The organism is Streptomyces sp. NPDC058000 (genome assembly GCF_042886435.1).
Classification (GTDB): Bacteria; Actinomycetota; Actinomycetes; order Streptomycetales; family Streptomycetaceae; genus Streptomyces.
In genome coordinates this window covers 1-57,671 of the sequence record NZ_JBHVQS010000037.1, presented here as the reverse complement: position 1 = coordinate 57,671, position 57,671 = coordinate 1, and the positions used below count along the sequence as shown (strand labels likewise).

Sequence of the window (57,671 nt, the reverse complement as noted above, 5' to 3'; positions counted from 1 at the left end):
CGACCGCCGCGCCGATGCCCGATCCGGCGCCCGTGATCATATGCGTACCCATGGGGGCGATCCTACGGCGTACCCCCGGGCGGAGGGTCAGCCCCGGGCGCGCACCTGCTCCTCCAGGTAGGCCAGCGCGGCCGCGCCGTCCTCGGCGAAGAACACCAGCTCGGACAGGGGAATCGGGAGGAAGCCCTCCGCCGCCATCCGCTCGAACTGGACCTTGAGCCCGTCGTAGAAACCGGCGGTGTTCAGCAGCACCACCGGTTTGCCGTGCATCCCGTGCTTGCGCAGTTCCAGGATCTCGGTCGCCTCGTCCAGCGTGCCGGTACCGCCCACCATCACGACGATGGCGTCTGCGCGGGCCAGCAGTTGCGCCTTGCGCTCGGCGAGGTCCTTGGTGACGACCATCTCGTCCGCGTTGGCGCGCGCCTTGTGCGCCAGGAACTCCACGGAGACCCCGAGGAGTTTGCCGCCGGCCTCCTGGACACCGTCGGCCATGACCTTCATCAGACCCGTGTCCGAACCGCCCCACACCAGGGCGTGTCCACTCTTGCCGATCGATTCCGCGAACTTCCGGGCGGGCTGGACATAGCGGTCATCGAGGTCGGCGGCGGAGCAGAAGACGCAGATATTCATGCCGTTCACCCTACGGGGCGGGCGGCGCACGCCGGGCCCGGCCGCGGGCGGTGCCGCGGCCGGGTCCGGCCTGGCGTCAGATCAGGCCCTGGTCCAGCATCGCGTCGGCGACCCGCTCGAAGCCGGCGATGTTGGCGCCCGCCACGTAGTCGCCGGGCAGCCCGAAGCGCTCGGCGGTCTGGAAGCAGGTGTCGTGGATCCCCCGCATGATGGCGGCGAGTTCACCCTCCGCGCGCTCGAACGACCACGCCTCGCGGGCGGAGTTCTGCCGCATCTCCAGCGCGCTGGTCGCCACCCCGCCGGCGTTGGCCGCCTTGCCCGGGCCGAAGGCCACGCCGGCCTCCTTCAGGAGCGCCACCGCCTCCGGGGTGGTGGGCATGTTGGCGCCCTCGGAGACCGCCTTGACGCCGTTGCGGACCAGGATCCGGGCGGCGTCCGCGTCGAGCTCGTTCTGGGTGGCCGACGGCAGCGCCACGTCGCACGCGACGTCCCACACGTTCCCGCCGGCGACGTACTTCGCCGAGCCGCCGCGCCGCTGCGCGTAGTCGCTGACCCGGCCGCGCTCGACCTCCTTGATCTGCTTGAGCAGCGCGAGGTCGATGCCCTTCTCGTCGACGACGTAGCCGCCGGAGTCCGAGACGGTCAGGACGTTGGCGCCGAGCGCCTGGGCCTTCTCGATGGTGTAGAGGGCGACGTTGCCGGAGCCGGAGACCGCGACCTGCTGGCCGTCCAGCTCCTCACCGCGCTGCTTGAGCATCTCCTCGGTGAAGAGCACGTTGCCGTAACCGGTGGCCTCGGTGCGGGCCTTGGAGCCGCCCCATTCGAGGCCCTTGCCGGTGAGGACGCCGGCCTCCCAGCGGTTGGTGATCCGCCGGTACTGGCCGAAGAGGTAGCCGATCTCCCGGCCGCCGACACCGATGTCACCGGCCGGTACGTCGGTGTGCTCGCCGAGGTGGCGGTGCAGCTCGGTCATGAAGGACTGGCAGAAGCGCATCACTTCGGCGTCCGACCTGCCGTGCGGGTCGAAGTTGCTGCCGCCCTTGCCGCCGCCGATGTTCAGCCCGGTCAGGGCGTTCTTGAAGATCTGCTCGAAGCCGAGGAACTTCACGATGCCGAGGTTGACGGACGAGTGGAACCGCAGGCCGCCCTTGTACGGGCCGAGCGCGCTGTTGAACTCCACCCGGAAGCCGCGGTTGACGCGGATCTCCCCGGAGTCGTCCTGCCAGGGCACGCGGAACATGATCTGGCGCTCCGGCTCGACGATCCGCTCCAGGATCCTGGCGTCCACGAACTCCGGCCGGGCGGTGAGCGCCGGGGCCAGCGTCTCCAGGACCTCCAGAGCCGCCTGGTGGAACTCCGCCTCACCGGGATTCCGACGGACCAGCTCGGCGTGCAGGGCAGCCAGCTCGGCGGTCAGACCACCGTGCTTGGCCTCAGATTGAACAGTCGACATGACTTCCGTTCCCTTCGTGGCCGACGAAAGCCGCGTGCCGTCCGGATCGCCGTTGAACCGTCGACGCGGGGCCTTGGATGTCCCGTCGCATCGCAGACCTTATGCGCCAACGCCCGGCCGATCGAGAGCGGGGGGCCCGGCGCGCCAATCCTGTACGCGATTTCCGCAACTCCCCCGCCCGACGGGTACGTCAGACCCCGGCCGCCGCGACCGGGGCCGGCTCCGCGCCCTTCGCCGCGCCGGCCTCGGCCTCGGTCGCCGCCCGGACCTCGGCCTTGATCATCTGCTCCATCGGCTCGGCGCTGGCGCCGCCGGCGGCCACCATGGCCACCAGGATCGCCACCACGGTCAGCACCGTGCCCAGCCAGACCATGGTGTGCACCGGCAGGAGGTAGGCGCCGGCGACCTTGAGCACGCACTCGGTCAGCAGCGCGCTCCCCCAGATCATCGAGAACCGCCGCTCCAGCTGCCCGAACCGCGCGCTGTCCGCCCGCAGCCGGTCCCATGCGGCGTTCGCCTCCGGGCCGCCCTTCGTCACCCAGGGCTTGAGCCCGGCGGTCATCAAGGGCCGTCCGGCGCCCACCGAGAGCAGTATCGCGATCCCGACGACGCTGCTGACGCCGCCGTCCTTGGCCATCATCAGCCGGGGGTCGCCGGTCAGCGTGCTCGTCGCCAGCCCCACCACGTTGACGACGAGGATCAGCAGGGCGAGGCCGTTGACGGTCCGCTCCCGGACCAGGCTCCAAACGGTGCGCAGCGCCGGGACAACGCTGCTCCAGGCCAGTGCCGCCACGTCGGACAGACCGAAGCCGCTGCTGAGGACGTAGTACATGGCCATCGGAATGCCGGCGTCGACGACCAGCGGGGCGAGGGCCCGCACGAGCTGACTACCGGCGGACTGCTGCTGACTCACTACGGACTCCCCCGAGTTGGGCGGTGTACGGCGACTGGTGCGCCGTAACGGACATCCCAAGTTTCGGGTACGCCGGTACCCGGCCGGCAGTCCCGCCTGTCCCGACTTGGCCGTGACATTTGTCATGAGTGGCGCCGGGGCCCGTGGTGCGGGCGGGTCAGGAGCTCGGCGGAGCGGCCCGTGGGGGCGGTGCGGTCAGCCGGCCCGCTGCGGCGCCGGCTCGTCGGCCGGGCGGCGCGTGGTGGTGGCGATCGTCGCCGAACCGACCACCCGGGTGCCGTCGTAGAGGACGATCGCCTGGCCGGGGGCGACGCCGCGGACCGGCTCGGTGAAGGCGACCCGCAGCTCCGTGTCGTCGACCAGGTCGGCGGTCACCTCGGTCTCACCGCCGTGGGCGCGGAGCTGGGCGGTGTAGGTGGCCGGGCCGGCCGCCGGCGGACGGCCGCACCAGCGGGGGCGGATCGCGGTGAGCGCCGTCACGTCGAGGGAGGCGACCGGGCCGACCGTGACGGTGTTGTTCACCGGGGAGATGTCGAGGACGTAGCGGGGCTTGCCGTCCGCGGCCGGGCGGCCCAGCCGCAGGCCCTTGCGCTGCCCGATGGTGAAGCCGTAGGCGCCGTCGTGGCTGCCCAGGACCTCCCCGGACTCGTCGACGATGGCGCCCTCGGCGGTGCCCAGCCGCTTGGCGAGGAAGCCCTGGGTGTCGCCGTCGGCGATGAAGCAGATGTCGTGGCTGTCGGGCTTCTTGGCGACGAACAGGCCGCGGTGGGCGGCCTCTTCACGGATCTCGGCCTTGGTGGTGCGGGTGTCGCCCAGGGGGAACAGCGCGTGTGCCAACTGGCGGTCGTCGAGGACGCCGAGGACGTAGGACTGGTCCTTGGCCATGTCGGAGGCGCGGTGCAGCTCGCGGCTGCCGTCCTCGCGGACCACGACCGTGGCGTAGTGGCCGGTGCACACCGCGTCGAAGCCCAGGGCGAGCGCCTTGTCCAGGAGGGCGGCGAACTTGATCTTCTCGTTGCAGCGGAGGCAGGGGTTCGGGGTGCGCCCGGCCTCGTACTCCGCGATGAAGTCCTCGACGACGTCCTCGCGGAAGCGCTCGGCGAGGTCCCAGACGTAGAACGGGATGCCGATCACGTCGGCGGCGCGGCGGGCGTCGTGGGAGTCCTCGATGGTGCAACAGCCGCGGGCGCCGGTGCGGAACGACTTGGGGTTCTCGGACAGCGCGAGGTGGACCCCGGTGACGTCGTGGCCGGCCTCGGCGGCGCGGGCCGCGGCGACGGCGGAGTCCACACCACCGGACATGGCGGCGAGGACGCGGAGGCGGGGGGCGGCGGCGGCATCAGTCATAGCCCCTCAAGAGTAGACGGAACCGGAACGCGCCCGGAAAGCGTTGTGGAAGGCATGGCGGCGACGGATGAGGCGCGGGACGAGGAACGACTCCCCTCAGTCGGGGGACGAGCCGAGGGGCGGGCCGAGGGGCGGGACGGGGAACGGCACCCGACGGACCCGCCGGCGCCCGGGCAGCGCACCGGGAAGCGGCTCACCCGGCGACGGGCGCTGCTGCTCGGCGGCGGGGCCGTGGTGGCCGCGGGGGCGACGGCGGTCGCGGCCCGCGAGGAGCTGGCGTACTGGTGGTGGCGGCTGCCGGGGAACAGCCGGCCGCGCAAGGAGGGCGAGGTCGACTTCGCCGGTGCGCAGTGGTCGGCCGCGTCCCCGGCGAACTACCGGCAGGCCGGCCGCCCCGACGACTACCCGGTCGACCGGGTGGTGATCCACGTCGTCCAGGGCAGCTTCGCCACCGCGCTGAAGGTCTTCCGGGACCCGTTCCACGAGGCGTCGGCGCACTACGTCGTCCGCGGTGACGGGCACATCGCACAGACCGTCCGCGAACTGGACGTGGCGTTCCACGCCGGGAACCGCGACTACAACGAGCGCAGCGTGGGCATCGAGCACGCGGGGTTCGTGGACCGGCCGGAGTCCTTCACCCCGGGCATGTACGCCGCATCGGCCCGGCTGACGGCCGGGATCTGTCGGCGGTACGACTTCCCGGCCGACCGGGACCACATCGTCGGCCACGTGGAGGTCCCGGGCACGGACCACACCGACCCCGGACCGCACTGGGACTGGGACCGCTACCTGACGCTGGTCCGGGCGGAGCTGCGCCGGCCGGCGGGCCGGGCGTGACCCTCGGCCGGCCCGGCCCCGCTAGCTGAGTCCGGCGCCCCGGGCCCGCTCCACCACCGGACCGATGACGTCCGCCAGCGCCGCCACGTCCTGGGCGGTGGAGGTGTGGCCCAGTGAGAAGCGCAGGGTGCCGCGGGCGAGGTCCTGGGACATCCCGGTGGCCAGCAGGACGTGGCTGGGCTGGGCGACGCCGGCGGTGCAGGCGGAGCCGGTGGAGCAGGCGATGCCCTGGGCGTCCAACAGGAGCAGCAGGGAGTCGCCCTCGCAGCCGGGGAAGGTGAAGTGGGCGTTGGCCGGGAGGCGGCCGGCCGGGTCCGGGTCGCCGCCCAGGAGGGCGTCGGGGGCGGCGGCCCGCACCGCCTTGATCAGGTCGTCGCGGAGCGCGCCGATCTCGCGGGCGAACTCCTCCCGGTGCGCGACGGCGTGCCGGCCGGCCGCGGCGAACGCGGCGATGGCGGGGGTGTCGAGGGTGCCGGAACGGACGTGGCGCTCCTGGCCGCCGCCGTGCAGCACGGGCACGGGGGCGTACTCGCGGCCCAGCAGCAGCGCGCCGATCCCGTACGGGCCGCCGATCTTGTGGCCGGAGACGGTCATCGCGGCCAGCCCGGAGGCGGCGAAGTCGACGTCCAGCTGGCCGACCGCCTGCACCGCGTCGGCGTGCAGCGGGACCTCGAACTCCCTTGCCACCTCGGCCAGTTCACGGACCGGCTGGATGGTGCCGATCTCGTTGTTGGCCCACATCACGGTGGCCAGCGCGACATCGGCGGGGTTGCGGACGAGGGCCTCGCGCAGCGCGTCGGCGTGCACCCGGCCGTAGTGGTCGACCGGCAGCCAGTCGACGGTGGCGCCCTCGTGCTCGGCGAGCCATTCGACGGCGTCCAGGACGGCGTGGTGCTCTACGGGGCTGGCCAGGATCCGGGTGCGCGCCGGATCGGCCGCCCGGCGGGACCAGTACAGGCCCTTCACCGCGAGGTTGTCGGCCTCGGTGCCGCCCGCCGTGAAGACGACTTCACTGGGGCGGGCACCCAAGGAGGCGGCGAGTGATTCCCGCGCCTCCTCGACGGTGCGCCGGGCCCGACGGCCGGCGGCGTGCAGGGAGGACGCGTTGCCGGTGACGGTCAGCTGGGCGGTCATCGCCTGCACCGCCTCCGGGAGCATCGGGGTGGTGGCGGCGTGGTCGAGGTAAACCATGGTGCGCTGATTCTACGAGCCACCCCGGGGCGCACGACCCGCGCGGGGGCGCATACCCCAAGGCGCACGCTGCACCCGCCCCTCGACAGTCCAGGTAAGGAGTCACTAGCCTGACACTCATGACAGAGTGGGTTCTGGATCGGACGTTCCGTAGCGCGTCGGGTGAGGTGCGGTGGGCCGTGCTCGGGGAGGACGGCGGGGCGGCGGCGCCGGTGGTGCTCCTGCACGGGACGCCGTTCTCGTCGTTCGTATGGCGCGGGGTCGCCCGGGCGCTGGCCGAGGGGCGGCAGGTGTACGTCTGGGACATGCCGGGGTACGGCGCCTCGGAGATGCGGGACGGGCAGGACGTGACGCTGGCGGCGCAGACCGCGGTGTTCATGGAGTTGCTGGCGCACTGGGGGCTGACCGGCCCGGACCGCCGGCCGGTGGTGGTGGCACACGACTTCGGAGGGTGTGTCGCGCTGCGGGCGCATCTGCTGCACGGCGCGCAGTACGCGCGGCTGGCGCTGGTCGACCCGGTGGCGCTGGCGCCCTGGGGGTCGCCGACGTACCGACTGCTGGGCGCGCACCCCGAGGTGTTCGGGCGGCTGCCGCGGGAACTGCACCGGGCGCTGGTGCGGGAGTACGTCTCCTCGTGCAGCCATCCGGGGTTGCGGCCCGACGTCCTGGACCGGCTGGTCGCGCCGTGGTGCACGGAGCGGGGGCAGTCGGCGTTCTACCGGCAGATCGAGCAGAACGACCAGCGGTTCACCGACGAGGTGGCCGGGCGGTACGGCGAGATCGCGGTGCCGGTGCTGATCTGCTGGGGCACCGAGGACACCTGGATCCCGGTCGCCAAGGGGCGCGAGTTGGCGTCCCGTATTCCCGGGGCCCGGCTGCGGCTGATCGAGGGCGCGGGCCATCTGGCACAGGAGGACGCACCGGGCGAACTGGCGGTGGCGTTGCGGGAGTTCGCCGGCTAGTCGGCCCCGACCGGGTCCCGGCCGGGGCAGGCGGCAGGCGGGGTCGGCTACTTCACCAGGATCGTGCGGGCCAGCTGGCGGGACTGGGCGACCAGCCGGTCCGCGGAGTCCCAGACCTCGGCGTCCTCCTCCAGGAAGCCGCCGGCCAGATTGCGGGTGGTGATGGACACCCGGAGCGGGCCGGGCGCCGGGCGGTGGCGGACGTGGCAGGTCAGTTCGACGGTGGGGACCCAGCCGCGCAGCCCCAGTTCGAAGGCGGTGGGCGGCAGCGCGTCGACGGTCAGGAGGAGGGAGAGCGGGTCGGGCTCGCGGCCGTCGGCCAGGCCGAACCAGCCGCGCATCTCGCCCTTGCCGGACGGGGCGCCGACCGCCCAGCCCACGGTCGCCGGGTCGAGCCGGATGTCCAGCCGCTCGGCGATGGCGGTGCTGCCGGGGATGGCCGGCCGGTCGCCGGGCGCACTGTCCGTGCCCAGGCAGTGCTCGTAGGGCGGGAGGGCCGGGGGCTTGGCGGTGGTGCGGACGTCGTCGGGGAGGGCGGCGAGGTCGCCGTAGGTGGCGAGCACCCGCATCCGCTCGACCTCGGTGCCGTCCTCGGTGAACTGGACGAGGGTGGCGGTGCCGGTGGACAGGGTGCGGCCGGTGCGGACCACGTCCGTGCGGACGACGGCGGGGCCGGGGACGGAGGCCGTGAGGTAATGCGCGGTGATGGTGAGCGGGTCCGGGTGCGGGAGCGCGTCGCCCAGGGCGCGGCCCATCAGGGCGAGGAGGTAGCCGCCGTTGACCGCGTTGATGATCGTCCAGCCCGCGGAGAGGTGGGTGTCGTAGACCCCCGGGGCGCGCCGGGTGACCGCGGTGTCGCGGTCGAACTCGCTGTTTCCTGCGGTCACCGATGCCATGGCGGCACGCTACACGGATTTATTACCGACCGGTAGTGACAGATTCAAGGAACGCGCGGGAGCCGGGCGGGGAACGCAGCCGGAGCGATCCACTCCGCTGCTGTCATCATGACCGCATGCTTCATGTGCTCTACCTGATCGGGGTCGCGGCCTTCGCCGCGAGCGGTGTGCTGGCGGCCTACCGCGCCAACATGGATCCGTTCGGCGGTCTGGTCCTCGCGTTCGCCGCCTCCATCTCCGGCGGCACGCTGCGCGATCTGATCCTGGACCGCCGGCCGCTGTACTGGACGCACGACTGGGTACTGCTGACGGTCATCATCTGCGTCGGCGTGGGCACCATGGTCTATCTGCGCTTCTGGTCGCTGCCGCGGAAGTCGCTGCTGGTGGTCGACGCGATCGGGCTCTCGGTGGTCACGGTGATCGGGGCCCGGGCGGCGATCTCGGCGGGTGCCACCCCACTCGCGGTGGTCATCCTGGCGGTGCTGACCGGCGTCGCCGGCGAGGTGATCCGCGACGTGCTGTGCGGGGAGTTCCCGCCGCTGCTGCTGCGGGAGGACGTCTACGCCATCGCGGCGCTCGCCGGCGCCTGCTGCTACCTGCTGATGGACCGCCTCGGGGCCGGGGCCAACCCCGCCGCGGTGGTCTCGGCGGGGTTGGTGTTCGCACTCCGGATGGGCGCGCTCTATCTGGGGCTGCACCTGCCCCGGCCGCAGCAGCTGCGCGACCGGGGCCGGAAGGCCGCCGCCGCCGCCGACGACGCCGAGTAGCCGGTCACTCCCCCGGCAGCGCCGGACGGCTCCGGGTGTCCAGCCAGGTGTGGAAGAGGTCCCCGAGCCGCTGCCCGGAGACCTTCTCGGCCAGCGCGATGAAGTCGGCGGTGTCCGCGTTGCCGTAGCGGTGCCGGGCGGTCCAGGCCGGCAGCAGCCGGAAGAACGCCCGGTCGCCGATGCGTTCGCGCAGCGCCTGGAGGGTCATCGCGCCGCGCTCGTAGACCGCGTCGGAGAACATGGTGTCCCGCTGCGGGTCGGAGACCTTGATCTTCCAGAAGGCGTCGTCGGCCGGGGCGGCCGCGTACGCCTTGCGGAACGCGTCGTGGGCGGCGCTCGTGCCGCGGTGCTCGGCCCACAGCCACTGGGCGTAGGTGGCGAAGCCCTCGTTGAGCCAGATGTCCTTCCACTGCCGGACCGAGACCGAGTCGCCGAACCACTGGTGGGCCAGCTCGTGGACGATGGTGCTCTCGCTGCGGACCGCCGAGTACGCCGGTTTGGACTGCACCTCCAAGGAGAAGCCGGCCTGCGGCATGTCGTCCACGATCGCGCCGGTCTCCTCGAAGGGGTACGGCCCGAAGACCTTCGACCAGTAGTCGGTGGCCTCCGCGGTGACGCCGTAGACGTCGACCTTGCCGGTCGGGAGGGTCGGGTCGGTGGCGACGTAGATGGGGGTGCCGCCCGGGGTGGTGCCGGTGCGGACGTCGAACTTCCCGATGGTGGCGGTGGCCAGGTACGGCGCCATCGGGCGGCTCTCGCGCCAGTGGAACCAGGCCCGGTCGCCGTGTTCGCCGGAGCCGACCAGCCGCCCGTTGGAGACCCCGGTCAGGCCCTTGGGGGCGTCTATTCGGATGTCGTAGGTGGCCTTCTCGGACGGATGGTCGCTGGAGGGGAACCACGTCGAGGCGGCGTTCGGCTCGCAGGCCACGAACACCCCGTCCTTCGTCTTCATCCAGCCGTACTGGGAGCCGAAGACGATCGGGCCGCTGAGCGGCTGGGGGACGCCGTGGTAGACGACGGTGACGGCGAAGCGCTCGCCGCGGGAGAGTGGGCGGCCGGGCCGGACGACGAGTTCGTCGCCGGTTCTGGAGAAGCGGGCGGGGCGGCCGTCGACCCGGACCTGGTCGACGGTCAGCTTCTGGAGATCCAGGTCGAACGAGGAGAGGTTCTGGGTGGCCCGGGCGGACACGGTGGCCCGGCCGTCGAGCCGGCCGGAGTCCGGGTGGTAGCTGACGCCCAGGTCGTAGTGGAGGGGCGTGTAGCCGCCGTTGCCCAGGTTGGGGAAGTAGGGGTCACCGATGCCGGGGGCGCCCGGCGAGGCTGCCGGGGCCGCGGCGATGGTGGCGGCCGAGGCCACCGCGGTGGCCAGGGCGAGCCAGCGGGAAGAGCGACGCGCAGAACGGGAGAGTGCCATGAGCCGTCCCTTCGGGAACGCGGATGCGAGAAGAACAACCGCGCCGACTCTGCACTCTCCCGCCCGGCTTCACCAGCGACTTTGCCAAGTCGTCAGGCGTTACTGCCCGGTTGATGCCTTACCGCCCGAACCTTCGGTCGCCGCATCGGGGTTGTCCGCCTCGTCCTCGGGGTGGTGGCAGGCCACCTGGTGCCCGGTCCGCAGCTGGACCAGCGGCGGCTCGGTGGTGGTGCACTCCTCCGTCGCCTTCCAGCAGCGGGTGCGGAACCGGCAGCCGGACGGCGGGTTGATCGGCGAGGGGACGTCGCCCTTGAGCAGGATCCGGTCGCGCTTGGTGCGCCGCTTGGGGTCCGGCACCGGCACGGCCGAGAGCAGCGCCTTGGTGTACGGATGCCTCGGCGATGCGTACAGCGCGTCGCGGTCGGCCAGTTCGACGATCTTGCCGAGGTACATCACCGCGATCCGGTCCGAGACGTGCCGGATGACCGAGAGGTCGTGGGCGATGATGACGTAGGTCAGGCCCAGCTCCTCCTGGAGGTCGTCCATGAGGTTGACGACCTGGGCCTGGATGGAGACGTCGAGGGCGGAGACCGGCTCGTCGGCGACCACCAGCTTGGGCTTGAGGGCCAGCGCCCGGGCGATCCCGATGCGCTGGCGCTGGCCGCCGGAGAACTCGTGCGGATAGCGGTTGTAGTGCTCCGGGCTCAGGCCCACCAGCTCCAGCAGCCGCTGCACCTCCTTCTTGACCCCGCCCTCGGGCTCGACGCCCTGGAGCCGGAAGGGGGTGGAGACGATCCCGCCGACGGTGTGCCGCGGGTTCAGCGAACCGTACGGGTCCTGGAAGATCATCTGGACGTCGCGGCGGATCGGGCGCAGCTTGCCCGGGGACAGGTGGGTGATGTCCTGGCCCTCGAACTCGACTGAGCCGCCGGTCGGTTCGTCGAGCCGGGTGATCAGCCGACCCATCGTCGACTTGCCGCAGCCGGACTCGCCGACGACGCCCAGGGTCTCCCCGGCGAAGACGTCGAAGTCGATCCCGTCGACCGCCTGGACGGCGCCGACCGTGCGCTTGAGCAGGCCCTTGGTGATCGGGAAGTGCCGGACCAGGCCGCGGACCTTGAGCAGCGGCCGGTCCTGCGTCGGGCTCCCGGCGGCCGGGGTGCTCTCGGTCCTCTCGGCCGCCTCAGTCGTCTCGGTCGTCTCGGACTTCCCGTTGACCTCGGTCGTCCCGGTCTTCCCGTCGGCCTCGGTCGTCTCGGCCGTTTTCGTCTCGTTGGTCTCGGTCACAGCTTCGGCGCAATCTCTTCGGTCCAGATACGCTGCCGCTCCTCCTGCGGCAGGTGGCAGGCCGAGAAGTGCCGGCCGTCGACCTGCTGCAGTTCGGGGCGCACCGTGCGGGTGACGTTGTCCTTGGGGACGTCCGCGTACGGGCAACGGGGGTTGAAGGCACAGCCGGACGGCACGTTGATCAGGCTGGGCGGCGAGCCCTTGACCGGGATCAGCCGTTCGGTCTGGTCGCGGTCGATCCGCGGCATGGAGCCGAGCAGGCCCCAGGTGTAGGGGTGCTGCGGGGTGCCGAACACCTCGTCCGAAGGGCCCCGTTCCACGCACCGGCCGCCGTACATCACCAGCAGGTCGTCGGCGATCTCGGCGACCACGCCCAGGTCGTGGGTGATGATGATGACCGCCGAGCCGAACTCCTTCTGCAGATCGCGGATCAGGTCCAGGATCTGCGCCTGGACGGTGACGTCCAGGGCGGTGGTGGGCTCGTCCGCGATCAGCAGCTCGGGGTTGTTGACCAGCGCCATCGCGATCATGGCGCGTTGGCGCATACCGCCGGAGAACTGGTGCGGATGGTCGTCCACCCGCTTGTCGGGCTGCGGGATGCCGACCCGGTCGAGCATCTCGACGGCCCGCTTGCGCGCGGTCTTCTTGTCGACGTCGTGGTGGACGCGGTACGCCTCCACGATCTGCTGGCCGACCGTGTAGAAGGGGTGCAGCGCGGACAGCGGATCCTGGAAGATCATCGCCATCTCGCGGCCGCGCAGCCGACGCACCTCGTCGGGGTCGGCGCCGACCAGCTCCTTGCCGTCCAGCCAGATCTCGCCGGACATCCGGACCTTGCTGCGCTGCTGGCGGGAGGCCCGGTGCAGGCCCATGATCGCCAGCGAGGTCACCGACTTGCCGGAGCCGGACTCGCCGACGATGCCGAGCGTCTTGCCCTTCTCCAGGCTGAAGGTCAGCCCGTCGACGGACTTCACCAGACCGTCGTCGGTGGGGAAGTGCACCTTCAGGTCCCGCACTTCGAGGAAGGCGGAGGGGGTCCCGGCCGCGACGGGCCCGGCCGCCTTGGCCCCGGCGGGCTCGGCCCCGGCGGACCCGACCCCGGTCACCTCGGCCTTCGCCGACTCCTCGGCCTTGGTCGGTTCTTCGGCCTTCGTCAGCTCCTCGGCCTTCGCCGGCTCCTCAGCCTTCGCCGGCTCCTCGGCCTTCGTCAGCTCCTCGGCCTTCGCCGGCTCCTCGGCCTTCGTCAGCTCCTCGGCCTTCGCCGGCTCCTCGGCGGCGGGCTTCTCCGCCGCCGTGGTCTTGTCCTCGGAAGAGTCGGTCACGAGAGCCTCACCCGCGGGTCGACGGCGGCGTACAGAAGGTCCACCACCAGGTTGCAAAGGACGACGAAGAACGCGGCGAGCAGCGTGACGCCGAGCACGTTCGGCAGGTCGTTGGCGTTGATGGAGTCCACCGCGAAGGCGCCGACTCCCTTGAGCGAGAAGACCTGTTCGGTGATGAGCGCACCACCGAGCAGCAGGCCCAGGTCCATGCCGAAGACGGTCATGATCGGGGTGAGCGCGGCCCGCAGACCGTGCCGCACCACCACCCGGCGCTCCCGCAGGCCCTTGGCGCGGGCGGTGCGGATGTAGTCCTCGCTGAGCGTCTCCAGCATGCCGGCCCGGGTGAGCCGGGCGTAGAGCGCCGAGTAGAGGAAGGCCAGGGTGATCCAGGGCAGGACCAGGGTCCGGGCCCAGCCCAACGGGTCGTCCAACAGCGGCACGTAGTCGCTGCGCTCGAAGAGCGGCCACTGGTAGGTGAACAGGGCCAGGGCCAGCGCGCCGGTGAAGAACATCGGGAGCGAGACGCCGGCCAACGCCACGCCCATCGCCAGCCGGTCGAAGATCGAACCGGGGCGGAGCGCGGAGAGCACACCGGTGGCTACACCGGAGATGACCCACAGCACCGCGGCGCCGGCGGCCAGCGACAGGGTCACCGGGAGCCGGGACTGGATCTCCGGCCAGACCTCGATATGGGTCTTGAAGGAGTAACCGAAGCACGGCACGTGACAGGTGGCCGCGTCCGGTCCGAACTTGTAGTCGACGCCGACGAAGATGCCCTTGATGAAGTCCCAGTACTGCTCGTACACGGGCTTGTCCAGGCCGAGGTTGTGCTTGACCGCGGCGATGTCCGCGGGCGTGGGGGCCTTTCCGATGTACTGCTGGGCAAGCTGGTCGGTGCTCTGCCCGGCCAGTTTCGGCAGCAGGAAGAAGATGCCGAAAGTGACCGCGCTGACGATCAGCAGCAAGATCACTGCGCTGATCAACCTGCGGATGATGTACGAGAACACGGGGATGCGGCGCCGGTGCCGCGGGCCGGGAGCGTCCGGCCCGCGAGCACCAATGCCTTCACCTGCCTTCCAGGGCTGCTACTTCTTGACGCCGATGTTGAGGTAGTCGTACTCACCGCTGAAGGCCGAGGTGGACACCATGTTGGTGGCCTTGGGCGAGCGGTACATCAGGACCTTGAAGTAGGTCAGCGGGACGATCGCCGCCTGCTCCATCGCCTTCCGGTCGATGTCCCCGTACGCCTTCTCGCGAGCGGCCTGGTCGGTGTTGGCGATGGCACTGTCGAGCAGCTTGTTGATGTCCGGGTCGTCCAGCTGGGACAGGTTGGAGTTGCCGGACTGGCTGATCGCCTTGCCGCTGAGGATCTGCTGGAGGTAGCCGTAGCCGGTCGGGAAGTCGGCACCCCACTGCATCATCATCAGACCGACGTTGTTGGACTTGTCGAACGCCGGCACACCGGCGTAGTCCGAGAAGTACTTGCTCGTCGGGTACGACTGGATCTTGGCGTTGACGCCGATCTTCTTCAGCGAGCCGATGACCGAGGTGGCCGCGTCGACCTCGTCCTGACGGTCGTTGCGCGCCAGGATCGTGGTGCTGACGTTGCCGGCACCGCACTTCTTCCAGTGCGCCTTGGCCTCGGTCAGGTCCAGGTTGTCGCCGCTGTACTTCTGCGGGTACAGGTCGAACTTCTGGTAGCCGGCGATGTCCGTCGGCAGGACCGTGGAGGCGATGTCACCGCGGATCGGACCACCGAGCGCGGTCTGCACGGCCTTCTTGTCGATGGCGTACTCGACGGCCTTGCGGCACTCGACGTTGTCGAACGGCGCGACCTTGGTGTTGATCGCCGTGTAGACCAGGCGCTGACCGAGCGCGTTGTCGGTGTGGCCCTTCTGCGCGGGGTCGGTCAGCAGCTGGGCCTGGGTCTGACCGTCGACGCCGCGACCGGCCATGTCGACCATGGTGTTGCCGGACTGGAGGTCCTTGTCGATGGTCGACTGCGCGACCTTCAGGTTCAGGACGATCTTGTCCGGCAGCTGCTTGCGCAGCGGGTCGGTCTTGGCTGACCACTGCGGGTTGCGGACCAGGGTGAGCTTCTTGCCCTCCTGGTAGCTCTCGAACTTGTACGAGCCCGTGGACGCCACGTGCTTGGTGTAGTCCGCGCCCTTGTCCTGGGCCTGCGGGACCGGGGCGGTCTGCGGGGCGCTGACCAGGTAGTCGAACTCCGCGAACGGCTTGTTCAGGTGGAAGACGACGGTCTGCGGGTCGGGCGTCTCTATGGACTTGAGCCCTTCCTTGCTCTTGTCCTTGTAGGGGCCCTTGTAGCCGCCGTCGTTGTCCTGGAGGAACTGCTGGAAGTAGTTCGGGCCCAGGGAGAGGGTGTCGCGGGCGAAGTTGCTGCGCTCCACCGCGTACTTGACGTCCTGGGACGTGACGGGGGTCCCGTCGTCGAACTTCACGCCCTGGCGCAACTTGTACGTCCAGGTCTTGCCGCCGTCGCTGGCCTTGCCCATCGACTCGGCGAGGTCCGGGACCAGTTGCTCGCCCTTGGTGCCGGGACCCGGCTTGAAGGTGGTGAGCGGGCGCGCGTACAGGCGGCTGAAGTTGTAGACGAAGGCGTAGTAGGTGTTGCCCGGGTCGAAGGACTCGGGGGCGTCGCTCATCGCGTAGGTGACGGTGCCCCCCTTCTCGTCCGAGGCGTTGACTACGCCCTTGGTAGCGGCGTTGGCCCCGGCCGAGCTGTCGGAGGACCCCTTTCCGCTGCAGCCGGCCAGCAAAAGGCCCGCACTGGTGATGGCCGCGACAGTCGCGACCGGAAGTGACCTTCGCATGATGCTCGGTGTCCCCTTCGTTCGTCGTGAAACGTCAATTCGAAACGGCAGTGACAAAGGTGCGCGCCCGGTCAGGGGCCCGGCAGCCGCTCACCGGCTACGCGGGTCCAACGCGTCCCTCAGACCGTCACCGAGCAGGTTGAACGCGAGCACGGTGACGAAGATCGCGAGGCCGGGGACGATCATGTATTGGGGATCGACCTCGTAGTACTTGACCGCCTGGGTGAGCGTGCCGCCCCAGGACGACTGAGGTGGCTGGATACCGACGCCCAGGAAGCTCAGCGCCGCCTCGAAGAGGATGTTGGAGGGGATGAGCAGCGTCGAGTAGACGATGATCGGTCCCACGAGGTTGGGCAGGAGTTCTCGGAAGAGGATGAACGGCCCGCGGGCGCCCAGTCCACGGGCGGCGGATACGAACTCCCGCTCCCGCAGCGACAGGGTCTGGGCCCGCACGATCCGGCCCATATAGGGCCAGTTGAAGAAGCCGATCACGAAGATCAGAACCGAGATGTGCAGCGGCAGGCCGTCCAGGCCGAACGCGCCGCCCTGGAGCGATGCGGAGATCGCGATGGCGAACAGCAGCAGCGGGAAGGCCAGGAAGACGTCCATCAGCCGGCTGATGAAGGCGTCCACCCGCCCGCGGTAGAAGCCCGCGATCACGCCGAGGACGGTGCCGATGGCCACCGACAGCAGCGTCGCGCCGAACGCCACCAGCAGCGACACCCAGGAGCCCTCCAGGATCCGGGCGAGCAGATCGCGGCCGAACTTGGGGTCCACGCCCAGGGGGTGGTCGGCGCTCATCCCGCCGAAGTCGCCCTTGGGAAGGGTGGTGTTGGGGTCGATCAGGTCTTGGTACGGCTGGTTCGGGTCCAGCCCGAACAGCGCCTGGAGCGGACGGGAGAACGCGGCGATCAGGATGAGCAGGATGACAACGATGGCACCCGCCATCGCGACCTTGTCGCGGCGGAAGCGCAGCCACGCGATCTGGCCGAGCGAACGCCCCTCGATCCGCTTGCTCTCCACGCCCTCCAGCACCGCTTCCGGCTGCGCCTCAGCAGCCGCCCCGGTGGTGTCAATCGGTGCGGTCACGGTGCTTCAGAACCCCTCCCGGCCGACGGGGTGGCCGGCCTGTGCCGCCGCGGTAGCGGCCTGGTCTCTGCGTCTCTGGTTTTCCCCTGCCGCCATCTCCTCCGGGTCTCGCGGGAGTTGGCACTGCGGACGTGTCTGAGGTGCGCATGACGCCGGTGGGGGATGACGCTCGTACAAAGGACCGAGGTCCTCGCTGCCCGGAGTCTTCATCCGACTCGCGATCACTCACCAGCCCTGAAGGTGAATGGATGCGCAACTGTGATGTGGTCCGCGGCTTTCCGTTATACGAACAGGGGTGCGGACTGAGCGGTGCGCCGGACGGCCGGAAGGGTCGTCAACCGCCGGGCGGATGGGGGGAATTCACCCCAAGATCGACAGCGGGGCGGGGCCACGCGGGCACCCGCCGGCGTCAGTACGGGCGGGGGTAGCCGTAACCGTGGGTGGGGCCGGGCGCGGGCGGCTGGGCGTAGCCGTCGCGGTCGAAGAACGGACGGGCGCAGGCCCGCATCCACATCCCGACCGGGTCGTACTCGTCGTTCATGGCGACCGTGGAGACCGGCAGTCCGTCCGGCACGGCGCCCATCGACTGCTGGATCATCATCCGCGCGGCGTCCACCGACGGCTGTCCGGTGTCGTACAGATCCAGCCCGATCGCCAGATACGGGGCGCCGAGGGCGGGTTGCACCCAGGCGCGGCGCAACGACCGTACCGGCGGCGTCCGGTGGGCGTTCTGTGCGAGCAGGGCGTAGAACTGCGGGATGTCGATGACCGGTTCGGAGATCCGCAGCGGCCCGGCGGGCAGTCGGTCGAGGCCGACGGCGATCCGGCGCAGGTCGAGCCAGGGGAGGCCGACCCCGCCGCCCGGAGCGTGCGGATTCAGCCACAGCCCCCAGCGGTCGGGGAAGAGGGAGGCGGCGATCTCGGGGCCGGTGACGAGTTCGTGGTCGCGGGTCCAGCCGGAGGCGGCGAGTTCGGCCGCGGAGGTCACGCAGGGGGCGTAGCCCATCCCGTCGACCTCCATGTTCCCGTACTGCGCATCGGGTTGTCCGGCCCGGCCGTGCCACAGGAGCATCCAGACCTGTCCGTGTGCGAGGGCCGCAAGCAGTGCCTCGTAGGCGTCATAGCGCCCGGGCGAGACCTGCCGCAGCATCTGCTCGACCTGGTCGGCCGCCGCCGCTCCCTGATGCGCACCCGCGCTCACGTGGTCCGTCCCTTCTGCCGGCAGGGCCTGCGCCCGCCCGTCGTTCCACCAGCTTACGAGTGGTCCCGGGTGTAGAAGGGCCGCACGCGCTCCAGCATCCAGTCGGCGACCGGGTCGCCCTGGGCGATGTCGAGCAGGACGAGCTGGACCGGCCAGGGCACCGGCACCTGGCCCAGCGCCCGGCCCAGCGCCGCGAGCACCTCGTCGCGGGCGCTGCCGTCGTGCAGCCGCTCGGGGGCGACCTCGATCTGCACCCCGACGAAGAGCGCCGGCGTGTCGCCCTCGACGCTGGCGAGCGCGCGCCGGGCGGTCAGCACGAACCCGGCGGCGGAGAACGCCAGGCCGGCGGCGGCCAGGAAGTCCACCGGCTCGTGCTGCCAGTCCGGTTCGAAGAGTCGCACCCGGGCGCCGCCGACCTGGCGACCGGCCGGATCCGTCCACCCGATCCGACACAATTCGGCCACCGCGGGCGGCGGCAGCGGGACGCCGACGGTGCCGCCCGGATTGACCGCGATGCCCAGTAGCGGGGGCAGCCCGCGGGCGAACTCCTGCGCGGGCGCGACGGTGTACGACAGATGCGCGCCGACGACCTTCAGGAACTCCTGCTCGGAGCTGAAGACCGGGACGTACGCGGCGCCGCCGATCTCGACGGTCGGCAGGTCCAGGCCGGCCGCGCCGAGGCCGCCGCGCTCCGGGCCGCCGCCCTCGGGCAGCGGCACCCACACCCGGCTGCGGCCCAGCACCTCGACGATCCGGCCGCCGGCCCCGGGGTGTCCGACCGACGCGGCCAGCACCTCCTCCAGCTCGTTGGCCGGCCAGGCCAGCTGCGGTATCCCCGTGCCCGAGAGGTCCCCCGACACCGGACCGCCGTGCTGCGGGTAATTGTCCGGATAGTTCATCTCACCCACCCATTACTGGCCGCGCTGCCCGGCCCCTGACCCTGGGGGCGGGCCCGCAGGCCCGCCCGGTGGGTCAGACCCTAACGGGCGGAGCGCCGGTCGCCGAAGCCGGCGGTGGCCGCGACGACGGCGACGGCGGGCGGGCGAGCGGGGCCGGGTGCGGGCGGCCCCGGCCCGGTCAGCCGAACGTGACGCGCTCCAGGGCCCCGGCGGCGGGCCGGTCCAGCAGTACCGCGGAGCCGAAGCCCGGCGGCAGCCGGGCCTCCTCGGCCCGGGCGACCAGCCGGCGGACCGCCCGGCGGTGCCGCGCGAAGGCGTACCGCGACACCCCCCGGCCGCGCGCCCGTTGGCCGGTCAGCGCCGCTTCGGGCGGTACGTCGAGCAGCACCAGGTGCAGCCCCCGGCCGTCGCGCCGGACCGCCCGGGAGAGCCAGCGGCGCACCCACGCCAGCGTCCCGCAGTCGTGGATCACCACACTCCCGCCGGAGCGCACCGCCCGGCGCAGCGCCAGATAGTGCGCCACCCGGACCAGCGGGCGGTAGAGCGCGTACGGGAGGCGGCGCAACCGGCCGCGCTCCCAGCGTTCCCGGGCGTCCTGGGAGTCGATGCGGCACACCGCGGCGCCGCGGCCGTCGCGGTGCGGCACCACCCGGCCCATCAGGGTGCTCTTGCCGCTGCCGGGCAGCCCAGAGACCACGATCAGGTCGCCGGGCGGGAAACGGAGCGCGGTGCGGGGGGTGCGGGCGCCGTCCCGCAGATCGATGATGCGGGGCCGGTCGGACCGGGCGGCGGGGCGGGGGCGACGGTCCGCCCGGAGTGCGGCCGGCGCCGGTTTCGGTGCGGGCTCCGGCGGTGCCACCCCTGCCGTCGTCGCGTATGCCGCTTCGCTGTGCACCGTGATCGCCCCTCCCCGTCGGCTCAGGTCGGGTTCGGGACCCGACCTTCCCGCAGAGTGTCAAGAAAAGGTAATGAGCAGCAAGGCGATAGCCCTCCGTACCAAGGGATCTGACGGGCCGACGGGGGCGCCGGGCGACGCGGCGGCGGGCCCGGCCGGCCGGACGCGGTACGGGTGACCGGGCACGGAGCGGCGGCCGGGGCTCCTGTATCCGGCGATCCCGTGTAATGATGTGGCCGCCACGGGCACACCACTGGTCACTCGTGCACAGCCAGCCAACTGCATACCGGCCGCTTGAATCCGCGCGGGAGAGTCCCCGGCCGCCACGGCGGGGCGCCGAAGGAGCAAGTCCTCCCTTGAATCTCTCAGGCCCCTATACCGCGCGGGCGAGGCAGATCTGAAAAGCGAGTCGCGGCCCGGCTGAAGGGGGCGGCTCCACCCAAGGTGCAAACCGGGTCCGTTCGCGGACTCCCGGTGAACCTCTCAGGTTCCGATGACAGATGGGGAGACCGTCTTGTCACCCATGCCTGGGAGCCCGAACGATGACTGATGCCCCTCGCCGTACCGCGCTGGATGCCACGCACCGCGCGCTCGGCGCGACCATGACCGACTTCGCCGGCTGGGACATGCCGCTGCGCTACAGCAGCGAACGCGAGGAGCATGTCGCGGTCCGCACCCGCGCCGGCCTGTTCGACCTCTCCCACATGGGCGAGATCACCGTCACCGGTCCGCAGGCCGGTGCGCTCCTCGACCACGCGCTGGTCGGCAACATCGGCGCCCTCAAGGTCGGCCGGGCCCGCTACACCATGATCTGCGGCCCCGACGGCGGCATCCTCGACGACCTGATCGTCTACCGGCTCGCCGAGCGCGAGTTCATGGTCGTCGCCAACGCCTCCAACGCCCAGGTGGTGCTGGACGCGCTGGCCGGCCGGCAGGCGGGCTTCGACGCCGCGCTCCGCGACGACCGGGACGCCTACGCGCTGATCGCGGTGCAGGGCCCGGAGTCCCCCGGCATCCTCAAGAAGCTCACCGATGCCGACCTGGACGGCCTGAAGTACTACGCGGGGCTGCCCGGCACGGTCGCCGGCGTCGAGGCGCTGATCGCCCGGACCGGCTACACCGGCGAGGACGGCTTCGAGCTGTTCGTCCGGCCGGCGGACGCGGTCGCCGTGTGGACGGCGCTGACCGAGGCGGGCCAGGACGTCGGCCTGGTCCCGTGCGGGCTGTCCTGCCGCGACACCCTGCGCCTGGAGGCGGGGATGCCGCTGTACGGGCACGAGCTGACGACCGCGCTCACCCCCTTCGACGCGGGCCTGGGCCGGGTCGTGAAGTTCGAGAAGGAGGGCGACTTCGTCGGCCGCGCCGCGCTTCGGGCGGCCGCCGAGCGCGCCGAGCAGGACCCGCCGCGCAAGCTGGTCGGCCTGGTCGCCGAGGGGCGCCGGGTGCCGCGCGCCGGCTACCCGGTCGTGGCGGCCGACGGAACGGTGATCGGCGAGGTCACCTCGGGAGCGCCGTCCCCGACCCTCGGCAAGCCGATCGCCATCGCCTATGTCGATGCCGGGTACGCCGCACCGGGCACGGCGGGCGTCCGGGTGGACATCCGCGGAACGCACGAGCCGTACGAGGTCGTCGCGCTGCCCTTCTACAAGCGGCAGAAGTAGCAGGCGGCGCCGGCGAGTCCGCGGTGCCCGCCGCGGACCTGCGCCGTTGCGTCCGGCATCACGTGTCTCATTGGGCAAGACCCTCTTCACGATCACACCCCCGCGTACAGGAGAATCAAGCCATGGACAACCCCCAGCAGCTGCGCTACAGCAAGGAGCACGAGTGGCTGTCGGACGCCGAGGGCGGCGTCTCGACGGTCGGCATCACCGAGCACGCGGCCAACGCCCTCGGCGATGTCGTCTTCGTGCAGCTCCCCGAGGTCGGGGCCACCGTCACCGCGGGCGAGTCCTGCGGTGAGCTGGAGTCGACCAAGTCCGTCAGCGACCTCTACTCGCCCGTGGACGGCGAGATCACCGAGGTCAACGAGGACGTTGTCGCCGATCCCTCGCTGGCGAACTCCGCCCCGTTCGAGGGCGGTTGGCTGTTCAAGGTGAAGATCACCGGTGAGCCGGAGGACCTGCTCACGGCCGACGAGTACACCGCCTTCACCGCCGGCTGACTCCCCCAGCTCACGCTGGGAGTGCCCTGGCCCCGACCCCGCCACCGCACGGGCGGGGCCGCGGCGCCCCGCCCGCTCCCCCTCTCTCCAGGAAGTCTCATGTCGCTTCTGAACAGCTCCCTCCATGAGCTCGACCCCGACGTCGCCGCCGCCGTCGACGCCGAGCTGCACCGTCAGCAGTCCACCCTCGAAATGATCGCGTCGGAGAACTTCGCCCCGGTCGCCGTCATGGAGGCCCAGGGCTCGGTCCTCACCAACAAGTACGCCGAGGGCTACCCGGGCCGCCGCTACTACGGCGGCTGCGAGCACGTCGACGTCGTCGAGCAGATCGCCATCGACCGGATCAAGGCGCTCTTCGGCGCCGAGGCCGCCAACGTCCAGCCGCACTCCGGCGCGCAGGCCAACGCCGCCGCGATGTTCGCGCTGATCAAGCCGGGCGACACCATCCTGGGTCTGAACCTCGCCCACGGCGGGCACCTCACCCACGGCATGAAGATCAACTTCTCCGGCAAGCTCTACAACGTGGTGCCCTACCACGTCGACGAGAAGACCAACCTGGTCGACATGGAGGAGGTCGAGCGCCTCGCCAAGGAGCACCGCCCCAAGCTGATCGTCGCCGGCTGGTCCGCCTACCCGCGCCAGCTCGACTTCGCCGCCTTCCGCCGGATCGCGGACGAGGTCGGCGCGTACCTGATGGTCGACATGGCCCACTTCGCCGGCCTGGTGGCCGCGGGCCTGCACCCCTCCCCCGTACCGCACGCCCACGTCGTGACCACCACCACGCACAAGACGCTGGGCGGCCCCCGGGGCGGCGTCATCCTCTCCACCCAGGAACTGGCCAAGAAGATCAACTCGGCTGTCTTCCCTGGTCAGCAGGGCGGCCCGCTGGAGCACGTGATCGCCGCCAAGGCCGTGTCCTTCAAGGTCGCCGCGTCCGAGGAGTTCAAGGAGCGCCAGCAGCGCACCCTTGAGGGCGCCAAGATCCTGGCCGAGCGCCTGATCCAGGACGACGTCAAGGAGCACGGCGTCTCGGTGCTCTCCGGCGGCACCGACGTCCACCTCGTCCTGGTCGACCTGCGCGACTCGGCTCTCGACGGCCAGCAGGCCGAGGACCGCCTCCACGAGGTAGGCATCACCGTCAACCGCAACGCCATCCCGAACGACCCGCGGCCCCCGATGGTCACCTCCGGCCTGCGGATCGGCACCCCGGCCCTGGCCACCCGCGGCTTCCAGGCCGAAGACTTCCGTGAGGTCGCCGACATCATCGCCGAGGCGCTCAAGCCCACCTACGAGCGCGAGACGCTCAAGGCCCGGGTCACGGCCCTGGCGGAGAAGTTCCCGCTGTACCCGTCGCTGTGACGGGCCGGTTACCGGGGCACCACCACCCCCGGTAACCAGGCGGCGGGCCGCATCCCCGGCCCGCCGCCGCACCGGGCCCCGCGCCGGCCCCCCGGCCCCGGCCCACCCCCTCTGCCCGGACGCCCGCCCCCGCGCCCCTCGGCGCCGCCGCCGTCCGGCTTCACCTCCTCGTCTCCCGCCCGCCACGCCCCGTCCGGCGGCAATCCCCCGCGAGCGGGTTACGCTCGACAGTCGGGCCGGAAACACCCCATCCTGCCCCGATGTGCTCCACCGTCCACCACGAGCAGACAAGGGAGTCCGCCCCCGTGGCCATCTCCGTCTTCGACCTCTTCTCCATCGGCATCGGCCCGTCCAGCTCCCACACCGTCGGTCCCATGCGGGCCGCCCGGATGTTCGCCCGCCGGCTCAAGAAGGACGGTCTGCTCGCTCAGACGGTCTCGGTGCGAGCCGAACTGTTCGGCTCGCTGGGCGCCACCGGCCACGGCCACGGCACCCCCAAGGCCGTGCTGCTCGGCCTGGAGGGCCACTCCCCGCGCACCGTCGACGTCGAGTCCGCCGACGACGAGGTGACGCGCATCCGCACCAGCGGCCGGCTGCGCCTCCTCGGCGCCGAGATAGGCACCGCGCACGAGATCGACTTCGACGAGCCCACCCAGCTGATCCTGCACCGCCGCCGGTCGCTGCCGTACCACGCCAACGGCATGACCCTCTTCGCCTACGACACGGCGGGCGCCCCCCTGCTGGAGAAGACCTACTACTCGGTGGGCGGCGGCTTCGTCGTCGACGAGGACGCGGTCGGCGAGGACCGGATCAAGCTCGACGACACCGTCCTGACGCACCCCTTCCGCACCGGCGACGAGCTGCTGCGGCTCTCCCGGGAAACCGGCCTGTCGATCTCCGCCCTGATGCTGGAGAACGAGAGGGCCTGGCGCACCGAGGAGGAGATCCGCGCCGGCCTGCTGGAGATCTGGCGGGTCATGCAGGGCTGCGTCACCCGCGGCATGGCCCGTGAGGGCATCCTCCCCGGCGGCCTGAAGGTCCGCCGCCGCGCCGCCAACGCCGCCCGCGCGCTGCGCTCCGAAGGCGACGCGGCCGCCCACGCCATGGAATGGGTCACTCTCTACGCCATGGCCGTCAACGAGGAGAACGCCGCCGGCGGCCGGGTGGTGACCGCCCCCACCAACGGCGCGGCCGGCATCATCCCCGCGGTGCTGCACTACTACGTCAACTTCGTCCCGGGTGCCGACGAGGACGGGGTGGTCCGCTTCCTCCTCGCGGCCGGCGCCATCGGCATGCTCTTCAAGGAGAACGCCTCCATCTCCGGCGCCGAGGTCGGCTGCCAGGGCGAGGTCGGCTCCGCCTGCTCGATGGCCGCCGGCGGCCTGGCCGAGGTCCTCGGCGGCAGCCCCGAGCAGGTCGAGAACGCCGCCGAGATCGGCATGGAGCACAACCTCGGCCTGACCTGCGACCCGGTCGGCGGCCTCGTCCAGATCCCGTGCATCGAGCGCAACGGCATGGCCGCCGTGAAGGCCGTCACCGCCGCCCGGATGTCGCTGCGCGGCGACGGCCGCCACCACGTCTCCCTCGACAAGGTCATCAAGACCATGAAGGAGACCGGCGCCGACATGAGCGTCAAGTACAAGGAGACCGCCCGCGGCGGACTCGCGGTGAACATCATCGAGTGCTGACGGAACACCTCGGCTACAGGCCCTGACCAGCGCGTTGGCATCTTTCAGCGCGGTCAGGGCCTGCCCTGCGCATGCGGCGGAAAGTCCCTGCAAGCTCCATGGGACGGACCTGAAAGTCCCTGAGAAGTCCCTGCCGTCGGACCTCGGGGACCTGCGCATGCTGTGCGGCCCCGGCGTCCGCATCGGCTGGGCCGAGGACGAGCGGCCCCGCTGCCCCATGGGTGTGCTGAGCCCCGGGGCCCGGGGCGTTTGCGTCGGCGGGCGCTACCGCCCGATCTCCCATGCGAACGGCGGGAGTTCGCTGGCGCGGGAGTAGATGTCCAGGGCCTGGGGGGTGGGGGCGAAGGGGTGGACGCGGGCGCCGTCGAGGCCGGGGAGGAGGCGGGCGCAGTGCTGGACGCAGCCGGCCACTTCGCGGCCGTGGCGGTCGATGAGGGTGGCCGTGTCGGGCGGGCCGTCGCACGGGGTGGGGTCGGCGGCTGCGGCGGCCGGGCAGCGGTTGCGGGCGGCGGCCAACGTGGCCGGGCGGGCGGCGGGCGGGGCGCTCGTCGACTGGTTCATGGCAGTCCCCCTGGTGCTCTGCGCAGGTACGGGTGCGGGCCCGGTGGCGGTCGGGCGCGGTCACCGGTGCCCACGACAGTGGTGCTCGGCACGGCGGGGGTCCATGCGGCCTTGGCGAAGACCTGGGGCGATCGTCAGGCAATCATGGCCAAGCACTGGGGGGAGCTTCCGGGCTGCCGGTGGGCGGCACGGCCAGGGGGTCGAGGAGCAGGGCGAGGGCCAGCAAGGCGGCGGCCAGGAACCAGCCGGCCAGCACGTCGCCGGCCCAGTGGACGCCCAGGTAGACGCGGGTGAGGCCGACGCCGACGGCCCAGAGGGCGAGCAGCGCGCACCACGGGCGGCCGGTGCCGGGGCGGGTGCGGTGCAGCACGCCCCAGGCCAGGATGCCGGCGGCCAGCGCGGAGGTGGTGGCGTGGCCGGAGGGGAAGGAGTAGCCGGTGGCCCGGCCGGCCCAGTCGGCGAGCGGTGGGCGGGGCCGGGCGAACAGTTCCATCAGGCCGTAGCGGACGGCCTGGCAGGCGGCGAGGACGAGCACCGCGCCGAGCGCCGCGCGGATCCGGCCGGGGGTGTCGCGGCCGGCCAGGAGGCCGGCGAGGAGCGCCATCAGGTACGGGACGACGCCGGTGCCGGTCGCGGTCAGGGCGCCGGCCAGGGAGCGCAGCGGCTCCCCCCGGTGGGCGGTGGCCCAGTGGAGGGCGGCCCGTTCGGGGGCGAGCGGGGCGCCGTGCCGGACGGCCGCGGTGACCGCCACGGCGGCGAAGAGGGCGGCGGCCAGGGCCGCGGCGATCAGGAGGTGGCTCGGGGGCGCGCCCAGGCGCGGGCCGCGGCGGGTGCCCCCGCCCGATGGGCCGGCGGCCGGTTCCGGCGGCGCCCCCGAGGACGTCACCGGGCGGCGACCAACGGGCGCAGCGGGGTCTCCCGGACCCGTTCGACCAGTGGTGCGGCGCGCCGGGCGAGCGGCATGAGGACCGCGGCGACCAGGGTGCCGACGACCAGGCCGACCACGACGTCGTGCGGGTAGTGGGCGCCGACCCAGACCCGGGAGGCGCCCATCAGGAGCGCGGCCGGGACGGCGATGGCGCCGAGCCGGCGGTCCAGCAGGAGCAGGGCGACGGCCGCGGAGGCGGCGATCACCGAGTGGTTGCTGGGGAAGGACCAGTCACCGATTCCGGGGCACGGTTCGACGGTGATGACGTGCAGGGTCTGGCAGGGGCGCTGTTCGTGGAAGAAGCTCTTGACCACGTCGTTGACCACGTAGGCCAGGACCACGACGACGGGGACGGCCAGCGCCATCGCCATCGACACGGTGGGCGTGTGCCGCCCCTCCCCGCGGGCGAGCCGGCGGCGGGAGCTGCCGCCGAGCCGCTGTCGGGCGCGCCACCAGCCGGCCAGCATCAGCAGCGCGAAGACCCCCAGCCCGAGGTCGGTCCAGTAGGAGACCAGGGAGTTGAGGAAGTGCGGCATCTGCTGGGCGAAGCCCGTCACAGAGGTGTACAGGCCGCCGTCGATCGAGGCTCCGCCGAAGGCGAGGTCGGTCACTGGGCTTTCTCCTTGGCGGATCGGTGCGTGGTGCGTGGGCTGGGTGCCGGGCGGTCCTGATGGTGCGCCGGCCGCCCGGTGTGCTCCAGCAAGTGTGCCGGGTCGTTCAGGGTGCCGGTGGCACGGTGGCGGGATCCGACGCATCGGTGGGCTCCGCGGCCGGCCCACCGGCCCGGCGCTGCTTGCGGGAGCGGAGCACTTCCAGGGCGATCGGGGCCAGCGACACCAGGACCACGAGGGCGACGACCGGGAGGAGGTACCGGTCGACGTTGGGTACCGAGGAGCCCAGGGCGTACCCGGCGAGCGTGAGGCCGAGCGTCCAGATCAGGCCACCGGTGACCTGCCAGAGGGTGTAGGTGCGGACGGGCACGTTCAGGGCGCCGGCCAGCGGGTTGAGCACGGTGCGGACGATCGGCACGAAGCGGGCCAGGACGATCGCCTTGGCGTGGCCGTAGCGCGTCAGGTACTCCTCGGCGCGGGCGGCGCCCTCCTGGAGCTTGCGGGACCGGCCGCGGGCGAGCAGCGTGCGGCCGCCGCGCCGACCGATCCAGTAGCCGGTCTGGGAGCCGAGGAGCGTGCCGACGGCCGCGGCGACCAGCACCTGCGGCAGGGCGAGGTGGACGGCGCCGCCGACGCCGGGCGCGCACAGCAGCCCGGCGGTGAACAGCAGGGAGTCGCCGGGCAGGAAGAAGCCGACCAGGAGGCCGGTCTCGGCGAACAGGACGACGGCGACGCCGAGCGCGCCGAAGGCGGCGAGCAGTGAGCCGGCGTCGAGGATGTTGACCGCCTGGGTGACGGTGCTGGCGTGCAGTGCCACGGCCGCTACGGCCATGTCGGTGGCCCCTCCCATAATGGGTTGCGGGTCCGCCGACCGGCCGACCCCACCGTCTACAGACCAGTAGACGGTCTACAAAACTGTAGACGACGGGATGGTGGAGGGCGTTCCATGTCGGAGACATCACCCTCGGCTCGTCGCCCCGCCGGCGAGCTGGAGGCGAGCGTGTTGGCGGCCCTGTGGGCGGCCGGAGAACCTTTGACCCCGGCCGAAGTGCAGGGCGAGCTGGACGGCCGGCTCGCCCGGACGACCGTCACGACCATCCTCAGCCGGCTGCACGACAAGGGCGCGGTGTCCCGCTCCCGGGCCGGCCGCGGCTTCGCCTATTCGCCGATACACGACTCCGCCGGCCTGACCGCCCGGCGGATGCGCAGCGAGCTGGACAAGCAGGACGACCGCATCACCGCGCTCGCCCGCTTCGTCTCCGAGCTGACCATCGAGGACGAGCAGCTGCTCCGCTCCCTGCTGGACGAGGCCGAACCAGGAGGCCCTGAGGGCGCTGCCGGCGGCCGACTGCCCGGGTCCGGGACCGCGCCATGATCGTCGCCGTCTGGATCCCGCTGCTGATGCCGCTGCTGGCGGTGCCGACCGCCCGCCGGCTCGCCGAGTCACTGCCGCCGCGCGCCGCGGCCTGGCTGCTGACCGGCTGCGCCGCCGCCCTGGCCGCCTGCACGGCCGCGGCGCTGGGGCTGCTCACGGTCGCCGGGGCGCTGTGGCTGCCGCCGGTAGCGGCCTTCGGTCATCTGGAGCGGGCACTGCCGGGCACCGACGCGGTGGTGACCGTCCCGGCCGCCCCGATCGCCGGCGCCCTGCTGGCCTGCTGCGCGCTCGCGGTCGCCCGCCGCGCCCTGCGGCACCGCGCCGAGCTGCGCGCCGCCCGGCGCACCGCCGACGACCACGGCCTCGCCGGCGACCTGTGCGTCCTGCCGGACGCGGAGCCCGACGCCTACGCCCTCCCGGGCCGGCCGGGCCGGGTGGTGGTCACCGCCGGGATGCTGCGGGCGCTGCCACCGGCCGAGCGGGAGGCCCTGTTCGCCCACGAGCGCGCCCACCTCGCGGGCCGCCACCACCTCTTCCTGCTCACCGTCGCGCTGGCCGCGGCCTGCCACCCGCTGCTCCGCGGGCTCAAGGCCCCGCTGGCGTACGCGCTGGAGCGCTGGGCCGACGAGTCCGCCGCTTCCCGGGTGGGCGACCGGCAGGTCACCGCCCGGGCCATCGGCCGCGCCGCGCTGGCCGCCCGGACGCACACCGCGGCGGTCCCCCGCCCGAGCACCGCACTGGCCGCGACGAGCGGCCCGGTGCCGCGCCGGGTCGCCGCCCTGCTCACGCCCGACCGGCCGGCGGACCGCCCCCGTAGCCGGGTGCTGCCGGGTGGCCGACGGCTGATAGCGGCCGCCCTGCTGGCCTGTGTCGCCTTCTCCGCGGCGGGCGCGGTGGACGCGGCGGCCGATCTCCACCAGACCGTGGAGACGGCCCAGGGGGAGCAGCCGGGCCGTTAGCGAGCGCCGCGCCGGCGCCCGCACCGGGGATGCGGCGGCCCCGGCGAAGCGGCGCGCGGCGCCCGGACCAGGCGGACGGACGGACCAGGCCGACCGGACTCCTCGCCGCAGGCGTCACGTCACCCCGCAGGCGTCATGCCGCCCCGCCGGCGGCCACGGCCGCCCGGCCGGGCGGCGCGTCGGGGCCGTCGTCGGCCACCGTGAAGCCCAGCCGGGCGCCGCCGCCGGCGCGGGCGGCGGCGAAGGCACGGCCGCCGTGGGCCGCCGCGATCTCCCACACGATGGCCAGACCGAGCCCGGAACCAGGCAGGCCGCGGGCGGCCGGAGCGCGGTAGAAGCGGTCGAAGACGTAGGGGAGGTCGCAGTCGGCGATGCCCGGGCCGCGGTCCAGGACCTCGACGCGGGCCCCGGTGACCACGATGTCGATGGGCGCGGTGCCGTCGGCGTCGAACTTGGCGGCGTTCTCCAGGAGGTTGCCGAGCGCCCGGTGCAGGGCGGCCGGGCGGCCCACGACGACCGCCGGGCGGTCGGTCCGCAGGGTGATCTCGCGGCCGGTGCGGCGGCGGGCCGCGGCGGCCGCGCGGTCGGCGACCTCGGCCAGGTCGACGTCCGACGGCGGGTCGTCGTCGCGCTGTCCGGCCGCCAGGTCGACCAGCTCGTTGACCAGGTCGGTCAGCTCCCGGGCCTCGCCGGCCAGATCGGCGAGCAGCTCCTCGCGGGCGTCCGGCGGCAGCTCGTCGAAGCGCTTGAGCAGCGAGATGTTGGTGCGCAACGAGGTCAACGGGGTGCGCAGCTCGTGCCCGGCGTCCTGGACCAGCCGCTGCTGGTCGCGCACCGCGGTGGTCAACCGACCGAGCATGTCGTCGAAGGCCCGCCCGAGCCGGGCGACCTCGTCCCGGCCCGCGACCGGCACCGCCACGTCCACCCGGCCGTGCGCGGCGACGCTCTCGGCGACCGCGGTGAGCCGGACCAGCCGCCCGGTGATCCGGCGGGCCAGCCACCAGCCGACCGCCCCGGCCAGTGCGATCACCCCGGCGGCCAGCAGCACGGTGCGCTGCTGGAGCGCGGAGATCAGGTCCTCGGTGCCGCTGAACTTCTGGGCGACCTGGACGGCGCCGCGCCCGTCGCCGAGCGCGACGGTGGCGACGTGGTACTCCTCGTCGCCGAGGACGGCCACCCGTTCCTCGTAGCTCCCGGCCTCCCGTCGGGCGGTGACCTGCCGTTCGCGCTCCCCGGCCGGCAGCGCGGGGTGCCCGGCCTCGGCGATCCGCCCGCCGGCGGCCAGTACCTGCACGTCGGTGCGGGTGGCGCCGGCCAGTTCGTCGCGCGGCCCACCGGGGCCTGCACCGGGGCCTGCACCGGGGTCGGCGAGGTAGTCGGCGGGGGTGTGCGGTCGCTCCCGCACCTGGGCCCGCAGGTCCCGGACGACCTCGCTGAAGACCGACTTCTCGTCCAGCCGCACCAGCCGGGCGGCCGAGTCGTAGCTGAGGAAGCCGACCAGGACGGTCACCCCGGCGGCGCCGACGGCGAAGGCCAGCGCGAAGGAGGTGCGCAGGCTGGCCGGTTTGCGGGCGCGCAGCCAGGCCGGCAGCCACCGCGCGACCCGGCGGGTCGCCGGCAGCCGGGCGGGCCGATCGCGGCGCCCGGGCACTCAGTCCTCCCGGAGGACGTAGCCGACGCCGCGCACCGTGTGGATCAGCGGGTGGCTGCCCGGCACGTCGACCTTCCGCCGGAGGTAGCCGACGTAGACGGCGAGGTTCTTCGAGCCGGGTCCAAAGTCGTAGCCCCATATCCGGTCGTAGATCGTGGAATGGTCCAGGACGATTCCGGCATTGCGGGCCAGTAGCTCCAGCAGCTCGAACTCGGTGCGGGTCAGCTCCAGTTCGCGCGCCCCGCGCCAGGCGCGCCGCGAGGGGCCGTCGATCCGCAGGTCGGCCGCCTCGACGACGCCGCTCTCCGCGGCCCGGGCGTCGTACCCCTCACCGGACTCGCCGGGCCCGTCGCCGGCTCCCGGCGCGGTACGCCGCAGCAGCGCCCGCAGCCGCGCGAAGACCTCCTCGACCTCGAACGGTTTGACCACGTAGTCGTCGGCCCCGGCGTCCAGGCCGGCGATCCGGTCCGCGGTCTCGACCCGGGCAGTCAGCATCAGGATCGGGGTGCGGTCCTGTTCGGCGCGCAGCACCTGGCAGACCTGGAGCCCGTCGATCCCCGGCATCATCACGTCCAGCAGGATCACGTCCGGCCGCTCCCGGTGGGCGGCGGCCAGCGCCTGGATGCCGTCGGCGACGGCGGTGACCTGGTACCCCTCCAGGGTCAGGGCACGTTCCAGCGCGGCGCGGATGGGGCGGTCGTCCTCGGCGAGCAGCACGGAGTGAGTCACCCGGCCAGTGTGCCAAGGCCCCTTCGGGGAGCCGACAGGCGGCCGGGTCGCCGGTGCTTTCTTACCGGTCTCTCACCCGGGCCACGCCCGCGGCTTACCCGGTCCCGCAACGGTGGCCGGTGCCTGACGGGCCGCCCGCGGGGACCGGCCGCGGGCCCGGCCCGGCCGGCAGTACCGACGACCCGGCGCCCGGGGGACGGTACGGGCCCCTCGGGCGCGACACCCGGAAGACACCGCATGAAGATCACGCTGCTGTTGCACAACGCCTACGCCGTCGGCGCCGCCCTGCGCGGCACGCTCGCGTTCGCCACCGCGCTCGCCGACCACCACGACGTCGAGCTGGTCTCGATGCTGCGGCACCGCGAGGTCCCGCGGTGCGCGGTGGACCCCCGGCTGCGCCTGGTGCCGCTGGTGGACACCCGGGTGGGCAGTGACGACATGGCGCACCCGCTGTTCGGCGAGCCCGCGCTGGACTTCCCGGCCGCCGACCGGCACCACCACCAGTACAGCCGGCTGGTCGATCTACGGGCCGCGGAGTTCCTCCGCGGCACCGACGCCGACGTCCTCATCGGAACCCGGTCCGGGGTCAACGTCTACCTGGCCCGCTTCGGCCCCCGCCGGGCACTGCGGATCGCCCAGGAGCCGCTGCCGTACGACGCGCACAGCGCGCTACTGCACGCCGAACTCGCCGGCCCTTACCGGGCGTTGGACGCATTGGTCACCACCACCGAGGGGACGGCGGCCCGCTGGCGGTCGCGGCTGCCGCTGCCCGGGGTGCGGGTGCTGGCGGTGCCGGCCGTCGTCCCCGCGCCCGCCGCACCGGCTACCGACGCCGACGCCGACGCCGGGACCGCCGCGCACCCGGCAGCCGACGCGCAAGCAGCCGCCACCGCCCCGGACGCCGACCCGCCCACCATCGTGGCGGCCGGCCGGCTGATCCCCGGCGAGCGCTTCGAGCTGCTGGTCGAGGCGTTCTCCGCGGTCTGCGCCAAGCACCCCGGCTGGCGGCTGCGGATCCACGGCGAGGGCCCCGAACGCGCCCGGTTGCGGAGCCTGATCGACGGGCTGGGACTGGCCGGCCGGGCCGAACTGGCCGGACCGCGCTCACCGGACGGGGCGGAGTTCGCCGGGGCGTCGATCGCCGCCTCGGCCTCGGACACCGAGGCGTCCGGCCCGGCCCTGGTCGAGGCGATGCGGCGCGGTGTCCCGGTCGTCGGCACCGGCCGCCCACCGGGCCCCACCGAGCTGATCCACGCCGGCGGGGGCGGGGTGCTGGGGCCGCGCGACGACGGGCGGGCGTTGGCCGGGGCACTGCTGGACCTGGTCGGGGACCCGGCGCGCCGGCGGGCGTTGGGGGCGGCCGCGCTGGAGAGCGCCCGCCGGCACGGCCCCGGGCCGGTCGCCGAGCACTACCGGCTGCTCTTCGAGGAGTTGCGGGCCACCCGACGGTCCCGAGCCGTACGCCGCGCGCTCGGCGGAGCCCGGATCCGGGCGCGGGCGCTGGCCCAGGGGAACGCGCGAGCCTGAAACGGCCGGACGCCCCGCACCGCGCCGGACACCCCGCACCGCACCGAACGCCTGCCGCTGCACCGGGCACCCGCCCCTCCTGCACCACCCGCCCCATCCGCGCCGTGCGTCACCCAACTCGCCCTCGCCGTAGGGAACTTCGGCGCGGCAATCTGGCGTCTCCGGTCGTGAACATGCTGAACTGCTCAGGGGCGGCTGCCACTTCGAGCAGATGACGCTTCGCATTCCGCAGGTCCGATGGGCAGGAGGCCGCTCATGCTGCACGGTGTCGATGTCAGCTCCTACAACACCGGTTATTCCGCCAATGGGCTGGACTTCGTGTTCATCAAGGCCACCGAAGGCCGCTCCTACGTCAATCCGCACCAGTCGGCCCAGGCGGCCCGGGCCCGGGAAGCGGGTGCCGTGGTCGGTTTCTACCACTTTCTGTGGCCGGGGAATATCGCCGCCCAGGCACGCTATTTCGTGGAGAAATGCGCATCGGTCCAGGGCGATCTCCTGGCCGCCGACTGGGAGACCACCGGCGACGGCAGTTACGCCAGCAATGCGCAGAAGGACCAGTTCCTCCTGGAGGTCAAGAAACTGCGTCCCACCCACCGCGTACTGCTCTACTGCAACCGGGATTTCTGGTTGAACCGGGACACCACGTCGTATGCCGCGGACGGACTGTGGATCGCCGACTACGTCGCCGCCGGACAACCCCGGATCAAGGCGAAGTGGCGTATCCACCAGTACACCGATTCGCCGCTGGACAAGGACGTCGCGACTTTCGCCAGCAAGGCCGAGCTCAAGAAGTGGGCGCATCCCGCATAAACTTCTCCGGCAGTATCCGGATACGCCTGGCGGACACTCCGCGTGACACGATCGCGCGGCTGGCGAACAGTGCGTGACGAAAAGCGTAAGGAGCACCCGTGACGGACCCGGCGGCCAAGGCCCGGCAGCAGGAGATAGCCCGCGAACTCCAGGTGCCCGCGGAGTTCGACGCCGCGCGGGAGATCGAGCGCCGGGTGTCCTTCCTCACAGCGCAGCTGACCACCACGGGCCTGCGCTCCCTGGTGCTGGGCATCAGCGGCGGGGTCGACTCCACCACCGCGGGCCGGCTCTGCCAGCTCGCGGTGGAGCGGGCCCGCGCCGAGGGCCACGACGCGACGTTCTACGCGATGCGGCTGCCCTACGGCGAGCAGGCGGACGAGAAGGACGCGCAGCGGGCGGTGGAGTTCCTCCGCGCCGACCGGCTGCTGACCGTCGACGTCCGCCCGGCCAGTGACGCGGCGCTGGCCGCGGCCGTGGCCGGCGGCGTCGCCTTCCGCGATGCGCACCACCAGGACTTCGTGCACGGCAACATCAAGGCCCGGCAGCGCATGATCGCCCAGTACGCGGTGGCCGGTGCGGAGAACGGTCTGGTCGTGGGCACCGACCACGCCGCCGAGGCGGTCTCCGGATTCTTCACCAAGTTCGGCGACGGCGCGGCCGACGTGGTCCCGCTGACCGGGCTGACCAAGCGCCGGGTGCGGGCCGTCGCCGAGGCGCTGGGCGCCCCCGCCGAACTCGTCCACAAGGTCCCGACGGCCGACCTGGAGACCCTCGACCCGGGCAAGCCCGACGAGGACGCGCTCGGCGTCAGCTACGACCAGATCGACGACTTCCTGGAGGGCCGGCCGGTCGAGGACGCCGCCTTCCGGGCGATCGACCGGCGCTACCGCCTCACCGCCCACAAGCGGGCGCTGCCGACCGCGCCCTGAGGCGGGCGGGTGCGGCCTGGCGCGAGCGCGGACGGCCGCACCGTCCGGTCATACTCCGGCAAGGGAGCGGTCACCGGCCCGGTGCTAAACCGTGGGCCGCAGCGGGCATGCATGCCGCCATGGGAAGCCACGAAGTGCGATCGGAAGATCAACTGTCAGTGGGGCCGCTTACTCTCCACGGCATGGGTGACGCACGCCTGCACGAACTCCAGACCGCGCTGACCACTGCCTCCGACCTCGCCTCCGCGCTCCGCTCGGCACCGACCCGGCGGGACGCCGACCAACTCGTCGACGTCCTCCGCCGGGCGCTGACCGCCGCCAGCTCGCTGGGCGCCCCGACCACCGGCCCGACGGGCTGCACACTGCACCCCAACGGCGCGGTGGACCCGCTCTACGGCGACCCGGAAGATCCCCTTCCGGCGGGCTACGGCAAATGCCTGCTGTGCAACGACCGGCGCCGCCGGGCGGACGCGCAGCATCCGCACGTCCGCCCGCACGCCCGCCCGCGCCCCCGACCGCACCCCGGCTGGCACCGCCGGCTGAGCGCTTAGGGCCCCTCCGAGCCTTCGGGCTCGGTGGCCCGGCGTTCCGCCGCGGCGTCGCGCTTCCGTTCCGGCCGCAGGGCGATCCGGCCCAGCACCGCGGCGACGGCCAGCGCGGCCAGCGCGAGCAGCACCGCGTCCGGTACGCCGTTCCCCAGCCGGGCCGCCCAGCCCTCCAGGTTGGCCTCGGCGTCCGCGTCCAGGATCCCGGGCAGTGCGCTGGTCCCGTTGAAGCTCAGGAACAGCACGCCGATGCCGATGAAGAACACCCCGGAGATCAGCGACGTGGTGTGCAGCCGCAGCCGGCCGAGGGTCAGCTCGCGGCCGCGCAGCCAACCCCGGGTGCCGAGCCGGAAGCGGTCCCACAGCAGGGCCAGCAGGAACAGCGGCAGCGCCATGCCCAGCGCGTAGACGGCGAGCATCGAGGCGCCGTGGACCGGGGAGCCGCTGACCGCCGTCACGGTCAGCACCGCGCCGAGGATCGGCCCGGCGCAGAAGCCGGCCAGTCCGTAGACGCAGCCGAGCAGGAAGGTCGAGAGCGCGGTGCGCGGGGTGATCCGGGCGGCCGCGGCCTGGGCCCGCCGGGAGGCGAAGCCCAGGCCGAGGATCTGGGCCACGCCGAGCGCGATGACGACCCAGCCGCCGAGGGCGATCAGCAGGTCGCGGTGGCCGTTGAAGAGCCGGCTGGCGGCCGTGCTGGCCGCGCCCAGCGGCACCAGCGTCGTGGCCAGCCCCAGGTAGAACACCCCGGTGCGGGCCAGCAGCCGGCCCGGGCTGGCCAGCGAGTACGCGAAGAACGCCGGGAGCAGCAGGGCGCTGCACGGGCTGACCAGCGCCAGTGTGCCGCCCAGGAACGCGGCGAGGTAGCCGATGTCGGTGGTCACTTCCCGGCCCCCGCGCCGCCGTGCTTGCCGGCCGCCGCGGCGGCCTGCCGGATCGCCTGCTCGAAGACCTGCGTCTCCTGCGCTCCGGCGATCGGCCGGCCGTTTACCAGGAAGGACGGGGTGGACTGCACCCCGAGCTGGTAGCCCTCGTCCTGGTCCTTCTTCAGGGCCTGGGCGGCCGCCGGGCCGCCCAGGTCGGCGCGGAACTTCGTCAGGTCCGGTACGCCGGCGGTGCGGGCCAGCTCGACCAGCTTGTCCTCGGCGAGCGCGTCGCCCTTGCGGGTCTCGGCGTAGAGCACGTCGTGCAGCTGCCAGAACTTCCCCTGCTGGCCGGCGGCCCAGGAGGCGCGGGCGGCCCGCTCGGAGTCGGCGCCGAAGACCGGGAAGTTGCGGAACTCGATGCGCAGGGTGCCGGCGTCCACGAACTTCTTGACCAGCGCGGGCTGGGTCTCCCGGGTGAAGCGGCCGCAGAACGAGCACTGGTAGTCGGCGTACTCGACGAGGACGACCGGGGCGTCCGGCTTGCCGACGGCGAGCGGGTCGCCGGGGGTGCGCCGGCTGGTGCGGGCCGCGAAGTCGTCGTACATCTTCTGCTGTCCGGCGTCCTCCTGGGGCGCGACGGAGGCGGCACCCGGGGAGGTGGGCGAGGCGGCGGTGTCCCGGCCGTTCTCGACGGCCTTGCCGACCGCGACGGCGATGGCGATCACCGCCACCACGAGCGCGAGGACCGCGCCGACGGCGGCGAATTTACGGGTGGGTGAGGCGGACGTGGGCATGCGAAAGCTCCTGACGTACGGAAGGGGTGTGCGGAAGAGGGGCAGCCGGAGAAGGCGGCCGGGCGGCCTATATCCGCAGTACGGGCAGGAGCGCGGTGTGGTCCGTGGCGGGGGCGGCGCCGGTGGGCGGGCGGGCCAGGGCGAATCGGTGGGGCAGGTCGGCGGCGAGCGGCCCGGGAGCGGAGGCGTCCGGGGCGAGCAGCTCGGCGCGGTGCGGGGCGGGCAGCGGCGCGGCCTCGCCCTGGCTCGGCGCATGGCGGCCGGAGCAGTTCTTGACGGAGTCGGCCACCGCTATCGGGGCGGTGGCGGCGGGCCGCCCGGCGGACGCCACGGCCGGGCCCGCGGGGCCGGTCCGCCAGATCTCGGCGGCAGCGGCCGCGCGGCCGGCAAGCCACGCCTGGTCGCCGCCGATCCGGCAGAGCAGTGGCCCGAAGGCGACCGCCAGGAGGAGCAGCAGGGTCAGCGTCGCCGAGCGGCGCAGCCGGTGCATGGTCCCTCCCCCTCGCTCTCGGTCCGTGTCGTCGGGAACCTCCCATCCTACGGACCGTCGGCACCGGGCGCCCGTGGTGGCATAGCTCACCCCGTCGCACCTCTCCTTTGATGACGCGACATCCGCATGTATCCGGTTTGTCGGCTTTGGTCGACGGCGGTCGGGCCTGCCATAGTCGGTCGCGGCGACCCCCGCGGCGCGGGCCGGTCGCCTCCGGCCGCGCGGGCCCACCCCTTCCGCCCGCGGGCGGCCGGGCACTGGGGGCCCACCCCGCGACACCCCGCGGGAGGGCCCCAGTCCCGTTTCACGGGGACGGCGTGCGGGCCGGCGGGGTCAGCGGTCGTTGACCCGGACCTCGAACCAGGTCGTCTTGCCGCGCGGCAGCAGATCCACGCCCCAGCGGTCCGAGAGCTTGTCGACGAGGAAGAGCCCCCGGCCGCTGACGTCCATCGCCTGGACGGGCATCAGGCACGGCAGTCCGCGCGAGGGGTCGCGCACCTCCACCCGGATCCAGCCACGTCGGCGCAGTATCCGCAGCCCGAACGTCCGGGCCCCGGTGTGCCGTACGGCGTTGCCGACCAATTCGGAGACCAGCAGCACGGAGTGCTCGGCGAGTTGGGGCGAGAGGGACCACTGCTTGAGGAGGATGGCGGCGGTCAGCCGGCGCGCGGTCCGCGCGGACTGGGGGCGCGAGGGGAGTCTGACCTCGCCCAGGGTCGGGTCCCCGACCAGGTCGAGCCCGACGGGCACCGGACCGACCGGAGCCGGGGTCGCCGCCCCGTCCCCATCGGGGGTCTCCCAGCCTGCGGCAGCCGTACCGGCCCGCGGCCGCGGCTGCTCCATTCCTTCGAGGCCCGCCATGCCCCCCATGATGGCCGCTCGGTGGCGCCTCGGGTGGCGAAACCTGCGGAATCCGTTGTCCGGAATCGTCGCCTCCGTGCCACCCCAGGACATATGCCAACGGCAGCCGGGGTTCGACCGTACCGCGCTGACCTGCGGGAACCTCGTGTGCGCGACGGACCGCCGGGAGCCGCCAACACGGCCCCTTTAAGGCGCAATTAAGTTTTCCGCAATTCGCCCACACGAGGCATGGCGTACCGGCCAAACCCCATGCACCCCGTCAACACCACTGGTCTCAGAGGAACTTGGCCTTGCCCGGTCCCTCCTCGACGAAGCTGCGCATGCCGATCTGCCGGTCCTCGGTGGCGAACAGCCCGGCGAACCAGTTGCGTTCGATCGTCAGCCCGGTGTCGATGTCGGTCTCCAGGCCCGCGTCGACGGATTCCTTGGCGGACCGCAGCGCCAGCGCCGGCCCGGCCGCCAGTCGCGCCGCCCAGGCGTGCGCCTGCGCGTAGACCTCGTCGGCGGGCACCACCCGGTCCACCAGGCCGATGGCCAGCGCCTCCTCGGCCTTCACGTGCCGGCCGGTGAAGATCAGGTCCTTGGCCTTGGACGGGCCCACCAGGCGGGCCAGCCGCTGGGTGCCGCCGGCGCCGGGGATCAGGCCGAGCAGGATCTCGGGCTGGCCGAGCTTGGCGTTCTCGGCGGCGATCCGGAAGTCGGCGCAGAGCGCCAGTTCGCAGCCGCCGCCGAGGGCGTAGCCGGTGAGTGCGGCGACCACCGGCTTGGGGATCCGGGCCACCGCGGTGAAGGAGTCCTGGAGGGCCTTGGACCGCAGGACCATGGCGGCGTGGTCCATGGCCTGCATTTCCTTGATGTCCGCACCGGCCGCGAACACCTTCTCGCCGCCCCAGAGCACGACGGCGCGGACGTCGTCGCGCCGGCCGGCCTCCTCGGCAAGTTCGCGGAGCCGGTCCTGGGTGGCGACGTCCAGGGCGTTCATCGGCGGGCGGTCCAGGCGGATGGTGCCGACGCCGTCGGCGACCTCAAGATGCACAGTCATGCGGGCAGGTTAGTACGCGTTAACGCGGCGCGCCGCCCCGCCCTCGGCCGTCTCATCCCCCGGGCCGCGGCCCTACTTGGCCCGCCACTTCTCCCAGGAGAGGTTCCAGTCGCCGAAGCCGTTGTCGGGCTGGATGGTGTGGTCGTGGGAGTTCTTGACGATGACCACGTCGCCGATGAGCGAATTCCGGTAGAACCAGGCCGCCGGGGTGTCGGGGTCGCCGCCGCCGCGCTGGTCGTAGAGGCCGACGCAGCCGTGGCTGGCGTTGCGGGTGCCGAACGCCGCCCGGCCCGACCAGTAGTTGCCGTGGATGAAGGTGCCGGAGGTGCTCAGTCGCATGGCGTGCGGGACGTCCTTGATGTCGTACTCGCCGCCGTAGCCGACGGTCTGGCCGTTCATCCGCGTCACCGGGTGCTTCTCGCTGATCACCATCTGGCCGTTGTAGGTCTCGGTGCCCGGGGCGCCCGCGGTGATCGGCACGGTCCGCAGGGTCTTGCCGTCGCGGACCACCGTCATCTGCTTCGACCGGGCGTCGACGGTGCTGACCTGGCTGCGGCCGATGGTGAACGAGACCTCCTTGGCCTGGGTGCCGTAGACGCCCGGGCGGCCCTCGACGCCGTCGAGGTCGAGCCGGAGGGTGACCTTGGTGCCCGGCGCCCAGTACTTCTCGGGGCGGAAGTCGAGGCGGTCGTTGCCGAACCAGTGGCCGGCGACCGGGACGGCGGGCCGCGCGATGACGCTGATGGCCTTCTCGACGGCCCGGGGGTTGGTGATGCCGCGGGTGAAGCGGATCGAGACCGGCATCCCGACGCCGACCCGTTCGCCGTTCTCCGGGGTGTACTGGCCGATGAAGGTGTTCTTCGGGACGAGCGTGGTGAACGTGGCGTGCTCGGCGGCCTGTCGGCCCCGGGCGTCCACCGCCACCGCGTCGACGGTGTACCGCGTCGAGGCGCCGAGGTGGCTGCTGGGCTGCCACCGGGCGCCGTCGCCGGATATCCGCCCGTCGATCGCGTTGCCCTTGCCGTCGGTGACCTTGACGGACCGCAGCTTCCCCTTCTGGGCGGTCACCTTCAGGGCGCCGCTGGTGGCCACGTCCCGGGTGCCGTCCTGGGGGGCTATCACCACGGCGGCCCGTGAGGCGGCGGTGTCCGCCCCCGTCCGCCCGGACGGCTTGCCGCCCTCGTCGCCGCCGCAGGCGGAGACCAACAGCAGCAGCGGAGCGAGCAGCAGGGCGAGTGGCGCACCCGGGCGGCGCGCCCGCCGCCGGTGCACCGACTCCCCCGCCATCGGCTGGACGTCCACGTCTGCCCCTTCCCCCTCGCACGGCCCGCGGTCCCCCGCACCCGGACGCCGTCGGCCGCGTGCGTGCCGCTAGACAACCACACCGCACCGACAGTGAACTCCCCCTGGAGGTCACCGTTTAGTCGCGAACGGCGGGTGGCGGCGCGGGCATGCGTACGAGCGCCCGGGGGTGCCCCGCGGGCGCGCGGGCGGGAGCCGGTCAGCGCGGTGCGCTACCCGCCCGCCAGGCCGCCCACGGCAGGTTCCAGCCGCCCAGGCCGTTGTCGGGGGCGACGGTGCGGTCCGGGGAGTTGCGGACCTCCACGGTGTCGCCGACGATCGAGTTCCGGTAGAGCCAGCCGGCCGGGGTGTCCGGGCCGCCGCCCCGGACGTCCTTCAACCCGACGCAGCCGTGGCTGGTGTTGAGACCGCCGAAGACCCCGGGCGGCGCCCAGTAGTTGCCGTGCAGGAAGGTCCCGGACCGGGTCAGCCGCATGGCGTGCGGCACGTCCGGGATGTCGTACTCGGTGCCGAAGCCGACGGTGTCGCCGTCCATCCGGGTCACCGCGTGCCGCTCCAGGATCACCATCGTCCCGTTGTAGGTGGGGTTCTCGGCGTTGCCCGCGGTGACCGGGAGGGTGGCCACCACCCGGCCGTCGCGGCGGACGGTCAGCGTGTGCCCGGCCGCGTCGACGGTACTGATCTGGTCGCGGCCCACCTGGTAGTGGAGGGTCTTGTACTGGATCCCGTAGGCGCCCGGGCCGGTCCGCACCTCGCGCAGCCGCAGGTGGACGGTGAGGCGGGTGCCCGGCCGCCAGCGGTTACGGGGCCGGAAGTCCAGCCTCCGGCGGCCGAACCAGTGGGGTGCGATCTCGACGGCGGGTCGGGCGCTGACGGTGACCGCGCGCTCCACGGCGGCGCGGTCCAGGATCGACCGGTTGAAGACCAGCGAGAAGATCAGGCCGGTGCCGACGGTGGTGCCGCTCTCCGGCGAGTAGGAGCCGATGACGCGGTGCGGGGGCGCGAAGGTGCTGAAGGTGGTGTGCCGGGTGGTGCGGTGACCGGAGCCGTCCAGTGCGGTGGCGTCGACGCTGTACCGGGAGGCGAGTTCGAGGGAGTCGGTCACCGGCCGCCAGATGGTGCCGTCCCGGGAGATCCGGCCGGCGACCGACTGCCGACTGCCGCCGCCGGTCCGGCTGACCTCGACCCGCTCCAGTCGGCCCTCCGGGACCCGGACCTCCAGCCGCCCGTTGGACCGTACGCCGCGGGCGCCGTCGCCCGGGAGGATCCGGATCGCCTCCTCCGGGGCGGGCGGTGCGCCGCCGAGGAAGACGTCCCGGTCGCCGCAGCCGGTCAGCGCCGCCGCGCCGGTGAGCGCGACCAGCAGCGCGCGGGCGGCGCGGCGGAGGCGGGGCGGCCGGGGCGTCGCCGTCCCGCGGGGCGCGCGCAGTGCGCGGCGGGCCGCCGGGCCGTCCGCCGGTGCGCGGTCCGCGGCACGGCCGCCGGTGCCGTCCCCTGGTCGGTGAGAGTGATGGCCGCTCATATGCCGGATTGTGACGGATGATTCGCAAGTTGGGCGGTATGCCGCGAAAGGGAATGTCATGGACGCGTCTCCCCGTGGGCGGGGGCGGGCGCGCGGGGCGTCCGGCGGGCCGTGCCGCGCGGAGTCCGGCAACGGGAGTGCGCGGGGGCGGAAAGCGTGAGGCAACGCCCGGTTGCGGGCAGAACAACAGTGCACCCCCGTGCACCGCACCGCGGGCGACGGCCCCGCACCCGGCCGGGACGCTCCCCCGGCTCACGCTGGGAGGTACCCCCGACCGGGACACCGCCGCCGCCCGACCGAGCCCTTCAGCCGCAGGAGGCCGGCACGTGTCCAGCGCACCCGAGCAGGAGGCGGTGGCGGACGAACCGCTCGCCCCGCCCGCGGACGTCCGCCCCGGCAGCCCGACACCCCTGGGGGCCCGCTACCGCACCGGGCCGGACGGTGACGCGGGCACCAACTTCGCCCTGTGGGCGGGCGGCGCCGAGGCCGTCGAACTGTGCCTCTTCGACGACGAGGGACAGGAGACGCGCCACCTCCTCACCGAGCTGACCCACGAGATCTGGCACGGCTTCCTGCCCGGCATCCGCCCCGGGCAGCGCTACGGCTACCGGGTGCACGGTCGCTGGGACCCCTGGACCGGCGCCCGCTGGAACCCGGCGAAGCTGCTGCTGGACCCGTACGCCCGGGCCGTGGACGGCGACTTCGGCGCCCGCACCGAGACCGCGCCCGCCGGTCCGGCGCTGCCCGCCCCGTTATACGGGCACGTCCGGGACTGGCCCGAGCAGCACATCGCCGACACCGTGCGGGACGACCGCGACTCGGCGCCGTACGTCCCCAAGGGGGTGGTGGTCGGAGAGGAAGACGACGGGGCCGGCGGGGCCGACGAGTGGCAGGACGACCGGCGGCCCAAGACGCCCTGGCCGGATTCCGTCCTCTACGAGCTGCACGTCCGGGGGTTCACCATGCGCCATCCGGGCATCCCGGAGCCGCTGCGCGGCACCTACGCCGGGCTGGCGCACCCGGCCGCGCTGGCGCACCTGACCCGGCTGGGGGTGACCGCCGTCGAACTGCTGCCGGTCCACCAGTTCGCGCACGAGGACCACCTGGTGCGCCGGGGGCTGCGCAACTACTGGGGCTACAACTCCATCGGCTACTTCGCGCCGCATGCCGGCTACGCCGCCACCGGGACCCGCGGCCAGCAGGTCGGCGAGTTCAAGCGGATGGTCCGGGCGCTGCACGACGCCGGTATCGAGGTGATCCTGGACGTCGTCTACAACCACACCGCGGAGGCCGGTGAACGGGGCCCGACCCTCTCCCTCCGCGGTATCGACAACCGTGGCTACTACCGCCTCCAAGGGGACCCGCGCCGCTACGCCGACTACACCGGGTGCGGCAACACCCTGCACGTCGTCCAGCCCCACGTCCTGCGGCTGATCACCGATTCGCTGCGCTACTGGGTCACCGAAATGGGCGTGGACGGCTTCCGCTTCGACCTGGCGGCCGCGCTGGCCCGTTCCCTGCACGACGTGGACATGCTCTCCCCGTTCCTCGCGGTGATCGCCCAGGACCCCGTCCTGCGCCGGGTCAAGCTGATCGCCGAGCCGTGGGACATCGGCTCCGGCGGCTACCAGGTCGGCGCCTTCCCACCCCTGTGGACCGAGTGGAACGACCGCTACCGGGACACCGTCCGGGACTTCTGGCGCGGCGCCACCGGGGACGTCCGCGACCTGGGCTACCGGCTCTCCGGGTCGAGCGACCTCTACGCCTGGGGCGGCCGCCGCCCGTACGCCTCGGTCAACTTCATCACCGCGCACGACGGTTTCACCCTGCGCGACCTGGTCAGTTACGACCACAAGCACAACGAGGCCAACGGCGAGGACAACCAGGACGGCACCCACGACAACCGGTCCTGGAACTGCGGCGCCGAGGGCGAGACCGACGATGCGGACGTCACCGCGCTGCGCCGCCGCCAGCTCCGCAACCTGCTGACCACCCTGCTGCTGTCCACCGGCGTGCCGATGCTGGTGGCCGGCGACGAGATGGGCCGCACCCAGGACGGCAACAACAACGCCTACTGCCAGGACAACCCCACCGGCTGGCTCGACTGGTCGCTGCTGGCCGACCCCCATTGGCGGGCCCTGGCCACGCTCACCGCCCGTCTGATCGCGCTGCGCCGCGCCCACCCCGTGCTGCGCCGCCGGGCGTTCTTCTCCGGCCGTCCGCAACGCCGCGGCGGCCTGCGCGACCTGGCGTGGTTCGGCGCGGACGGTACGGAGATGACCGCACAGGACTGGTACGCCCCCGGCGCCACCCTGGCCATGTACCTCTCCGGCAACGACATCCCGCAGCGCGACGCCCGCGGCGTCCGCGTCACCGACGACAGTTTCCTCGCCGTCCTGCACGCCGACGCCGCACCCCGGACGGTGGTCCTGCCCGGCCTCCCCTGGGCCGGCGCGTACGAGCTCCTGGTGGACACCTCGGCCGAGCCGCCACCGGACGGACCTGGCGGACCTGGCGGACCGGTCGAACGGCCGCCGGAGCGCGGGCCGTTCGCGGCGGGTGGCGAACTCACCGTGCCGGGACGGACGGTGCTGCTGTTCCGGGCCGTGCCGGAATGACCGCCGCCGGGCAGGGACCGTGAACTGACCTCACGTCACGGCCACTTCGGCGGAGGAGTGGTTACCGGCCCGGCCGGGCCCCGTTCCGGACGCCCGGGCGAAAACCGCATGAGCATTGTCAGTGGCGCGCCTTACGCTCGCGGGTGATGGCCACAACCATGCGTTCGACGTCCCCCGACGAGCGGACCGGAGCGGTACGGCGCTCCGCGGTCCGCTCGCTGCTCCGCCTGTGGCCGTTCGTGCGGCCGGTGCGGGCGCGGCTGTTCACCGCGGCGGCCGTGGCGGTGGTGGCGTCCTGTCTCTCGGTGGTCATTCCGCTGGTGCTGAAGTGGCTGGTGGACGGGCCGGTGTCCCACCAGGACACCGGCGGGGTGTGGCTGGGCGGCGGGTACCTGCTGCTGCTCGGGATCGCCGAGGCGCTCCTCTTCGGGCTGCGGCGGTGGCTGGTGGCGCGTCCCACCGCCGCGGTGGAGGCGGCGATGCGCGACGCGCTCTACCACCATGTGCAGCGGCTGCCGGTGGCCTTCCACGACCGCTGGGCCTCGGGGCAGTTGCTCTCCCGGGCCACCACCGACCTCCAGCTGCTGCGCCTGTTCCTGGTCTTCCCCTTGACGTTCCTGCTGGTCAACGGCGCGACGATCGCGGTGGGCGGGGTGCTCCTGATGGCCCAGCAGTGGTCGCTGGGGCTGCTGCTGATCGCACCGGTGCTGCCGCTGATGGCGGTGTGCTCGGCCTTCCAGGCCAAGTACGGACAGGCCGCCCGCCAGGCCCAGGACCAGGTCGGCGATCTGACCACGGTCGTCGAGGAGTCGGTGCTCGGCATCCGGATCATCAAGGGGTTCGGGCGGCACCGCAGCCAGGCCCGCGCGTTCCGCGAGCTGGCCCGCACGGTCCGCGCCACCGAACTCCGCAAGGCCCGTCTACTGGCCGCCATCTGGGGCGTCAACACCCTCCTCCCGGAGTTGGCGCTGGGCGCCGCGCTGGTGCTCGGCACCGTCCAGGTGGCCGATGGACAGCTCTCCGCGGGCACCCTCGTCGCGTTCCTGTCGACGGCGCTGGCCCTGCGCTGGCCGGTCGACTCGATCGGCTTCCTGCTGGCGATGAGCAGCGCCGCGGCGACGGCGGCCGACCGGTACTTCGAGGTGCTGGACGAGCCGCCGGTGACGGAGGACGGCACCGGCCCGCGAGCGAGGGCCACCGACGGTGCACGGGTCGGCGGCGGACTGCTCTTCGAGGGCGTGGAGTTCCGGTATCCCGACGCGGCCCCCGGCTCCCCGCCGACCCTCCGGGGCGTCGATCTCCACATCCGGCCCGGGGAGACGATGGCGCTGGTCGGCGCGACCGGCAGCGGCAAGACCACCCTGACGGCGCTGGTGCCGCGGCTGTACGACCCGACCGCGGGCCGGATCACCCTGGACGGGCGGGACCTGGCCACGCTCACCCGCGAGGAGGCACGGACGCAGGTCGCGGTGGCCTTCGAGGAGCCGACCCTGTTCTCCACGACGGTGGCGGAGAACGTCCTGATGGGCGCGGCGGACGGGCCGGAGCCGGACCGGGCGGCGGATCTGCGGCGGGCGCTGCGGGTGGCACAGGCCGAGGAGTTCGTGAACGCCCTCCCGCAGGGCACCGGCACCGGGGTCGGCGAGCAGGGGATGAGCCTGTCGGGCGGGCAGCGGCAGCGGCTGGCGCTGGCCCGCGCGGTGGTCGGCCGCCCCCGCTTCCTGATCCTCGACGACCCGCTCTCCGCGCTCGACGTGCACACCGAGGCCCGGGTGGAGGCGGCGCTGCGGGACGTGCTGGCGACCACCACCGCGCTGGTGGTCGCCCACCGCCCGTCCACGGTGCTGCTCGCCGACCGGGTGGCGCTGCTGTCCGACGGCCGGATCACCGCCGTCGGCACCCACCACCAACTCCTGCGGGAGAACGCGGAGTACGCGGCGCTGATGTCGGGCGGCCCGGAGCGCGACGGCGCCGGGCGACAGGAGGGGGAGGGCGCGCGATGACGACGACGGAGACCGGCCGACCGGTCGACGGCCCCGGGGGTGACGGCCCCGGCGCCGACCTCCGCACCGGGCCGCCCGCCGCGGACGGGTGGCAGGCCCCGCCGGACGGCGCCCCGGACGCCTTCGAGGCGGATCTGCTGCCCACCCCGAAGGGCGCCTCCCGCGCCCTCCTGGGCGCGCTGCTCGCCCCGCACCGCGGCCGGGTGGCGGCCGCCACCGCCGCCCTGCTGCTCCAGCAGGCCGCCGCGCAGACCAGCCCGCTGCTGGTCGCCTACGCCCTCGACCGGGTGGTGCCGGCCCTGCGGGCGGGCGACCGCGGACCGCTGCTCCTCCTGGCGGTGGCGGCCGTGCTGTGCGCGGTGGTCGCCGGCGGTCTCCAGTGGGTCTTCATCCGGCTCTCCACCCGGGCCGGCCAGGACGTGCTGCTGGACCTGCGCGGCCGGATCTTCCGGCACGCCCAGGCGCTCGGCCTGGACTTCCACGAGCGGTACACCTCCGGCCGGTTGATCTCCCGCGCCACCACGGACATGGAGGCGCTGCGCGAACTCCTCGACGAGGGCCTCCAGGAGTTGGTCTCGGTCGTCCTCTCGACGCTCTACATCACGGCGACCCTGCTCTGGCTGGACCTGGGCCTGGGCGCCGCGGCACTCCTCTCCGCGGTGCCGCTGACGCTCCTCGTCCGGTCCTTCCGGCGCCGCTCGCAGCGGGCGTACCGCGCCAAGTCCACCGCGATCGCGTCGGTCATCGTGCGGTTCGCCGAGACCCTGGGCGGCATCCGCCCGGTGCAGGCGTTCCGCCGCGAGCCGGCCAACGACGCGGCCTTCGCCGGGCTCAACTCCCGGCACCGGCAGGCCAACGGCGACGCGATCCTGGAGATGGCGCGCTATGTCGTCGGCTCCCGCATGGTGGCCAACGTCGCGATGGCCGCCATCGTCCTGTGGGGCGCCTACCGCGTCGCCGCCGACTCGCTCGCCCTGGGCGTGCTGGCCGCCGCGACCCTCTACCTACGCCGGCTGTACGACCCCATCGACCGGCTGGGCATGTTCCTCAATTCCTACGAGTCCGCGGCCGCCTCGCTGGAGAAGATCGCCGGGCTGCTGGCCCAGCGGCCGTCGGTGGCCGAGCCCGCCGCACCGCGGGCGCTGCCGCCCGCCACCCCCGGCCGGCCCGGCCGCGAAGTGGCGTTCTGCGGCGTCCGCTTCGGGTACCGCACGGGCGGCGAGGTGCTGCCGCGCTTCGACCTCACGCTGGCGGCCGGCACCACGGTCGCGGTGGTCGGCGCCACCGGGGCCGGCAAGTCCACCCTCGCCCGGTTGCTGGCCCGGTTCCACGACCCCACCCAGGGCCGGGTGGTGCTGGACGGGGTCGAGCTGCGCGAGCTGTCCGGCGCCGAGCTGCGCCGCGCGGTGGTGATGGTCACCCAGGAGGCGTTCCTGTTCTCCGGCTCGGTCGCCGACAACATCGCGCTGGGCCGCCCGGACGCCGACCGCGCGGAGATCGAGCGGGCCGCGCGGGCGATCGGCGCCCATGACTTCATCACCGCCCTCCCGGACGGCTACGACACCGACGTTCGCAAGCGCGGTGGCCGACTCTCCGCGGGCCAGCGGCAACTGGTCGGCTTCGCCCGGGCGTTGCTGGCCGATCCGGCGGTGCTCATCCTGGACGAGGCGACCAGTTCGCTGGACATACCCGGCGAGCGGGCGGTGCAACGGGCCATGGGCGCGGTGCTGCGCGGCCGTACGGCGCTGGTGATCGCGCACCGGCTGTCCACGGTGGAGTCCGCCGACCGGGTGCTGGTGATGGCCGACGGCCGGATCGTGGAGGACGGCGCCCCGGCCGCGCTGATCGCCGGCCACGGCCGGTACGCGGCGCTGCACCGGGCCTGGCGGGAGAGCGTGACATGACCGCCGGCAGCGTTGCGGAGCACCGCGGTCCGGTGGGCTATCTGTGGTGGCTGGTGGCCAGCCAGCGGCGGCGGGCGGTGGCCGGCTCGGTGCTGGGCACCCTGTCGATGGTGGGGCAGATGCTGCCGCCGTACGTGCTGTCCCGGGCGATCGACGACGGGCTGGCCCCCGGGCGCTGGGGCGCGCTGGTGGCGTGGGCGGCGGTGCTGTTCGGCCTGGGCATGACCAACTCCGTCCTGGGGACGTGGCGGCACCGGACGATGACCAAGATCCGGATGGACGCGAGCATCCGGACGGTGCGGGCCCTGGTGGCGCACACCCTGCGGCTGGGTGCCGCGCTGCCCCGGCAGGTGAGCGCCGGCGAGGTCGTCACGATCGGGATCGGCGACGTCGCGGTGATCAGCCAGTCGCTGACGGTGATCGGTCCTGGCGTCGGCTCGGCGCTGGCCTATGCGGTGGTCGCGGTGTTGCTGCTGGACATCTCCCCGCTGCTGGCGGCGGTGTTGCTGCTGGGGGTGCCGGTACTGGCGGTGCTGGTCGGGCCGCTGCTGGGGCGGCTGGAGGGCGTCGAGGCGCGGTACCGCGAGCGGGAGGGCGGGCTGGCGGCCCGGCTGACGGACCTCGCCGGCGGGCTGCGGGTGCTCAACGGGCTCGGCGGCAAGGAGGCGTTCGCCCAGCGGTACGGGCAGGAGGCGCGGGCGTTGCGCGGCGAGGGCTATCGGGTCGGCGCGGTGACCAGTTGGGTGCAGGCGCTGGGGGTCGGGCTGCCGACGCTGTTCGTGGCCGCGGTGACCTGGCTCGCGGCCCGGATGGCGGCCCAGGGCGCCCTCACCGTAGGCCAGTTGGTGGCGGTGTACGGCTATGCGGCGGCGCTGGTGGCACCGGTCTCGTTCTTCATCGAGTTCGGCTACGACTTCACCCGGGGCCGGGTGGCGGCGCGACGGGTGGTGCGGTTCCTGAGTCTGAGGCCGGACGGCCGGGCTGGGGAGCCGGACGGCCGGGCTGGGGAGCCGGACGGCCGGGCTGGGGAGCCGGACGGCCGGGCTGGGGAGCCGGATGGCCGGGCAGGGGAGCCGGATGGCCCGGCGTTCGGGGAGCCGCCCCCGGTGCCGGCGGTGCTCCGCGACCCGGCGTCCGGCGTCGAGGTGGTGCCGGGGTCGTTGACCGCGCTGGCCGGTGAGCGCCCGGAGGAGTCGGCGGCGGTGCTGGACCGGCTCGGCGGCTTCGCGGAGTCGGCGGCGACCTGGGGGGCGGTGCGCCTCGACGCCATCGACCCGGCGCGGCTACGGGCCCGGGTGCTGGTGGCGGACAACGAGGCGGACCTGTTCGCCGGCACCCTGCGCGAGGTGGTCAGCGGGCGGCGGGACCGGAGTCGGGAGGCGATCGAGGGGGCCTTGTACACCGCGGCGGCCGAGGACATCGTCCGCGGGCTGCCGGCGGGGCTGGACAGCCCGGTGGCGGCGCAGGGCCGGGACCTCTCCGGCGGCCAGCGGCAACGGCTGCGGCTGGTCCGGGCGTTGCTGGCCGATCCGGAGGTGCTGTTGGCGGCCGAGCCGACCTCGGCGGTGGACGCGCACACCGAGGCGGCGATGGCGGCGCGGCTGCACGCGGCCCGCGCCGGCCGGCGGACGACGGTGCTGACCACCACCTCACCGCTGCTGTTGGACCGCGCGGACACGGTGTACTACCTGGCCGGGGGGCGGGTGGCGGCGGTCGGCAGCCACCGGGAACTCCTCGAAACGGAGCCGGGGTACCGGTGGTTGGTGACGCGCGGCACGGGCGAGGAAGCGGAGGCGGGGGCATGACGGTGACCGAGGAGTGTCCTGCGGTGGCCCGGACCGGGCGGTCCGTTGGAGGCCCGCTCCCGTCCGGTGCGCTGCCGGTGGCCGACCGGGCCGGCACCCGCCGGGCCGCGCTCGCGCTGATCCGCCGGGACGGCCGCGCCTTCGCCCTGGTGCTGGCGCTGAACGCGCTGGCCGCGGGCGCCGGTCTGATCGCGCCGTGGCTGCTCGGCCGGATCGTGGACGCGGTGCGCGGTGGCGGCGGGGTGGCCGCGGTGGACCGGCTGGCCCAGGTGATCCTGGTGTGCGCGCTGGCGGAGTTGCTGCTGGCGCGGTCCGCCCGGTACGCCGGGCACCGGTTCGGTGAGCGGACCGTGGAGCGGGTGCGCGGGCGCTTCGTCGCGCGGGTGTTGGCGCTGCCCCCGGCGGTCGTGGAGCGGGCCGGGGCGGGCGATCTGACGACGCGCGGGACGACCGACACCGCCACGGTCGGGCGGACGCTGCGGGACGTGGTGCCGGAGGTGCTGATCGCCTCGGTGCAGGTGGTGTTCTCGCTGGGCGCGGCGCTGGTGCTGGACGTCCGGCTCGGGCTGTGCGGGGTGGGGCTGCTGGGCGTGCTGGTGGCGACGCGTTGGTATCTGCGCCGGGCGCGGGACGCCTATCTGGCGGAGGGGGCGGCCAATTCGGCGTTGGCCGAGCAGTTGGCGGCCACCGCGGGGGGTGCCCGGACGGTCGAGGCGTTGGGGCTCCAGGGGGTCCGGCATGCCGCGGCGGAGGCGGCGGTCGCGGGTTTTCGCCGCAGTCGGCTCCGCACCCTGGCGCTGCGCACGGTGTTCTTCCCGGCGGTGGACGTCTCGTACGTCCTGCCGGTGGTGGCGGTGCTGCTGGTGGGCGGGTGGCTCCAGGCGCGGGGCGCGGTCGGTCTGGGGTCGGTGGTCTCCGCGGCGATGTACCTGTGGCAGGTGTCGGGGCCGTTGGACGCGATCCTGTTGCGGGTGGAGCAACTCCAGAGCAGCGGGGCGGCGTTCGCCCGGGTGGAGGGGCTGTCGGCGGCGCCCACGGGGCCGCGGGAGCCGGGCCGTTCCCCCGCGCCCGACGGCGGCCGCATCGACGTCACCGACGTGCACTTCGCCTACGGGGCAGCGGACGCGGACGGCGGCACGGACGGCAGTACGGACGCCGGCACGAACGGCGACACGGCCGACCGCACAGACGGCGGCACGAACGCCGGCACGAACGCCCGCACGAACGGCACCGGCGCAGCCGACGGCGGCGGCGGGGACGACGACCGGGCAGCAAGCGACAGCGCGACCGACGCGGCCGATGTCCTGCGCGGAGTGACGCTCACCGTCCGCCCCGGTGAGCGGCTGGCCCTGGTCGGCCCGTCGGGGGCCGGGAAGTCCACGCTGGGGCGGCTGTTGGCGGGGGTCGACGCCCCGCGCCGGGGTGCGGTCACGGTCGGCGGGGTGCCGGTGGCCGGTATGGATCCCGCGGTGCTGCGCCGGCAGGTCGTGCTGGTCACCCAGGAGCACCACGTGTTCCTGGGCACCGTCCGGGACAACCTGCGGATCGCCGCACCGGACGCCGGGGACACCGCGCTGCGGGCCGCACTGGCCGCGGTCGGGGCCGACTGGGTGCGGGAACTCCCGGACGGTCTGGACACCGCGCTGGGCACCGGCGGGTACCGCCCGGACGGTTCGCAGGCCCAGCAACTGGCGCTGGCCCGCGTGGTGCTGGCCGATCCCCACACGGTGGTCCTCGACGAGGCGACGGCGCTGCTGGACCCGCGGACCGCCCGCCGCGCGGAGCGTGCGCTGGCCGCCGTTCTCGAAGGCCGTACGGTCATTGCCATCGCGCACCGGCTGCACACCGCGCACGACGCGGACCGGGTGGCGGTGCTGGAGGCCGGCCGCCTGACCGAACTGGGCACGCATGAGGAGTTGGTGGCGGCCGACGGTGTCTACGCGGCGCTCTGGCGCTCCTGGCGCTCCTGATCGGGCGGCGTTCGCGGGTCCGCCGGGCCGGCCGGGATTCCCGGCCGGCCGTCCGGTTTCCGGACGTGGATTTCGCCCAACGGACGTTTTCCGGCCATTTCATTGATGGGCACCTGACAACCACTCGCCAGTGGTGGCACTCTTCCCGGCAGCCGCCACCCGGACCCCCACAGCACCGCCCCGGGCGGCCGCGACCCCAGCGCCACCAGCACCGCAGCCCCCCACACGCTCCATGGTTCTGCCTCGCTCTGCCCGGACGGCCGCTCCGCCGCCCGGTCCCCCTTGGCCGCCCCCCTCATGTCGCGGCCCCGCAGAAGGAGTCAGTGTGAGAAGCACCCCCCATAGACCCACCCCGCAGCGACGCGCCGTGGCGACCGGCGCGCTGGTAGCGGTCACCGCCCTCCTGGCCGTCGGCGTCCAGGCCGGTACCGGCGCGGCCGCCAGCCCGCACGGCACCCCCGCCGCCCGCCCGGGCCCGCACGCGGCACCCGTCGCCGGTGCGCTGCCCGCCAAGCTCACCCCGTCCCAGCGGGCCGAGCTGATCCGCACGGCGAACGCCACCACCGCCGCGACCGCCCAGCGGCTGCAACTCGGCGCCAAGGAGAAGCTGGTCGTCAAGGACGTCGAGAAGGACGCCGACGGCACCACGCACACCCGGTACGAGCGCACCTACGAGGGACTGCCGGTGCTCGGCGGCGACCTCGTCGTGCACACCGCGAAGACCGGTGCGGTCAAGAGCACCACCAAGGCCCTGAAGACGGCCCTCACGGTGGCGTCCACCACCGCCGAGGTCGCCCCGGCCACCGCCGCGACCAAGGCGGTCTCCGCCGCCAAGTCCCTCGGCTCCACGAAGACCGCGGCCGACCAGGCCCCGCGCAAGGTCATCTGGGCCGCCGACGGCACCCCGCGGCTGGCCTGGGAGACGGTGGTCGGCGGGGTCCAGGACGACGGCACGCCCAACCAGTTGCACGTCATCACCGACGCCACCACCGGCGCGAAGATCTTCCAGTACCAGGGCATCGAGAACGGCATCGGCAACAGCGAGTACAGCGGCAAGGTCACCATCGGGACCTCCGGTTCGGCGCCGAACTTCACGATGACCGACGGCACCCGCGGCGGCCACAAGACCTACGACCTCAACCACGGCTCGTCCGGCACCGGTTCGCTGTTCACCGACGCCGACGACACCTGGGGCGACGGCACCGCCGGCAACCCGCAGACCGCCGCCGTGGACGCCGCCTACGGCGCCCAGGAGACCTGGGACTACTACAAGAACGTGCACGGCCGCACGGGCATCCGCGGGGACGGCGTCGGCGCCTACTCCCGCGTGCACTACGGCAACAGCTACGTCAACGCCTTCTGGGACGACGGCTGCTTCTGCATGACGTACGGCGACGGCAGCAACAACGCCGCCCCGCTGACCGCGCTGGACGTGGCCGGCCACGAGATGTCGCACGGCGTCACCGCCGCCACCGCCAACCTCACCTACAGCGGCGAGTCCGGCGGCCTCAACGAGGCCACCTCGGACATCTTCGGCACCGCCGTGGAGTTCTACGCCAACAACCCGGCCGACCCGGGCGACTACCTCATCGGCGAGAAGATCAACATCAACGGCGACGGCACCCCGCTGCGCTACATGGACAAGCCGTCCAAGGACGGCGCCTCGGCCGACTACTGGTCGAGCACCGTCGGCAACAAGGACGTGCACTACTCCTCCGGCGTCGCCAACCACTACTTCTACCTGCTGTCCGAGGGCAGTGGCGCCAAGGACATCAACGGCGTCCACTACGACAGCCCGACCTTCGACAACCTGCCGGTGCCGGGCATAGGCCGGGCCAACGCCGAGAAGGTGTGGTTCAAGGCGCTCAGCCAGTACATGAGCGCCAACACCAACTACGCGGGCGCCCGCACCGCCACCCTCCAGGCCGCCGCCGACCTCTTCGGCCAGGGCAGCGCCACGTACAACACGGTCGCCAACACCTGGGCGGCGGTGAACGTCGGCGCCCGCGTCCCGGACGGCGGGGTCACCGTCACCAACCCGGGCAACCAGACCAGCACCGTCGGCCAGGCTGCCAGCCTCCAGATCAAGGCCAGCAGCGGCACCACCGGCGCGCTGACGTACGCGGCGACCGGGCTGCCCGCCGGGCTGTCCCTCGACGCCGCCACCGGCCTGATCTCCGGTACGCCGACCACCGCCGGCAGCGCCACGGTCACCGTGACGGTCACCGACGCGGCGAAGAAGACCGGGACCACGTCCTTCACCTGGACCGTCAATCCGGTCGGCGGCGGCAACGTCTTCGAGAACAACACCAAGGTGGCCATCCCGGACGCCGGTGCGGCGATCACCTCGCCGATCCCCGTCAGCCGCAGCGGCAACGCCCCCAGCGGCCTCAAGGTGACGGTGGACATCACCCACAGCTGGCGCGGTGACCTGGTCATCGACCTGCTGGCCCCGGACGGCACCGCGTACCGGCTGAAGAACTCCAGCATCTCGGACTCGGCGGCCGACGTGAAGGCCACGTACACCGTCAACGCCTCGGCGAAGGCCGCGAGCGGCACCTGGAAGCTGCGCGTCCAGGACGTCTACGCGGGCGACTCCGGCACCCTCAACGGCTGGAAGCTGACGTTCTGACAGCAACCGGTAATACTCCCGTCACCCTGATGTGACAAGGCAGGCAGTCCGCCGGACAAATCCCGTCGATCGCGACAACTGATCGACTGCACCTACGAGTTGGGCGTCGTTCCCGGATCCCCGGGGGCGGCGCCCCGCTCCGTTATTCGGACATCGATCACCTCTCTACGGACGATTTTTAGCCAACCTCCCACCACCCCGCTGACATGCACGCGTTCGAATGGCAGTCTTCCCGACGCATGTCACACCCGCATCGCTTTGCACCCCCACCACTTGGCAAAGTTGAAGGAGCACGCGTGACCCCCCACATATCTCGTAAGACCCGTGTGACCGGTTCGGTCGCCGCCGCCGCGGCCCTGCTCGTCGCCGGCATCACCGCCGCCGGTACCGCCGGCGCCACTCCCGCCCCCACCGCCGCCCGTGACGGCGCGCCGCTCGCGCTCAGCACCTCGCACCACGCGGAGTTGGTGCACGACGCGCAGGCCGCGACGGCGCAGACCGCCAGGACGCTGGGCCTGGGCTCGCAGGAGAAGCTGGTCGTCAAGGACGTCATCAAGGACGCCGACGGCACCACGCACACCCGCTACGACCGCACCTTCGCCGGCCTCCCGGTGTTCGGCGGCGACCTGGTCGTGCACACCGCCAAGGGCGGCGCCGTCAAGGGCGTCACCAAGGCCACCAAGGCGCCGGTCGCGGTCGCTTCCACCACCGCGAAGATCGCCCCGAAGGCCGCCGCGCTGGCCGCCGAGTCGACCGCGACCAAGAGCATCGGCGCCCAGAAGGTCGACGCGCCCGCGCCCCACAAGGTGATCTGGGCCGCCAAGGGCACCCCGGTGCTGGCGTACGAGACCGTGGTCGGCGGCGTCCAGAAGGACGGCACGCCCAACCAGCTGCACGTCATCACCGACGCCAACACCGGCAAGAAGCTCTACCAGTACCAGGGCATCGAGAACGGCGTCGGCAACAGCGAGTACGCCGGCAAGGTCGACCTCACGACCAAGAAGGGCGCCAACGGCTACGAGCTGACCGACGACTCCCGCGGCGGCCACCAGACGTTCGACCTGGGCGGCAGCGAGAGCGGCAACGGCAAGCTGTTCACCAACTCCACCGACACGTGGGGCGACGGCAAGCCCAGCAACGCGCAGACCGCCGCCGTGGACGCCGCCTACGGCGCCCAGGAGACCTGGGACTACTACAAGAACGTGCACGGCCGCAGCGGCATCAAGGGCGACGGCAAGGGTGCCACCTCGCGCGTCCACTACGGCCAGAACTACGTCAACGCGTTCTGGGACGACAGCTGCTTCTGCATGACGTACGGCGACGGCCAGGGCAACAACAAGCCGCTGACCGCCCTCGACGTCGCGGGCCACGAGATGTCGCACGGCGTCACCGCCGCCACCGCGGGCCTGGAGTACAGCGGTGAGTCCGGTGGTCTGAACGAGGCCACCTCGGACATCTTCGGCGCCTCCGTCGCGTTCTACGCCAAGAACCCCACCGAGCCGGGCAGCTACTTCATCGGCAAGAAGATCGACATCAACGGCGACGGCAAGCCGCTGCGCTACATGGACAAGCCCAGCAAGGACGGCCAGTCCCTGGACAACTGGAGCGCCGACGCCGGCAACGTCGACGTCCACTACTCCTCCGGCATCGCCAACCACTTCTTCTACCTGCTGTCCGAGGGCAGCGGCCCGAAGGACGCCAACGGCGACCACTACGACAGCCCGACCGCGGACGGCTCCAAGGTCACCGGCATCGGCCGGGACAAGGCCGAGAAGATCTGGTTCAAGGCGCTGACCACGTACATGACCTCGACCACCGACTACAAGGCGGCCCGCGAGGCGACCGTCAAGGCGGCCACCGACCTCTACGGCGCGGGCGGCGCCGAGGTCAAGGGCGTCGAGTCGGCCTGGGCCGGCGTCAACGTCAAGTAACACCTGGCAACGACGCACAGCGTCAACCAGCAGCGCACCGCGGCCGGTTGGCCGCACCGCACCGGCGTGGGCGGGGGGGGGGTAACCCCGCCCCCCCGCCGGTTTTAGGCGAGGGGGGCGCGGCGGATTAGCAACCGGGGGGCCCGCGCACCGGCGCCCCCCCC

Annotated in this window: 49 protein-coding genes and 1 riboswitch (1 of these 50 running past the window's edge); of the genes, 20 read left to right on the top strand and 29 right to left on the bottom strand. The window is 73.1% G+C overall.

Annotated features, from left to right (window positions below; genetic code table 11):
* The 5 genes from ACFVT2_RS28865 to mnmA form a co-directional block, all read right to left on the bottom strand.
* Positions 1-52: the start of an SDR family oxidoreductase gene (locus ACFVT2_RS28865; RefSeq protein WP_390022528.1), read on the bottom strand. The gene continues 638 nt to the left of window position 1, outside the view; the window shows 52 of its 690 coding nt (coding positions 1-52); its start codon is at positions 50-52; its stop codon lies beyond the left edge, outside the window.
* Between the two features lie 35 nt (positions 53-87).
* Positions 88-630 carry a TIGR00730 family Rossman fold protein gene (locus ACFVT2_RS28860; protein WP_390022527.1) on the bottom strand — a complete coding sequence of 181 codons (543 nt, stop codon included), beginning with the start codon at positions 628-630 and terminating at the stop codon, positions 88-90.
* A gap of 76 nt (positions 631-706) precedes the next feature.
* Complete coding sequence (gdhA, locus tag ACFVT2_RS28855) at positions 707-2,083, bottom strand: NADP-specific glutamate dehydrogenase (protein WP_390022525.1); 1,377 nt, start codon at positions 2,081-2,083, stop codon at positions 707-709.
* 190 nt (positions 2,084-2,273) lie between these two features.
* Positions 2,274-2,996, bottom strand: coding sequence for a VC0807 family protein (locus ACFVT2_RS28850; protein WP_390022523.1), 723 nt, complete (start codon positions 2,994-2,996; stop codon positions 2,274-2,276).
* A 195-nt stretch (positions 2,997-3,191) separates the two neighbouring features.
* Positions 3,192-4,343, bottom strand: coding sequence for a tRNA 2-thiouridine(34) synthase MnmA (mnmA, locus tag ACFVT2_RS28845; RefSeq protein WP_390022521.1), 1,152 nt, complete (start codon positions 4,341-4,343; stop codon positions 3,192-3,194).
* Between the two features lie 54 nt (positions 4,344-4,397).
* On the opposite strand from mnmA, the gene ACFVT2_RS28840 reads away from it, so the two are divergent.
* Complete coding sequence (locus ACFVT2_RS28840) at positions 4,398-5,180, top strand: N-acetylmuramoyl-L-alanine amidase (RefSeq protein WP_390022520.1); 783 nt, start codon at positions 4,398-4,400, stop codon at positions 5,178-5,180.
* Between the two features lie 21 nt (positions 5,181-5,201).
* Here the strand turns inward: ACFVT2_RS28840 and ACFVT2_RS28835 are convergent, their stop codons facing one another.
* Positions 5,202-6,371, bottom strand: coding sequence for a cysteine desulfurase family protein (locus tag ACFVT2_RS28835; RefSeq protein WP_390022518.1), 1,170 nt, complete (start codon positions 6,369-6,371; stop codon positions 5,202-5,204).
* Between the two features lie 119 nt (positions 6,372-6,490).
* On the opposite strand from ACFVT2_RS28835, the gene ACFVT2_RS28830 reads away from it, so the two are divergent.
* Complete coding sequence (locus tag ACFVT2_RS28830) at positions 6,491-7,333, top strand: alpha/beta fold hydrolase (RefSeq protein ID WP_390022516.1); 843 nt, start codon at positions 6,491-6,493, stop codon at positions 7,331-7,333.
* Between the two features lie 47 nt (positions 7,334-7,380).
* Here ACFVT2_RS28830 and ACFVT2_RS28825 read toward each other — a convergent pair whose 3' ends face one another.
* Entirely contained in the window at positions 7,381-8,229 is an 849-nt protein-coding gene (locus tag ACFVT2_RS28825) for a thioesterase family protein (RefSeq protein ID WP_390022515.1), read from the bottom strand.
* A 116-nt stretch (positions 8,230-8,345) separates the two neighbouring features.
* Here ACFVT2_RS28825 and ACFVT2_RS28820 point away from each other — a divergent pair, with 116 nt between their 5' ends.
* The gene (locus ACFVT2_RS28820) at positions 8,346-8,996 is read left to right on the top strand and encodes a trimeric intracellular cation channel family protein (RefSeq protein ID WP_390022513.1); all 651 of its coding nucleotides are present in this window, start codon (positions 8,346-8,348) and stop codon (positions 8,994-8,996) included.
* Between the two features lie 4 nt (positions 8,997-9,000).
* On the opposite strand, the gene ACFVT2_RS28815 is transcribed toward ACFVT2_RS28820, so the two are convergent.
* The 9 genes from ACFVT2_RS28815 to ACFVT2_RS28775 form a co-directional block, all read right to left on the bottom strand.
* Positions 9,001-10,410, bottom strand: coding sequence for a M1 family metallopeptidase (locus ACFVT2_RS28815; RefSeq protein WP_390022512.1), 1,410 nt, complete (start codon positions 10,408-10,410; stop codon positions 9,001-9,003).
* A 99-nt stretch (positions 10,411-10,509) separates the two neighbouring features.
* Positions 10,510-11,697 (bottom strand): ABC transporter ATP-binding protein, encoded by a 1,188-nt coding sequence (locus ACFVT2_RS28810; RefSeq protein WP_390022510.1) that lies wholly within the window; start codon positions 11,695-11,697, stop codon positions 10,510-10,512.
* A complete protein-coding gene (locus ACFVT2_RS28805; RefSeq protein ID WP_390022566.1) occupies positions 11,694-12,803 on the bottom strand; it encodes an ABC transporter ATP-binding protein in 1,110 nt (369 codons plus the stop codon). Before ACFVT2_RS28805 ends, ACFVT2_RS28810 begins: the two co-directional genes overlap by 4 nt.
* A gap of 212 nt (positions 12,804-13,015) precedes the next feature.
* Positions 13,016-14,026: an ABC transporter permease gene (locus ACFVT2_RS28800; protein ID WP_390022509.1), complete on the bottom strand. Its 1,011-nt coding sequence runs from the start codon at positions 14,024-14,026 to the stop codon at positions 13,016-13,018.
* A 78-nt stretch (positions 14,027-14,104) separates the two neighbouring features.
* Positions 14,105-15,853 carry an ABC transporter substrate-binding protein gene (locus tag ACFVT2_RS28795; RefSeq protein WP_390022507.1) on the bottom strand — a complete coding sequence of 583 codons (1,749 nt, stop codon included), beginning with the start codon at positions 15,851-15,853 and terminating at the stop codon, positions 14,105-14,107.
* Positions 15,854-15,943: 90 nt separating this feature from the next.
* A complete protein-coding gene (locus ACFVT2_RS28790) occupies positions 15,944-16,942 on the bottom strand; it encodes an ABC transporter permease (RefSeq protein ID WP_390022506.1) in 999 nt (332 codons plus the stop codon).
* 409 nt (positions 16,943-17,351) lie between these two features.
* Positions 17,352-18,143, bottom strand: coding sequence for an enhanced serine sensitivity protein SseB C-terminal domain-containing protein (locus tag ACFVT2_RS28785; protein ID WP_390022505.1), 792 nt, complete (start codon positions 18,141-18,143; stop codon positions 17,352-17,354).
* 53 nt (positions 18,144-18,196) lie between these two features.
* Entirely contained in the window at positions 18,197-19,042 is an 846-nt protein-coding gene (locus ACFVT2_RS28780; protein WP_390022504.1) for an enhanced serine sensitivity protein SseB, read from the bottom strand.
* A 178-nt stretch (positions 19,043-19,220) separates the two neighbouring features.
* Complete coding sequence (locus ACFVT2_RS28775; RefSeq protein ID WP_390022502.1) at positions 19,221-19,937, bottom strand: AAA family ATPase; 717 nt, start codon at positions 19,935-19,937, stop codon at positions 19,221-19,223.
* A gap of 295 nt (positions 19,938-20,232) precedes the next feature.
* Positions 20,233-20,328, top strand: a riboswitch (glycine riboswitch).
* A 151-nt stretch (positions 20,329-20,479) separates the two neighbouring features.
* Here ACFVT2_RS28775 and gcvT point away from each other — a divergent pair.
* The 4 genes from gcvT to ACFVT2_RS28755 all read left to right on the top strand — a co-directional run bounded on the left by gcvT (position 20,480) and on the right by ACFVT2_RS28755 (position 25,145).
* Entirely contained in the window at positions 20,480-21,598 is a 1,119-nt protein-coding gene (gcvT, locus tag ACFVT2_RS28770; RefSeq protein ID WP_390022501.1) for a glycine cleavage system aminomethyltransferase GcvT, read from the top strand.
* Positions 21,599-21,720: 122 nt separating this feature from the next.
* Positions 21,721-22,098 carry a glycine cleavage system protein GcvH gene (gene gcvH, locus ACFVT2_RS28765; protein ID WP_390022500.1) on the top strand — a complete coding sequence of 126 codons (378 nt, stop codon included), beginning with the start codon at positions 21,721-21,723 and terminating at the stop codon, positions 22,096-22,098.
* 99 nt (positions 22,099-22,197) lie between these two features.
* Positions 22,198-23,457 (top strand): serine hydroxymethyltransferase, encoded by a 1,260-nt coding sequence (glyA, locus tag ACFVT2_RS28760; protein ID WP_390022498.1) that lies wholly within the window; start codon positions 22,198-22,200, stop codon positions 23,455-23,457.
* Positions 23,458-23,762: 305 nt separating this feature from the next.
* Positions 23,763-25,145 carry an L-serine ammonia-lyase gene (locus ACFVT2_RS28755; RefSeq protein ID WP_390022564.1) on the top strand — a complete coding sequence of 461 codons (1,383 nt, stop codon included), beginning with the start codon at positions 23,763-23,765 and terminating at the stop codon, positions 25,143-25,145.
* Between the two features lie 264 nt (positions 25,146-25,409).
* On the opposite strand, the gene ACFVT2_RS28750 is transcribed toward ACFVT2_RS28755, so the two are convergent.
* The 4 genes from ACFVT2_RS28750 to ACFVT2_RS28735 all read right to left on the bottom strand — a co-directional run bounded on the left by ACFVT2_RS28750 (position 25,410) and on the right by ACFVT2_RS28735 (position 28,077).
* Complete coding sequence (locus ACFVT2_RS28750; protein WP_390022496.1) at positions 25,410-25,706, bottom strand: hypothetical protein; 297 nt, start codon at positions 25,704-25,706, stop codon at positions 25,410-25,412.
* A gap of 142 nt (positions 25,707-25,848) precedes the next feature.
* Positions 25,849-26,592 (bottom strand): phosphatase PAP2 family protein, encoded by a 744-nt coding sequence (locus tag ACFVT2_RS28745; RefSeq protein ID WP_390022495.1) that lies wholly within the window; start codon positions 26,590-26,592, stop codon positions 25,849-25,851.
* Entirely contained in the window at positions 26,589-27,245 is a 657-nt protein-coding gene (locus ACFVT2_RS28740; protein ID WP_390022494.1) for a phosphatase PAP2 family protein, read from the bottom strand. The genes ACFVT2_RS28745 and ACFVT2_RS28740 overlap by 4 nt, the downstream gene beginning before the upstream one ends.
* Positions 27,246-27,351: 106 nt before the next feature.
* The gene (locus ACFVT2_RS28735) at positions 27,352-28,077 is read right to left on the bottom strand and encodes a DedA family protein (protein ID WP_390022493.1); all 726 of its coding nucleotides are present in this window, start codon (positions 28,075-28,077) and stop codon (positions 27,352-27,354) included.
* A gap of 114 nt (positions 28,078-28,191) precedes the next feature.
* Between ACFVT2_RS28735 and ACFVT2_RS28730 the strand changes: the two genes are divergently transcribed.
* Together ACFVT2_RS28730 and ACFVT2_RS28725 are read left to right on the top strand one after the other, a co-directional pair.
* A complete protein-coding gene (locus ACFVT2_RS28730; protein WP_390022492.1) occupies positions 28,192-28,620 on the top strand; it encodes a BlaI/MecI/CopY family transcriptional regulator in 429 nt (142 codons plus the stop codon).
* Entirely contained in the window at positions 28,617-29,579 is a 963-nt protein-coding gene (locus ACFVT2_RS28725) for a M56 family metallopeptidase (RefSeq protein ID WP_390022490.1), read from the top strand. Before ACFVT2_RS28730 ends, ACFVT2_RS28725 begins: the two co-directional genes overlap by 4 nt.
* Before the next feature lie 133 nt (positions 29,580-29,712).
* Here ACFVT2_RS28725 and ACFVT2_RS28720 read toward each other — a convergent pair whose 3' ends face one another.
* A complete protein-coding gene (locus ACFVT2_RS28720; protein WP_390022489.1) occupies positions 29,713-31,230 on the bottom strand; it encodes an ATP-binding protein in 1,518 nt (505 codons plus the stop codon).
* On the bottom strand, positions 31,231-31,959 hold the full coding sequence (locus tag ACFVT2_RS28715) for a response regulator transcription factor (RefSeq protein WP_390022487.1): 729 nt from the start codon (positions 31,957-31,959) through the stop codon (positions 31,231-31,233). It abuts the gene before it with no gap.
* A gap of 237 nt (positions 31,960-32,196) precedes the next feature.
* On the opposite strand from ACFVT2_RS28715, the gene ACFVT2_RS28710 reads away from it, so the two are divergent.
* From ACFVT2_RS28710 to ACFVT2_RS28695, 4 genes are all read left to right on the top strand, one after another.
* Positions 32,197-33,486, top strand: coding sequence for a glycosyltransferase (locus tag ACFVT2_RS28710; protein WP_390022485.1), 1,290 nt, complete (start codon positions 32,197-32,199; stop codon positions 33,484-33,486).
* A gap of 255 nt (positions 33,487-33,741) precedes the next feature.
* The gene (locus tag ACFVT2_RS28705) at positions 33,742-34,296 is read left to right on the top strand and encodes a GH25 family lysozyme (RefSeq protein WP_390022484.1); all 555 of its coding nucleotides are present in this window, start codon (positions 33,742-33,744) and stop codon (positions 34,294-34,296) included.
* A gap of 98 nt (positions 34,297-34,394) precedes the next feature.
* Entirely contained in the window at positions 34,395-35,225 is an 831-nt protein-coding gene (gene nadE / locus ACFVT2_RS28700; RefSeq protein WP_390022482.1) for an ammonia-dependent NAD(+) synthetase, read from the top strand.
* A 182-nt stretch (positions 35,226-35,407) separates the two neighbouring features.
* Entirely contained in the window at positions 35,408-35,776 is a 369-nt protein-coding gene (locus ACFVT2_RS28695; protein ID WP_390022480.1) for a hypothetical protein, read from the top strand.
* Here the strand turns inward: ACFVT2_RS28695 and ACFVT2_RS28690 are convergent.
* The 7 genes from ACFVT2_RS28690 to ACFVT2_RS28660 form a co-directional block, all read right to left on the bottom strand.
* Positions 35,773-36,651, bottom strand: a complete 879-nt coding sequence (locus ACFVT2_RS28690; protein WP_390022479.1) for a cytochrome c biogenesis CcdA family protein — start codon at positions 36,649-36,651, stop codon at positions 35,773-35,775. The two genes, ACFVT2_RS28695 and ACFVT2_RS28690, sit on opposite strands and share 4 nt — an antisense overlap.
* Positions 36,648-37,427 (bottom strand): DsbA family protein, encoded by a 780-nt coding sequence (locus ACFVT2_RS28685; protein ID WP_390022477.1) that lies wholly within the window; start codon positions 37,425-37,427, stop codon positions 36,648-36,650. The genes ACFVT2_RS28690 and ACFVT2_RS28685 overlap by 4 nt, the downstream gene beginning before the upstream one ends.
* Positions 37,428-37,494: 67 nt before the next feature.
* A complete protein-coding gene (locus ACFVT2_RS28680) occupies positions 37,495-37,917 on the bottom strand; it encodes a hypothetical protein (protein ID WP_390022476.1) in 423 nt (140 codons plus the stop codon).
* Positions 37,918-38,250: 333 nt separating this feature from the next.
* Positions 38,251-38,790, bottom strand: coding sequence for an ATP-binding protein (locus ACFVT2_RS28675; protein ID WP_390022562.1), 540 nt, complete (start codon positions 38,788-38,790; stop codon positions 38,251-38,253).
* A 262-nt stretch (positions 38,791-39,052) separates the two neighbouring features.
* Complete coding sequence (locus ACFVT2_RS28670) at positions 39,053-39,820, bottom strand: enoyl-CoA hydratase/isomerase family protein (RefSeq protein ID WP_390022474.1); 768 nt, start codon at positions 39,818-39,820, stop codon at positions 39,053-39,055.
* A gap of 72 nt (positions 39,821-39,892) precedes the next feature.
* A complete protein-coding gene (locus ACFVT2_RS28665) occupies positions 39,893-41,122 on the bottom strand; it encodes an Ig-like domain-containing protein (RefSeq protein WP_390022473.1) in 1,230 nt (409 codons plus the stop codon).
* Positions 41,123-41,321: 199 nt separating this feature from the next.
* Complete coding sequence (locus ACFVT2_RS28660; RefSeq protein ID WP_390022471.1) at positions 41,322-42,644, bottom strand: Ig-like domain-containing protein; 1,323 nt, start codon at positions 42,642-42,644, stop codon at positions 41,322-41,324.
* 326 nt (positions 42,645-42,970) lie between these two features.
* On the opposite strand from ACFVT2_RS28660, the gene glgX reads away from it, so the two are divergent.
* The 7 genes from glgX to ACFVT2_RS28625 all read left to right on the top strand — a co-directional run bounded on the left by glgX (position 42,971) and on the right by ACFVT2_RS28625 (position 57,507).
* Entirely contained in the window at positions 42,971-45,262 is a 2,292-nt protein-coding gene (gene glgX, locus ACFVT2_RS28655; RefSeq protein WP_390022470.1) for a glycogen debranching protein GlgX, read from the top strand.
* A 146-nt stretch (positions 45,263-45,408) separates the two neighbouring features.
* A complete protein-coding gene (locus ACFVT2_RS28650; RefSeq protein ID WP_390022468.1) occupies positions 45,409-47,265 on the top strand; it encodes an ABC transporter ATP-binding protein in 1,857 nt (618 codons plus the stop codon).
* The gene (locus ACFVT2_RS28645; RefSeq protein ID WP_390022467.1) at positions 47,262-49,169 is read left to right on the top strand and encodes an ABC transporter ATP-binding protein; all 1,908 of its coding nucleotides are present in this window, start codon (positions 47,262-47,264) and stop codon (positions 49,167-49,169) included. The genes ACFVT2_RS28650 and ACFVT2_RS28645 overlap by 4 nt, the downstream gene beginning before the upstream one ends.
* The gene (locus tag ACFVT2_RS28640; protein WP_390022465.1) at positions 49,166-50,974 is read left to right on the top strand and encodes an ABC transporter transmembrane domain-containing protein; all 1,809 of its coding nucleotides are present in this window, start codon (positions 49,166-49,168) and stop codon (positions 50,972-50,974) included. Before ACFVT2_RS28645 ends, ACFVT2_RS28640 begins: the two co-directional genes overlap by 4 nt.
* Positions 50,971-52,944, top strand: coding sequence for an ABC transporter ATP-binding protein (locus ACFVT2_RS28635; RefSeq protein ID WP_390022464.1), 1,974 nt, complete (start codon positions 50,971-50,973; stop codon positions 52,942-52,944). Before ACFVT2_RS28640 ends, ACFVT2_RS28635 begins: the two co-directional genes overlap by 4 nt.
* 325 nt (positions 52,945-53,269) lie before the next feature.
* The gene (locus tag ACFVT2_RS28630; RefSeq protein ID WP_390022462.1) at positions 53,270-55,576 is read left to right on the top strand and encodes a M4 family metallopeptidase; all 2,307 of its coding nucleotides are present in this window, start codon (positions 53,270-53,272) and stop codon (positions 55,574-55,576) included.
* 296 nt (positions 55,577-55,872) lie between these two features.
* The gene (locus tag ACFVT2_RS28625; RefSeq protein ID WP_390022460.1) at positions 55,873-57,507 is read left to right on the top strand and encodes a M4 family metallopeptidase; all 1,635 of its coding nucleotides are present in this window, start codon (positions 55,873-55,875) and stop codon (positions 57,505-57,507) included.
* Positions 57,508-57,671: the final 164 nt, after the last annotated feature.

What these genes read in the sequence shown, in the direction of transcription:
- ACFVT2_RS28860 (WP_390022527.1), bottom strand. Translation starts at nt 630, where the DNA reads ATGAATATCTGCGTCTTCTGCTCCGCCGCCGACCTCGATGACCGCTAT.
- gdhA (WP_390022525.1), bottom strand. Translation starts at nt 2,083, where the DNA reads ATGTCGACTGTTCAATCTGAGGCCAAGCACGGTGGTCTGACCGCCGAG.
- mnmA (WP_390022521.1), bottom strand. Translation starts at nt 4,343, where the DNA reads ATGACTGATGCCGCCGCCGCCCCCCGCCTCCGCGTCCTCGCCGCCATG.
- ACFVT2_RS28840 (WP_390022520.1), top strand. Translation starts at nt 4,398, where the DNA reads ATGGCGGCGACGGATGAGGCGCGGGACGAGGAACGACTCCCCTCAGTC.
- ACFVT2_RS28835 (WP_390022518.1), bottom strand. Translation starts at nt 6,371, where the DNA reads ATGGTTTACCTCGACCACGCCGCCACCACCCCGATGCTCCCGGAGGCG.
- ACFVT2_RS28830 (WP_390022516.1), top strand. Translation starts at nt 6,491, where the DNA reads ATGACAGAGTGGGTTCTGGATCGGACGTTCCGTAGCGCGTCGGGTGAG.
- ACFVT2_RS28825 (WP_390022515.1), bottom strand. Translation starts at nt 8,229, where the DNA reads ATGGCATCGGTGACCGCAGGAAACAGCGAGTTCGACCGCGACACCGCG.
- ACFVT2_RS28820 (WP_390022513.1), top strand. Translation starts at nt 8,346, where the DNA reads ATGCTTCATGTGCTCTACCTGATCGGGGTCGCGGCCTTCGCCGCGAGC.
- ACFVT2_RS28815 (WP_390022512.1), bottom strand. Translation starts at nt 10,410, where the DNA reads ATGGCACTCTCCCGTTCTGCGCGTCGCTCTTCCCGCTGGCTCGCCCTG.
- ACFVT2_RS28795 (WP_390022507.1), bottom strand. Translation starts at nt 15,853, where the DNA reads ATGCGAAGGTCACTTCCGGTCGCGACTGTCGCGGCCATCACCAGTGCG.
- ACFVT2_RS28780 (WP_390022504.1), bottom strand. Translation starts at nt 19,042, where the DNA reads ATGAACTATCCGGACAATTACCCGCAGCACGGCGGTCCGGTGTCGGGG.
- gcvT (WP_390022501.1), top strand. Translation starts at nt 20,480, where the DNA reads ATGACTGATGCCCCTCGCCGTACCGCGCTGGATGCCACGCACCGCGCG.
- gcvH (WP_390022500.1), top strand. Translation starts at nt 21,721, where the DNA reads ATGGACAACCCCCAGCAGCTGCGCTACAGCAAGGAGCACGAGTGGCTG.
- glyA (WP_390022498.1), top strand. Translation starts at nt 22,198, where the DNA reads ATGTCGCTTCTGAACAGCTCCCTCCATGAGCTCGACCCCGACGTCGCC.
- ACFVT2_RS28750 (WP_390022496.1), bottom strand. Translation starts at nt 25,706, where the DNA reads ATGAACCAGTCGACGAGCGCCCCGCCCGCCGCCCGCCCGGCCACGTTG.
- ACFVT2_RS28735 (WP_390022493.1), bottom strand. Translation starts at nt 28,077, where the DNA reads ATGGCCGTAGCGGCCGTGGCACTGCACGCCAGCACCGTCACCCAGGCG.
- ACFVT2_RS28730 (WP_390022492.1), top strand. Translation starts at nt 28,192, where the DNA reads ATGTCGGAGACATCACCCTCGGCTCGTCGCCCCGCCGGCGAGCTGGAG.
- ACFVT2_RS28725 (WP_390022490.1), top strand. Translation starts at nt 28,617, where the DNA reads ATGATCGTCGCCGTCTGGATCCCGCTGCTGATGCCGCTGCTGGCGGTG.
- ACFVT2_RS28710 (WP_390022485.1), top strand. Translation starts at nt 32,197, where the DNA reads ATGAAGATCACGCTGCTGTTGCACAACGCCTACGCCGTCGGCGCCGCC.
- ACFVT2_RS28705 (WP_390022484.1), top strand. Translation starts at nt 33,742, where the DNA reads ATGCTGCACGGTGTCGATGTCAGCTCCTACAACACCGGTTATTCCGCC.
- ACFVT2_RS28695 (WP_390022480.1), top strand. Translation starts at nt 35,408, where the DNA reads ATGGGTGACGCACGCCTGCACGAACTCCAGACCGCGCTGACCACTGCC.
- ACFVT2_RS28685 (WP_390022477.1), bottom strand. Translation starts at nt 37,427, where the DNA reads ATGCCCACGTCCGCCTCACCCACCCGTAAATTCGCCGCCGTCGGCGCG.
- ACFVT2_RS28680 (WP_390022476.1), bottom strand. Translation starts at nt 37,917, where the DNA reads ATGCACCGGCTGCGCCGCTCGGCGACGCTGACCCTGCTGCTCCTCCTG.
- ACFVT2_RS28670 (WP_390022474.1), bottom strand. Translation starts at nt 39,820, where the DNA reads ATGACTGTGCATCTTGAGGTCGCCGACGGCGTCGGCACCATCCGCCTG.
- ACFVT2_RS28660 (WP_390022471.1), bottom strand. Translation starts at nt 42,644, where the DNA reads ATGAGCGGCCATCACTCTCACCGACCAGGGGACGGCACCGGCGGCCGT.
- ACFVT2_RS28650 (WP_390022468.1), top strand. Translation starts at nt 45,409, where the DNA reads ATGGCCACAACCATGCGTTCGACGTCCCCCGACGAGCGGACCGGAGCG.
- ACFVT2_RS28645 (WP_390022467.1), top strand. Translation starts at nt 47,262, where the DNA reads ATGACGACGACGGAGACCGGCCGACCGGTCGACGGCCCCGGGGGTGAC.
- ACFVT2_RS28640 (WP_390022465.1), top strand. Translation starts at nt 49,166, where the DNA reads ATGACCGCCGGCAGCGTTGCGGAGCACCGCGGTCCGGTGGGCTATCTG.
- ACFVT2_RS28635 (WP_390022464.1), top strand. Translation starts at nt 50,971, where the DNA reads ATGACGGTGACCGAGGAGTGTCCTGCGGTGGCCCGGACCGGGCGGTCC.